The sequence below is a fragment of the Brevundimonas subvibrioides genome (assembly GCF_027271155.1).
In the GTDB taxonomy this organism is placed as follows: domain Bacteria; phylum Pseudomonadota; class Alphaproteobacteria; order Caulobacterales; family Caulobacteraceae; genus Brevundimonas; species Brevundimonas subvibrioides_D.
Map to the genome: position 1 here is coordinate 2,694,586 of NZ_CP114542.1, position 57,671 is coordinate 2,752,256.

Genomic DNA, 57,671 nt, shown 5'->3' on the forward strand with positions numbered 1-57,671 from the left:
CCAGTCGTCGAAACGGATGCCCAGCTTGATCGAGCCCTGGGTGGCTTTCAGAAAGGCGTCCTCGTCCAGACCGAGCAGTTGATTGAACAGGCGAATACCGGGGATCGTCGCCTCGCCCACGCCGACGGTGCCGATCGCCTCGGACTCGATCAGGGTGATTTCGGTCAAGGCACCAAAGACCCGCTTCAAAGCGGCGGCAGCCATCCAGCCCGCTGAGCCGCCACCCAGGATCACCACCCGATTGATAGGCGCTCGTTCCATTCTCTGATCCTAACGACCGGCCTGGGTCGCGGCCAGCAAAAAGCTCCACCGCCCGGGGGCGGCGGAGCTGATCAGTTCGGGGTGGAGAAACTAGAAGCGGTAGTTGACGCCGAACAGGAAGGTCTTGCCGTAGACCTGATAGTCGATGGCCTGACGTTCGATGCCGTTGTTTGTGACGAACGGCTCGTCCGTGAGGTTGTTACCCTGGACCAGGACGGAAAGACCATCCAGTGGACCGGACTGGAACTCGTATCCCAGTTGGGCATCGACCACGCTTTCCTCGCCGACGGCACGGTACGTCAGGCCGTTGCCGAAACCCGCGACTTCGCCGAGGAAGTCCGAGCGGAACCGGTTCGAAACACGGGCCTGGAAACCGTCCTTCTCATAGTAGAGCGTGACGTTGGAGACTCGCTCCGACAGGCCCTCGATCGGACGAGCTGGATTGCCCGGGTCCGGCTGGATTTCGCTGGATGTATCCGAATAGCTGGCGATCAGGCCGAAGCCGTCAAGCGGCTCGAAGAATTCGCCAAACGGGATGGAAGCCGCGATCTCGATTCCCTGGATCGCACCGCCCTCTCCGTTCTGGGGCGAGTTATACAGACCGAGGAACGACGCCGGCTGAGCTCCCGGGACCGGGAAGCCAGTGAAGTCGAACGCGATTTTCTGGTTAAAGACGTAGGAAGTAAGGTCCTTGTAGAAACCCGCGATCGAGATATAGGCACCCGGCCCGAAATAATGTTCGTACGAGATATCATAAACATTGGCTTCCCACGGGCGAAGCTTGGGATTTCCGCCGCTACCGCCGAAATAAGCCGAGTTGATATTCGTCGAATTGATGTTGGTGGGATTGTAGCTGAAGTTCTGGCTTCCGCGCATCTGATCCATTCGTGGCCGAGCCTGAACCTTGGCGGCGGCGAGGCGCAGCACGTCAGAGTCCGTCAGCTGGAAGATCAGGTTCAGACTGGGCAGGAAGTCCGCGTAGTCGTCACCGTCGTTGATCGCAACCAGGGTCGAACTGGCCGAAGATGTTGCAAAGCCTGATCCGGTTTGTTCGACTTTGAGATACTGGAAGCCGATATTGCCGGTCATCAGCACCGGACCCAGGTTCTGTTCGATATTGGCCTGGAAGAACAGGTTGGTGATATCTTCGGTCACTTCCCAATTCTTGGACACGACGTCAAAGTTCGGGTTGCGCTGAGCCACCAGGACACCCGAGTCCAGCACGCACGCGGTGTCATAGCTGATCATCGAGAAACCCAGGAACTCGATAGTCGTGGGCTGCAGCAAACATGCGCTCGGGATGGCGACCGACGTCGCTCCGCCCGCCGGCTGGAGGAAGAATTCGTCGGCTACGAAGGTCTTCTCGCGACTGCTGACATTGACCCCGATCTCGACGGAGCTGATCGCGCCGAAATCGACATCACCCGCCAGATTGACGCGAACAGCATTCAGCTCATCGTCGGTGTTTGGCGAGTTCAGATAACCGGCCTGGACCCGGCTACCGCCCCAGCCACGCGGATCGGTCAAACGGATGACGTTGGGATCCGCATAGTTGACGCCAGTGATGTCGAACTGGGCGACACCGCGTTCGTCAATCGTATAGCGAACGGTCGAGTTCGCTCCGGCCGCGTTGTAGCCGGTGCCGGAGTAAGACTCGATCACCTGGTCGGTACGTTCGACCTTGGAGTGGCTGAGATCAGCCGAGATCGTCCACCGATCGTTCAGCTCCAGGCTGGCGTTCAGGCCCAGCGCAAGAGTCGAGGCGTCACGGGTGTTCAGGTCGTTGCGAATGACGCCGTCGACGTTGTTGAACGTCGCCGAGGTGATCAGCCCGTCTTCGATCGTAGTGACAGGCTGCAAGACCTCCTGGACCCCGTTGCTGGCCCCCCACCACAGTGGCATCTCGATACCGCGCAGGACCTGGGTGTTATTGAATTCGGAATAGAAGGCGTCGCCAACGACCTTCACGCGGTCGTTCGGACGCCACTCCAGGACGCCCATATACCCGTCACGTTCAAGCAGGCCTGACTGCGCGTAGGGCTTGGCGCCGCCCAGAACCAGTTGGCCAATCTCTTCGGAGTAGCCGGGCCGCGGTGCTCGCGGCAACGGGCCGGCACCATCGGGGTCAACGCAGACAACGTCGGACCCGCAATCGATCGTCGGATAACCCCAGGCGTTGTAGCGCTCATTTTGATACGGCGACTCAAGATGCGCATAGCCGAGCGCAACACCCAGGGTGTCGTCGAGAAACTGATCGACGAAGGAAACGCTGTAGCGATTACCGGTATCCTCGGCACCAGCGACCAGCGAGCCCAGGTCATTCCATTCGTAGCGATAGTTAAGCGCCAGGGCTTTGCGGCCATATTCCAGCGGGCGAATGGTCCGCAGATCGACTGTGCCGGCCAGACCCTGGCCAACCAGGGTCGCGTCAGGCGTCTTGTAAACCACGACCGAGGCCAGCAGTTCCGACGGGAACTGGTCGAACTCGACACCACGGTTGTCGCCGGTCGTGACTTGTTCGCGGCCGTTCAACAGGGCTGTGGTGAAGTCGGGACCCAAGCCCCGCACCGAGATCACCTGGGCCCGGCCATCCAGGCGCTGGGCGGCGAGGCCGGGCAGGCGGGCAAGTGATTCGGTGATCGACTGGTCCGGCAGCTTGCCGATGTCTTCGGCTGTGACGACCTCGACAATCGATGTCTCGCGCCGCTTGGCGGCAATCGAGTTGGCGATGGAGGCGCGAATCCCGGTGACGACCACTTCGTCGACCTGGGTCTCGTCGTCCTGCGGTGCCGTCTGAGCCTGGGCAACCGTGCCCATGGCCAGCAGCGCGACCACACCAGCCGCACAGCCCGCCATCAGACGCGAACGCGTGTTCGAACGAATTCTCATTGTCATTCTCCCTGACGGCCATCTCGCGTTTCTGACGAAGCGATCCCGAACCGTTCGCAAAAATATGCAAACTTTTGTCGGGATGGCAAGCCGGTAATTGTCATGGCAGCAATTGGGCACGGCCCCTTGTGCTTATATCAGCCAGAAAAGCGCGATATTGCAGCGCAACATGGATTTTTTGCGCGATGCCAGGGGACCGTATCGCCATTGACAGCGCTTCATGAGGACTGCAAAATCTTGCAAAGAAAGTGCCCGGGCTATGCATCCGGGACACAGTGGGACGAAATTCCATGACCCGAAAAGCGCGTCGTTTATGGGGTCCGGGACCCGTGAGTCTGGCAGCGTTCATGGTGATGCTGGGCGCGCACCCGACTTTCGCCCAGACCACGACCGATTTTCGCGCGCGACTGCCCCAGGACGAGGTCATCTATTTTCTGATGCCGGACCGGTTCGATAACGGCGACGCGACCAATGACACCGGCGCGATTCCCGGCGGGCGACTTGAGCACGGCTTCGACCCGACCGACGAAGGCTTCTACCACGGTGGGGATCTGGCCGGCGTCGAGCGTCGACTCGACTACATCCAGGGACTGGGGGCCACAGCCATCTGGATGGCCCCGATCTTCAAGAACAAGCCTGTGCAGGGCGAGCCGGGTCGGGAGTTCGCCGGAGCCCACGGCTACTGGATCACGGATTTCACCCGCGTCGATCCTCATTTCGGGGACGAAGCGGCCATGCACAGACTGGTCGATGCCGCCCATGCGCGCGGCATGAAGGTCTATATGGACATCGTCGCCAACCATACGGCCGATGTCATCCGCTACCGCGAGTGCCCGGCCAATGACTGTACCTATCGCAGTCGCGCCGATTATCCGTTCACGCGGCGGGGCGGAATCGACGGGGCAGCGATCAACGAAGGGTTCGACGGCAGCCATTTCGACCGGTTGACGCGATCGGACTATGCCTACACGCCCTACGTTCCGGCCGGCGAAGAGACGGTGAAGGTGCCAGCGTGGCTGAACGACCCCGCCTATTACCACAACCGGGGCGACTCGACGTTTCGCGGCGAGAGCTCGACCGACGGCGACTTCTCCGGCCTGGACGATCTGATGACCGAGCATCCCCGCGTAGTGGCGGGCATGATCGAGATCTTCGGCGACTGGATCGATCGTTACGGTATCGACGGCTTCCGGATCGATACGGCCAGACACGTGAACCCGGCGTTCTGGCAGGCGTTCGTCCCGGCCATGCTGGAACGGGCGCGGGCCAGGGGCATCCCAAACTTCCACATCTTCGGCGAGGTCTATGACGTCGATCCGGCTGTGACGGCGCGCTTCACCCGGGTCGACGGCTATCCGGCCGTGCTCGACTTTCCGTTCCAGTACGCGGTGACAGACATCGTGGCGCGCGACGTCCCGCCGGCTGCCCTGGCCAAGGTATTCGACGCCGATGCGCTCTACGAAGGGGGCACCGCCGGTGCCCTGGGGCTGCCGACCTTTCTGGGAAACCACGACATGGGACGGATCGGGGGGTTCATCCTGACCGCGAAGCCCGACATATCCGACGCCGAACTGCTGCAGCGTGAGACGCTGGCCCATGCGCTGATGATGTTCAGCCGGGGCGTTCCCACGCTCTACTACGGCGACGAACAGGGCTTCACGGGCGCGGGCGGCTATGGCGCGGCGCGTCAGGACATGGCCGAAACCCAGGTCGTTTCCTATCGGGATGACCGGATTGTCGGAGGTGCCCAACCGCCTTTCGCGACCGGCGCGCCCCTGTACCAGGCCATCTCCGGGATGGCGCGTCTGCGTCAGGCGGATGTTCGCCTTCGTCGCGGCCTGCAGACGGTGCGTTTCGCCGCAGAAACGCCGGGCATCTTCGCCCTGTCGCGACATATCGACGACCTGCCGGGCGAGACCCTGGTCGTCTACAATACCTCGGCCACTCCGATCACCGCCAACATCGAGGTCGATGCGGCCTCAGCCACCTGGTCGACCGTCCGCGGCGCATGCCCTGCGGCGGCCTCGGCACCCGGCAGCCTGCGCGTCACCGTTCCCGCATTCGATTATCTGATCTGTTCCTCTGAAGGTGTGCGTTGACTGCCGAAGTTCTGACCCACGCCCCTCCGGCCACCCGATTGGCGCCGGCTGCCGACATCCGGGAATGGTGGCGGGGTGCGGTCCTGTATCAGATCTATCCGCGCAGCTTCGCCGACAGCAACGGCGACGGGATCGGCGATCTGCCCGGTATCACCGCCCATCTGGATCACGTGGCATCGCTGGGCGTGGACGGCATCTGGCTGTCGCCCTTCTTCACCTCGCCGATGAAGGACTTCGGCTACGACGTATCCGACTACGTCGGCATCGACCCGATCTTCGGCACGATGGCGGATTTCGACAGGCTGGTCGCCCGGGCCCACGAACTGGGCCTGAAGGTCATCATCGACCAGGTCTATTCCCACACCTCCGACCAGCACGCCTGGTTTCTGGAAAGCCGTCAGGACCAGACCAATCCCAGGGCCGACTGGTATGTCTGGGCCGATGCGAAGCCCGATGGCTCCCCGCCGTCGAACTGGCAGTCGGTGTTCGGCGGCCCGGCCTGGACCTGGGACGCCCGCCGGCACCAGTACTATATGCACAACTTCCTCAAGGAACAGCCGCAGCTGAACGTGAGGAACCCGCAGGTGCAGGAGGCCCTGCTGGCGGTCTCACGGTTCTGGCTGGACAGGGGCGTGGACGGATTCCGCTGCGACGCGCTCAACTTCGCCATGCATGACCCGGCGCTGACCGACAACCCGCCGGTTCTCGCTCCCGGCAAGCGGACGCGCCCCTTCGACTTCCAGCAGCACATCCACAACCAGTCGCACATCGACATCCTGCCGTTCCTGACGCGTCTCAGACGCGTGGCCGACAGCTACGAAGGCGACCGGTTCCTGGTGGCCGAGGTCGGAGGAGAGAGAGCTGACGAGGAAATGAAGCTCTATACCCAGGGCACCGAACGGCTGCAGTCGGCGTACGGTTTCCTCTATCTGTACGCGCCCGGTCTGACACCCGCCCTGGTCGAACAGGGTCCCGCGATGTGGCCGGGGAAGCCGGGCGAGGGCTGGCCATCATGGACGTTTTCCAACCACGACGCGCCGCGTGCCGTGTCGCGCTGGGCCCAGGGTCGCGACCCGAAGGCCTATGCGGAGATGGCCCTGCTGCTGCTGATGTGTCTGCGGGGGAATGTCTTCGTCTATCAGGGTGAGGAGCTGGGCCTGCCGCAGGCGGACGTTCCCTTCGAACGACTCGTTGATCCCGAAGCCATCGCCAACTGGCCCGAGACCCTGGGTCGCGACGGAGCACGCACACCGATGCCATGGAAGACCGATAATGGATTTTCGGGCTTCTCGGACAGCGAGCCGTGGTTGCCTATCGATCCTCGCCACAAGGCATTGACGGTCGAGGCGCAGGAGCGGGACCCGGCATCCACGCTGCATCTGACCCGCCGACTGATCGCCTTGCGCCGGGCACATCCGGCGTTCCGGACGGGCACGATGACGGTGATCGAGGCCACGGAAAGCCTGCTGGTGTTCGAGCGGACCGATGCAGCCGAATCCCTGCTTTGCGTCTTCAACCTGGGTCACGAGGACATCACTTGGACCCAGCCTCGTGGATGGACGACGATCGAGTCGGTAAACGATACCGCGCGCAGCTCCGACCACCTGCCGCCCATGATCGGGCGGATTCTCATCAGGACGGCGGGGTGATGTCAGCCGCCGCAGGTCTCGCGGACGATCAGGTCGGTGGGAATCCGCTCGGATCGGCCGCCGCCCTGGCCGGCGTGGTCCAGCAGCTTGGAGATCATCAGGCGACCGGCCTTCATCGTGTCCTGCGCGATCGTCGACAGGGCCGGTCGGCTGTACCGGCTGAACGGCACATTATCGAAACCGATCACCGAGACGTCTCCGGGCACCGACTTGCCGGCGTGCAACAGGGCGCGCACAGCCCCGAGCGCGATAAGGTCGGACGCAGCGACGATTCCATCGAAATCCAGTCCCCGGCGCAGCATGGAATCGACCGCAGCCTCGGCGCTCTCGACCTCGAAATGAGCCGGAACGATCAGGTCGGGATCGACGCTGAACCCGGCGGTCTCGAGCGCCTCCTGGTAGCCCCGTTGACGCTGCTGCGCCTCGGGCGGATCGAGGTCACCAAGGTAGACGATCCGCTTTCGCCCCAGTCGGGCCAGATGCGACGTCGCCCTGCGTCCGCCGTTGATGTTGTCCGATCCGATCGAACAATAGTTCTGGTCGGGCAGCTCGGCCCCCCAGACAACGAACCGTCCCTCGGTCTCGGCGATCCGGTTGAAGGCGGCGTGCAGCGTCGACTGACCCAGAAAGATGACCCCATCCGCCCGGCTGGTGGTCATGGCGATGCTGAGGTCATGCAGATTGGCGGGCGAGACGTGGCTCATGACCAGGTCGCAGCCGCGTTCGCGCGCCGCCTCTCCCACGCCGGCCAGGAGTTCGAGAAAGAACGGATCGCTGAGGCGGCCTTCGCGGCCCTGCGGCCGCGGCGTCACCAAGGCGATCGTGCCCGACGCGCCGATCGGAGCCGCAGGCATATGGCGTCGGAACGGATAGTCGTGCTCGCGGGCGAGCTTCCAGATTTTCTGCTTTGTGCGCGTATTGACGGCCGGGCTGTCATTCAGGGCACGGGACGCCGTGGCGATGGACACACCGGCCAGAATGGCGATGTCCTCCAGGCGGGTCGATCGTTTCGTCAAGCCGCCCCCGCCGCTTCTGCAAAATTTGCTGCAAACCACGTCATCGCCGCATCTGCACCCTGCAGGCGACGGTTGGCAAGAGCTTCGCTTTAGAAGCCGCACCGGAGTGAAGCCCATGCGTATTCCTTTTGTCGTGCTGGCCATCATGGCCCTGTGCACACCGGCCTTGGCCCAGACGCCGCCGCCCGCGCCGGCCACGGTTTCGTCGCCGGACGGGACCCTGTCGGTCAGCGTCACCACCGACGGGGACGGACGGCCCAGCTATGCGGTCACACGTTCGGGAAAGCCGGTCATCGCGCCGTCACGCCTGGGCTTCATCCTCACCGATGCGCCAAAGCTGGAGCGCAATCTGGTGGTGACGGCCGAGGTCCCCACCGACCATGACGACACCTGGGAACAGCCCTGGGGCGAGCGGCGATTCATCCGGAACCACTACCGCGAACTGCGCGTCCACCTGCGCGAGCGGACGGCCCTGGCGCGCCGCTTCGACGTCGTTTTTCGGGTCTATGACGACGGCCTGGGCTTTCGCTACGAGTTCCCGGAGCAGGCGGCCCTGCCCGTCCTGAACATCGGCTCGGAACTGACCGAGTTCAACATCGCCGAAGACGGCGAAGCCTGGTGGATCCCGTCGCACGAGTGGAATCGCGAGGAGTACCTCTATCACCGCACCTCAATCGAGGAGGCGTCCAGCACCCAGACGCCGCTGACGATGAAGCTGGATTCCGGTCTGCATATCTCGATCCACGAGGCGGCACTGGTGGACTATGCGGGTATGAACCTGCGGCGGGCCGAGGGTCGCCGTTTCGTCGCCGACCTGACGCCGGGCTTCACCAATGCGGCGGTGGAGCGGACGGCCCCCTTCCCGACGCCCTGGCGCACGATCCAGATTTCGGAAACGGCCGGCGGCCTGGTCGAATCCAGCCTGATCCTGAACCTGAACGAGCCCAACGCGATCGGTGACGTCAGCTGGTTCAAGCCGATGAAATACGTCGGCATCTGGTGGGAGATGCACCTGGACAGAGCGACCTGGGCGTCCGGCCCGCGCCACGGCGCGACGACCGAAAACACGCGGCGCTACATCGATTTCGCGGCGGCCAACGGCTTCGGCGGCGTTCTGGTCGAGGGTTGGAACGTCGGTTGGGACGGCGACTGGTTCGGCAATGGATCGGACTATTCCTTCACCCAACCGTATCCCGACTTCGACCTGGAAGGCCTGGCCGCCTATGGTCGCGAACGCGGCGTGCAACTGATCGGCCACCACGAGACCGGCGGCAATGCCTTCCATTACGAGCAGCAGATGGCCGACGCCTTCGCCCTGGATCAGCGCCTTGGCATCACGACGGTCAAGACAGGCTATGTCGCGGATGCCGGTGGGGCGCAGGTTCGGGGACCCGATGGCCGATCGACCTTTGCCTGGAACGAGAGCCAGGCCATGGCTCGCCACCACATCGCCGTGCTGGAAGCCGCCGCCGCCCACCACGTCGCCATCAACTCGCATGAGCCGATCAAGGACACCGGTCTGCGCCGGACCTATCCCAACTGGGTTTCCCGCGAAGGCGCGCGCGGGATGGAGTTCAACGCCTGGGGCCAGCCCGGCAATCCGCCCGAGCATGAAGTGAACCTGGTCTTCACCCGACTTCTGGCCGGGCCGATGGACTTCACCCCCGGCATCTTCGGCATGGTGACCCGCAGCCCCGACGGGGTGGCCACGACCTGGGCCAAGCAACTGGCGCTCTATGTGACGATCTACAGCCCCATCCAGATGGCGGCCGACCTGCCCGGGAACTACGAAGCCAACCCCGGCCCTTTCCAGTTCATCAAGGACGTCGCCGTCGACTGGGACGAAACCCGCGTTCTGAACGGCGAGGTCGGCGACTACGTCACCGTCGTCCGTAAGGGACGCGGCGGCCGCGAGTGGTTCCTGGGCTCCATCACCGACGAGAACCCGCGTGTCCTGAGCGCCGCCCTGACCTTCCTCGAGCCCGGTGTGCGTTATCGCGCCGAAATCTACCGCGACGGTCCACATGCATCCTGGCGCGACGGTGGCGGCATGAGTCGAACCGACATCGTGATCGAGCAGCAGGAGGTGACCGCGGGCGACATCCTGACCCTTCGCCTCGCCCCGGGCGGCGGCCAGGCCATTCGTTTCGTGCCTCTGGGCCGGGGGGCACGCCAATGATCGCCGTTCCAAAGATCCTGACCATCCGGCCGAGGCTGAACGCCCTGGCCATCATGAACATGTGCGTCGGCTTCTTCGGCATACAGATCGGGTTCGGACTTCAGAACGCCAACACCAGCCGCATCTTCCAGACCCTGGGGGCCGAGGTCGACAGCCTCGCCATCCTCTGGATCGCAGCCCCCCTGACCGGCCTGCTGGTTCAGCCGATTATCGGCTATTTCAGCGACAAGACCTGGAGCCCGCTGGGTCGGCGCAGACCCTATTTCCTGGTCGGGGCCGTGCTGACATCCCTGGCCCTGGTGGCCATGCCGAACAGCCCGAGCCTCTGGTTCGCGGCGGCGACGCTGTGGATCATGGATGCATCGATCAACGTCACCATGGAACCGTTTCGCGCCTTCGTCGGCGACCTGCTGCCGGACGAGCAACGCACCGCCGGCTATGCGATGCAGAGCTTCTTCATCGGAGCCGGTGCGGTGCTGGCGTCCTGCCTGCCGTGGATCCTTTCGAACGTGCTGCACCTCAGCGCGACGGCGGCTGACGGCATGGTGCCCGATACGGTGCGCTGGGCCTACTACATCGGAGCAGCCGCCCTGCTGGGTGCGGTGCTGTGGACCGTCATCACCACGCGCGAATACAGCCCCGACCAGATGGCGGCCTTCGAAGCCAACCATGCCTTGCCCGGCAAGCCCGGTATCGACGATCAGGCCCCGGCTCGATCTTCCCGTGCCTATTTCCTGGGCGGACTGATCTGGGCTGCGATCGGCGCGGCCGGGTTCGCCGGGGTCGCCGTGGCAGGCGTGGAAAAGGAGCTCTACGTCCTGTTCGGAGGCATCGCCGCCTTCGGCCTGCTGCAGATCGTCGTCGGGGCCATGCACGCGGGCAGGACGGCGAACGGCGTCACCGAAATCGTCGACGACATCTTCCGCATGCCGCCGACGATGCGCAGCCTGGCGGTGGTCCAGTTCTTCACCTGGTTCGCCCTGTTTGCCATGTGGATCTATACGACGGCGGCCGTGACCACGGTCCACTATGGCACCACCGATACGACCTCGGTGGCCTACAACACCGGCGCGGACTGGGTCGGCGTCCTGTTCGGCGTCTATAACGGAGTGGCGGCGCTGGCGGCCTTCCTGATCCCGGTGCTGGCCCAGAAGACCGGACGCAATGGAGCCCATGCGATCAATCTCGTGCTGGGCGGGCTCGGCCTCATCGGCATCGCCCTGATCCGGGACCCGGCCCTGCTGTGGATCCCGATGATCGGGGTCGGCTTCGCCTGGGCGTCGATCGTGTCCATGCCCTATGCCATCCTGTCGGCCGCCGTGCCGGGGCGGAAAATGGGTGTCTACATGGGCATCTTCAACATATTCATCGTGGTGCCCCAACTGCTGGCGGCGACCATCCTGGGCCTGATCCTGAAGACCTTTTTCGATGGTCAGGCCATCTGGGCGCTGGGGATCGGAGGCGTGTCGTTCTTCATTGCCGCCGCCTGCGCCCTGCTGGTCAAGGAGCCGAAATGAACTTCGACCGCCGCGCCATCCTGACCCTGATCTGCGCTGCCCCGTTCGCGGGTTCGGTCCGCGCGGACGTGCCGACCGCCGGCCGACTGGTCGACTACACCGACATGGCATCGACCCATGCCGCAGCGCGCAATGTCACCGTCTGGTTGCCGCCGGGCTATGACGAAGGGTCTCAGCGCTATCCCGTCCTCTACATGCACGACGGCCAGAACCTGTTCGATGCATCGCGCACTGCCTTCGGCGAATGGGGCGTGGACGAACATCTGGCGCGACTTTCCCAGACCGGTCAGGTCCGATTGCCGATCGTGGTCGGGGTCTGGAACACGCCGCTTCGGCTGCGCGAATACGTCCCCGCCGACCTGATCACTGCCCTGCCCGGGGAGGTCAGGACGAGCCTGCTGGGCATGTATGGCGGCGAGCCCTTGTCGGACGGCTACCTCCAGTTCCTGGTCGAGGATCTGAAGCCCATGATCGATGCGACCTATCGCACCCTGCCCGATCGCGACGACACCCTGATCGCGGGATCCAGCATGGGCGGACTGATCTCGCTCTATGCGATGATGAAACATCCGGAGGTGTTCGGCTCCGCCGGCTGCCTCTCGACCCACTGGCCGCTGAGGCTGGAGCGGCTGGAGGGCGACGCCCTGGAGCGCTGGCGCGAGGCGGTGGTCCTGGCCTGGTCCAGCGTCATCCAGCGCGGCCTGCCCGACCCCGCCACGCACCGGCTTTACATGGATCGGGGGGACGAGACGCTCGACGCCTTCTATCCCTGGTTCCAGTCGCGCATCGACGGCGTGATCCGGGCCGCCGGTTGGGGACCGGACCGGTTCCGCACCCTGGTCTTCCCCGGTGCCGAACATAACGAGAAGAGCTGGAACAGCCGTCTCGATGCCCCCCTGACCTTCCTCCTTTCGCCCGCCTGACCAGAGAGTATGTCCATGCGTAAACTGACCCATGCCCTGCTGCTCGGTGCCGCTGTCCTGCCGTTGATGGCCTGCGCATCGATGCCTCTGTCCACCGGCGCGTCCGCGATTCCGGTGGCCGAGGCAGTGGCGCCCGGTGCGCCGGGGGCCGCCACGACCTGGTCGAGCGCGGCCAAGACCGGCGTCGGGGCCTCATACGAAGCCTATGTCGACGGGCAGTACCGCGACGGCGGTCCGACAGGCCCGGTGTCCAGGGTCTGGTTCTCGCTCGCCGACGGCGTCCTGACCGAGACGATGTACGGTCTGATCCACGAGGCACAGATCAAGGCGCTGCGCTTTGCCGTGGTTTCTGGCGACCGGCTCGGCGTCGAGGGCACCGATACGGTCAGCCGCACGGAGTACCTGCATACGGACGCGCACGGCCGCCCCCTTTCGCCCGCCTATCGCGTGGTGACGGAGAGCGCCGACCATGCGTTCGAGATCGAAAAGCGCGTCTTCACCGATCCCGACAGCAACGCCCTGATCCTGCGCGTCACGATCACGGCAGGCTCCGCCCCCGTCACCCCCTATCTGATCCTCGAGCCGCACATGGCCAACACCGGCGGCGGCGACCGGGCACAGGCGACCGCGACCGGCCTGCACGCGAGCGAGGGGGACGTGCACCTGACGCTGCGCCCCGGCCAGCCGTTCGAGGCGGCCAGCGCCGGCTTCCTCGGTACCTCCGACGGCCTGACGGACCTGCAGGCGAACGGCCGGCTGACCCACGCCTACGCCTCCACCGGCGATACGCCCGGTGCGGTCGTCCTGACGGGATCCCTGCCAACCATCGCGGCAGGACAGAGCCTGACCCGCGACTTCGTCATCGGTTTCGGCCCGACGCAGGCCGCGTCCGAAGCCGCCGCCGACGCCAGCTTCACCACCGGCCTCGACGAAGTTCTCGCCCGCTTCAACGGCGAGGGTGACCGCGTCGGTTGGCAGGACTGGATCGGGTCCCTGACCGAACTGCCCCGCATGGCCGAGGTCGCCACCGACGGCGGCAAGCTGGCCTATGCCTCGGCCCTGATGCTGAAGGTGCAGGAGGACCGGACCTATGCGGGTGCGCTGATCGCGTCGCTGTCCAATCCCTGGGGCGACACGGTCGACGCGACACAGGCCTCGACCGGCTACAAGGCCGTCTGGCCACGCGACTTCTATCAGGTGGCGATGGCCCTGATGGCGCTGGGCGACAGGCAGACGCCGCTCGCCGCCTTCCGTTACCTGCCCCAGGTCCAGGTCGACGCCGAAACGCCCGGCAATACCGGCGCGACCGGCTGGTTCCTTCAGAAGACCCATGTGGACGGGCAGATCGAATGGGTCGGGGTCCAGCTGGATCAGACCGCCATGCCGATCATGCTGGGCTGGCGCCTGTGGAAGGCGGGCGAGGTCTCCGACGCGGAAATGGCCAGGATGTACGCCGCCATGATCAAACCCGCCGCCGATTTCCTGGTGGATGGCGGCAAGATCGGTCTGGGCTGGAACGACCGGACCATCAGGCCCCCCTGGTCACAGCAGGAGCGGTGGGAAGAGCAGGAAGGGTACTCGCCCTCGACCACCGCCGCCGTCATCACGGGCCTGACGGTCGCATCAGAGATCGCGCGGGCGGCCGGGGACGCCTCGTCCGCCGACCGCTACCAGGCCGCCGCCGATGACTATGCCGGCAAGGTCGAGGCCCGGATGTTCACGACCGCGGGGTCGCTCGGCGACGGCGACTATTTCTTGCGGCTGACCCGCAACGAGGACCCCAACGATCGCGCCCCCCTCGGCGAGAACAATGGTCAACCGGCATTGCCCGAGGACCGCATCGTGGACGGCGGGTTTCTGGAACTGGTCCGCTATGGCGTGCGGGCCGCAAACGCGCCCTCGATCGTCGGCACCTTGCCCGAATACGACGATCAGACGCGCGAGGATCGTCTTCGCGTGCGCTATGATCTCAACGGATCCCCGGGCTGGCGGCGCTATGGCAACGACGGCTATGGCGAGAACACCGATACGGCCGGAAACTACGGCCTGGGCGGCATGACGCCCGGTCAGCGCGGCCGGGTCTGGCCGATCTTCACCGGCGAGCGCGGCACCTATGAACTGGCCCGCCTTCTGCAAGACGGTACGGCCGACACGGCCGCGATCGATCGCATCCGCCAGACCTATGTGCGCGCCATGGAAAGCTTCGCCAACGACGGCCTGCTGCTTCCCGAACAGGTCTGGGACGGCGTGGGACGGACGCCGCCCGGCTATGCGATCGGGGAAGGCACGGACTCCGCCACCCCGCTCGCCTGGACCCATGCGGAGTATCTGAAACTGCTCCGGTCCCTCGCCGACCGCGCCGTCTGGGATCGCTATGGTCCGGTGGCCGAGAGATACGCCCGCTAGGGTATGATCGGCCCTCGTCGTAATCGCGGTTCTTGCTGATACCCCTGCATTGGCCTAGAGCGAGGTTGCGACAGGTTCCCCAGAAATGGGGATTAATAGGGAACTCGGGTGTGAACCCCGGGCTGCCCACGCAACTGTAAGCGGCGAGCCCGCGCACCATGGGCCACTGGATCTCGAAGGCGAAAGCCGGAGGATCTGGGAAGGCGGCGCGCACCGGCATTGACCCGCAAGCCAGGAGACCTGCCTGTCGTGGTCGTCCTTCGCGCGGACGTGGTGTGCCGGGCGGAACGGGATCAGACCCGAATGACGACGTCTGTTGGGCCGCGCGTGCGCGTGGTCGCGACCGGGCGTGTCTCCTCGCCTGAACGCGGCCGTTCGCAAGGCGGCTCGTCGTCAAACGAGGGATTGGACCCATGAGGAACGAACTGACCATCAGCGCCGTCACCGGTGCGCTCCTGCTTGCGACCAGCGCCGCGAGCGCACAAACCGCGACGTCCGCCATGGATTCGAGCCTGCTCGACGACGTGGTGGTCACAGCCAACCGCTCTGCACAGTCGGCCGAGCGCGTCGGCCAGTCGGTCACCGTGCTGACGGCGGCGGACATCACGACGAGCCAGACCGTCGGTGTCGCAGACCTTCTGCTGCGCACGCCGGGGGTGAGCCTGTCGCGCAACGGCGGGATCGGCGCGGCGACCGCCCTTCGCATCCGCGGTGCCGAGACGGACCAGACGGTCGCGGTGATCGACGGCGTCAAGCTGAACGATCCGTCGGGCACAGGCGGCGGGTACAATTTCGGCAACCTGCTGGTCGGCGACATCGCGCGGATCGAGGTGCTGCGCGGTGCCCAATCGACCCTGTGGGGCTCCCAGGCCATCGGCGGCGTGGTCAACATCGTCACCGCCGAACCGACCCGGCCCTTCCAGGCCGGTCTCGACGCAGAGGCCGGGTCGCGGGGCACGACCTATCTGCGCGGAAACATCGGCGGGATGACCGACCGCGTGACGTGGAGGCTCGCCGGCTCGCATTATCAGAGCGACGGCTTCTCGGCCTTCGCGCGCGGTACCGAGAAGGACGGATACGAGAACTTCGGGCTCAGCGGTCGAGCCCGCATTCGCGTCACGGACGGAGTGTCCATCGACCTGCGCGCCGTCTATTCGGACGGAACGGCCGGGGCGGACGGATTTCCCGCACCGGCGTTCGCCTTCGGAGACACGCGCGAAACCGCCAGCACGCGGGAACTCGTCACCTATACGGGGTTGAACGTCGACCTGCTCGACGGCCGGCTCAGCAACCGGCTCGCCTACGCCTATACGCGGACCGACCGGGAGAGCCGGAACCCGGACCAGGCCGTCACTGCCGTGACCTTCGAGGCCGAGGGCCTGAACAGGCGGTTCGAGTACCAGGGCGTGTTCGACGTCCAGAAAGGCTGGACCGCCACCTTCGGGGCCGAGCATGAGGATTCGGCGTTCAGTTCGGCCTCGCCATCATCCTTCAGGCCGAACCCCCCGCGGGCGAATGCCAACGTCGGGATCTATGGCTTCTATGCCCAGCTGCAGGCCGAGGTCATCGACGGCCTGACCTTGACGGGTGGCGTGCGTCGCGACGAGCACGACACCTTCGGCGGCAAGACCCTGGGACAGGCCGCGGCCGCGTGGTCGCTGAACGCGGGCTCGACGGTGCTGCGCGCCAGCTTCGGCCAGGGCTTCAAGGCCCCGAGCCTGTACCAGCTGTACAGCGACTTCGGGAACACGACCTTGCAGCCCGAGGCGGCCGACGGCTGGGACGCGGGTGTCGAACAGCAGCTGCTGGACGGCGGCCTGACCCTTGCCGCGACCTATTTCTCGCGTGAGACGACCAACCAGATCGACTTCATATCCTGCGCCTCGACGGTGACGCCGGCGTCGGCCCCTCTGTGCTTCCTCAACGGCGTGCGGCGTTTCGGCTACTACAGCAACATCGCCCTGACAGCGGCAGACGGCGTCGAACTGGCGGCGGACTACGAGATCGGGTCGTTGACGATCACCGCCAACTACACCCGGACCCACACCGAGAACCGCACACCGCGTGCCAACCTGGGTCGCGAGCTGGCGCGCCGCCCGAAGGACGCAGCCAATCTGACCGTTGGCTATGTCTGGCCGTTCGGTCTGTCGACCGCGATAGCCTTGCAGCACGCGGGCGACAGCTTCGACAATGCGTCGAACACCACCCGGCTGGAGGGCTACACCCTGGTCGATCTGCGCGCATCCTATCCGCTCGACGAGACGCTCGAGCTCTATGGCCGGATCGAGAACGTCGGCGACAAGGTCTACGAGACGACCGGCAACTATGGCGCAGCGGGTCGTGGGTTCTTCCTCGGCCTGCGTGCGCGCTTCTAGGCTGGCGATGAACGCACCCATCCCTCACCACGGAAGACTGGACGGGGCGCATACGGACGACCCGTCCGCGCGCCCGCGGTCCGGGATCGATTTCTGATGCGTCCGGACCGGAGAGCTCTGGTGGCGGGCGGCCTGGCCCTGGCCGGATGTGGCAGCGCGCCCCCTCCGCGTCCGGCTGCGGCCGTCGGTCGTCCGCAGCGCATCATCTCGATGAACCCGTGCCTGGACGTCATCCTTGTCCGGGTCGCGGACCGGTCACAGATCGCGGCCCTGAGCCACTGGGCGCGCGACCCCCATGGATCGACGATCGCCGACATCGCGACAACCCTGCCCCATACCTACGGGACCGCCGAAGAAGTCATCGCGCTCCGGCCCGATCTGGTGATGACCAGCAAATATTCGTCGCTGGCGACGCGAAATGCCCTCGGGCGTCTGGGGATTTCCACCCACCTGTTCGGCGTGCCCGAGACAGTCGCCGAGAGCCTGGAGCAGGTCCGTACGGTGGCTGCCCTGACCGGGCATGCAGATCGCGGCGAGGCCCTGGTCAGACAGATCGAGGCCGCCATCGACGCCGCCGCTCCGGTGCCCGGATCGACGCCCCCCTCTGCCCTGGTCTTCATGCCGGGCGGGTTTGCTTCGGGGCCAGGCACGCTGATGGACGAGATGATGCGGCGCGCGGGCTTGCAAAATGCCGTCACGCGCTATGGCCTTACGCGAACCGGCAATGTGCCGCTGGAAAGACTGATCGCCGATCCGCCCGAGGTCCTGCTGTCGGGCGAATCCTGGCCGGGAGCCCCGAGCCGGGCCGAACGGATCATGGAGCATCCTGCGCTCGGGCGCGTCGCCGGCGATATGCGCCGGGCGGTTTTTCCTGAACGGTTGCTGTTCTGCGGCGGGCCTGTCCTGATCCAGACCGCGGCCGCGCTGAAGCGCGCCCGCGAGGTCGCAACGGCGAGGCTGGCATGAGGCCCGTGAACCGATCCCGCCTGTACGCGGCGCTGATCGCCCTGCTGCTGATCCTGTCGGGGATCAGTCTGATGGCGGGCCGCGTATGGGTGCCCTTCGAGGCCTGGCTGCAGCCCGATGTCGATCCGCGCTGGGCCATCGTGTTCGAGTTGCGGCTGCCGCGCACGCTGCTGGGAATTTTCGTGGGCGCGGCCCTCGGGCTGTCGGGGGCGGTGCTGCAGGGCTATACGCGCAACCCCCTGGCCGATCCGGGCGTGCTGGGCGTGTCCTCGATGGCGGCGCTGGGAGCCGTTCTGACCCTCTATTACGGCGTGACGGCGGTCGCGCCCTGGGCCCTGCCGGTCGCGGCCATCAGCGGGGCGATGATCGGGGTCGGCGCGCTGATGCTGCTGTCGGGCTCGGCGTCCAGTCTGGTGACCTTCATCCTGGCGGGCGCGATCCTGAACATCCTGTCCAGCGCTGGCGTGTCGCTGGCCCTGTCACTGGCTCCCAACCCCTGGGCGTTGAACGAGATCGTCGACTGGCTGATGGGATCGCTGGCGGACTGCAGCTTCGAGGACGTGTGGACGGCGGCACCGCTGATCGGGCTCGGCTGTGCCCTGCTGCTGACCCTCGGGCGAGGGCTGGATGCCCTGACCCTGGGCGACGTCGGGGCGCGGTCCCTGGGCATTTCGATGAAGCGGATGCGCTGGATGCTGGCCCTGGGCGTCGGTCTGGCAGCGGGCGCGAGCGTGGCGGTGACGGGGGTGATCGGCTTCGTCGGCCTGGTGACGCCGCACCTGCTGCGGCCCCTCGTCGGGGCGAGGCCCGGCGCACTGCTGGTACCAAGCCTGCTCGGAGGCGCAGTGATCGTGTTGGCGGGCGACATCCTGGTGCGCATCACCCCGTCGGCGGGCGAGGTGAAGCTGGGCGTCGCCATGGCGGCCCTCGGCGCGCCCTTCTTCCTGGTCCTGCTGCTGCGCCTGAGGCGCAAGATCGCATGAGCGTCCTGTCCTGCACTGCACTGGGCGTCGAGATCGGGCACAGGTCGATCCTGTCGGACATCAGCCTTTCGATCGCGGCGGGCAAGGTTACGGCTGTCGTGGGGCCGAATGGAGCCGGCAAGTCCACCCTGCTCGCCTGTCTGGCGGGTTTGCGCCCGCCGACCTCCGGCCTCATCCGGCTGGACGAGGCCCCGCTGACCGGGCTGAAGGCGCGCGAGCGCGCGAGGCGACTGGCCTTTCTTCCCCAGACGCCAGAGATTGCCTGGCCTGTCGAGGCGCGGACACTGGTGGCGCTCGGCCGGACGCCCTTCATCGGGGCCCGGGGTCCGGCCCGGGAGGACAATGCGGCGGTCGACCAGGCCCTGATCGCCGCCAATGTCACGGCGTTCGGGCACCGGATCGTCGACACCCTGTCGGGCGGAGAACGGGCGCGGGTTCTGATCGCGCGGGCTCTGGCCGGAGAGCCCGAGTGGCTACTGGCCGACGAGCCACTGACCGGCCTCGACCCGGCGCACCAGCTGGATGTGGCGGCCCTGTTTCGTCGGCTGGCTGACGAGGGAGTCGGCGTCGTCGTGACGCTGCACGACCTGTCGATGGCGCTGAGACTGTCGGATCGCATACTCGTCCTGGCCGACGGACATGTGCTGGCCGACGACCCGCCCGCCACCGCCCTGTCGCCCGAGGTGCTGAAGCGCGCCTATGGTGTGGAAGCCAGCCTGACCCGGGGGCCGGGCGGCCCCCTGATCGATGTGATCCGGCGGGCATAGCCAGCTGCGACGGCACTGACCGTGCTCGCGAGGGGAGTGCGGGATCGCCACCCTGGTCGCCGGAGGTTTGATCGGTGGGTGGGTGAGGAGGATTGGCCGGCCAGGCCCGTGCTTCTGGCGGTCCGGATCACATGAGACCAGAAAGTCGCACCACATCCGGGCTCAGGCCGAAGCCCCTTGCCAACAAACATTCGTCATACTATTCGATCCAGCAGGCACGGCGGTCGTTATTTCAAAATGACACCGGTATCATTGACTGCGTGATTTGGCCGAAGGGCCGGGTTCAGGCTCCATAGAGGGCCGAACGGGGGAGGTTTGAGGACTATGAGAACAGCACATCTGCGTCATCTGCGGACCGCGGCTTCTGCCGGCGTTCTGATGTTCACGCTCGCGGCCGCCAGCGGAGCCTGGGCTCAAACCGCCCCGACACCCGCATCGCAGGACGAGGCGGCCCAGGTCGACGAAGTGGTCGTCACCGGCATCCGTGGTGCGCTGCGAAGCGCCCTTGCGACCAAGCGCAACGCCAATGTCATGGTCGATGCGATCAATGCCGAGGACATTGCCGACTTTCCCGACGCCAACCTGGCCGAGTCGCTTCAGCGCCTGCCGGGCGTGTCCATCGACCGCGACAACGGCGAAGGCCGCACCATCACCGTCCGCGGCCTGGGCAGCGACTTCACCCGCGTCCGTCTGAACGGCGTCGAGGCGCTGTCGACGGCCGGTGCCTCCATCGCCGGCGATAGCCCGAACCGCAGCCGCGGCTTCGACTTCAACACCTTCGCCTCAGAGCTGTTCAACTCGCTGAAGGTCCAGAAGACCGCTTCGGCCGAAACGGAAGAAGGCTCGCTCGGGGCCACGGTCGATCTCCAGACCGGCCGGCCGCTTGACTATTCCGACCGCCGCTTCGCGTTCTCGGCCCAGGACGCCTATTACGAGAATGGCGAGACCAACAACCCGCGCTTCGCCGGGCTGGTTTCGGACCGCTGGCATTTCGACGGCATTGGCGAGGTCGGTATCCTGGCCTCGGCGGCCTTCAACCGGCGCGACCAGACGATCGACAGCTATCAGCGCCAGGCCGGTCAGTCCGACTACACGTATCGCGGCGCGACCTTCGCCGGCACACCCAATATCGCGGCCGGCACCCAGATCCTGACCCGCCAGGGCTTCGCCGCCCCGACCGGTACGCCCTGCAACAACGGCGTCATTCCCGGCGTCAACATCACCAACCTCTCGTACTGCGACGCGCTGCGCGGCTCGAACCCGACGGCCTATGCGCTGATCAACAGCCCGATCGGCTCGACCCTGCGCAACAACAATGCGACGGGAACCGCTGCGGGAACTACGATCGCGGCCGGGTCGCTGGTCCGTATTCCGGCCCTGCCGACGCTGAACCAGCAGGACCTGCATCAGGAACGCACGGGCCTGACCTTCTCGGCGCAGTGGCGGCCCACCGATCGCACGACCATCAGCTTCGACGGCGTGTATTCGCAACTGGACCAGATCTCGACCAACTACCAGATCGTGCCCGTCGGCCTGAACCGCAACAACACCCAGGGCAATGCCAACGCGGCGACCTATCAGCTGGCCAATGCGACGGCGGCCGGCACGGCCGCCCAGAGGCGCGCGCTGTATGCGACCTGCAACGCTCGCGCCGAGACGGCGATCCTGGCCGGTATCGATTGCGGTCAACAGATCTATGGCACGACCCCGGTCGCTGGAACGCTTTCGGGCTTCAGCTTCAACCCGAACAACCTGGAACCCTTCGACTATTACAACAGCCCCTCGTCGCGCGGTTACGTTGCCGATCCGCTAGGGTTGGGAATGCGCAATGCGCTGATCGGCCGGCCGGGCATCCGGCTGATCGATGCGGCGCTGAGCCCGACGGGTGCCAATGCCGACTATCTGGTGCTGAGCAACGTCGACATGCGGTCCGCCGCCGACGAGGCGCGCTACACGACCTTCTTCCAGCAAGGCACGGTGAATCTGCAGCACGAGTTCAGCGACACGCTCCGGATGCAGGCGATCTATGGCGAGAGCCGCTCGGTCAACAAGACGAAAGGCTCGCTGGTCGAATTCACCCGCCTGAACTCCGGATCGGGCGCGGCCGGCGACGGCTATTTCGTCTATGACGCGCGCGGCGGCGGCGACATGCCGTCGCTCGACTTCGGCTTCGACGTGGCCAATCCGGCCAACTGGGACGTGGTCAAGGGCTTCTCAGCGATCCGCTACTTCGAGCGGACGGTCGACAACCACTACGAAGGCGGCAACATCGACTTCGCCTGGGACGCCAATCCGTATCTGACCCTCAAGACCGGGATCCAGCGCAAGCGCTACACCTTCTACACGACCGCCCTGCAGCGTGAATCGGCACGCGAGACGCTGAATCCCAGCCTCATCGAGGCCGGGGCCACCATCGGTCAGGTCGGCGCAGTGCACACCTTCGGCCAGGGCCTCGACCTGCCGTCCGGGACGCCCACCAGCTTCTATGCCCCGGACCTGGATGCCTTCCGCAACCTGTTCGACTTCGAATGCAACTGCGTCAACAAGTGGAACGACTGGCGCATCTCGACGAAGTTCAACTTCGCCCAGACCTTCGAGATCAAGGAAACGGACCTGAGCTATTTCATCCAGGCCGACTTCAACGTGCCTGTCTTCGGTCGCGACCTGCGCGGCAACGTCGGTCTGCGCCGCGCCCAGACGGGCGTCGATTCCAACGGCTTCACCAACCGGGGCCGGGCGATCAGCGCAGACAACGACTACAACAACACCCTGCCGTCGCTGAACCTCGCCTATGAGGTCGCCGACGACATGATCATCCGGCTGGGTGTAGCCAAGGTCATGTCCCGCCCGCTGCTGGGCAACCTGGCCCCCAGCGTCACGGCCTTCACCGTGCCGAATGGCCTCGGTGCCACAAGCGGCGGCGCCATCACGATCGGCAACCCGAAGCTGGCTCCGTTCACGGCCACCAACTACGACCTCAGCTTCGAATGGTATTTCGAGCAAGACGCGCTGTTCTCGGTCGCCATCTTCGACAAGGAAGTGGAATCCTTCCCGCAGACCCTGGTCGGTGACGGGACCCTGTCCTCGATCCTGGACGCGGCCGCCATCGCCGAACTGCGGGCCGAGTTCGAAGTCCTCGCCGCCGACACCACCCAGTCAGCCGCTGCGCGTCAGCAGGCCCAGAACCAGGTCGACTACATCAACGCGGATCGCCCGTTCGGCATCCGTCAGTTCCGCGATGCTCCGGGTGGCTACATCCGCGGCGTGGAGGTCAACTATCAGCAGAACCTGACCTTCCTGCCCTGGTATTTCGAGAACCTGGGCGTCCAGGCCAACTACACCCACCTGGAATCGGAACTGAACTACATCCTGACGCCGGCGCCGCTGGTCACGGGCGTGGGACCGTTCACGGGTGCCTCGCCCGACGCGTTCAACTTCACGATCTTCTACGAAGTGCCCCGGTTCTCGGCGCGCGTCTCGACCGCCTACCGCGCGGACTATGTGACCCAGTATCCGATCGCCTCGGGCACCACCGATCCGGGCTTCTCGGACTCGCCGCTGGTCAACGACTTCCTGGGCAGCGAGAAGACGCTGAACGTGGATGCCTCGGTCACCTACAAGCTCAGCGATGTCGTCACCCTGACGGCCGAAGCCCTGAACCTGACCAACCAGACGACCAACCGCTGGGGCTACGCCGACGACCGCGTGACCACCAACTACGGGTCGACCGGCCGTCAGTTCTTCATCGGCGCCCGCGCCGTCTTCTAGAACCTTCCTCAACCAGGCCGATCATGGGAGCGCCGGTTTCGACCGGCGCTCCTTTTTCGTTTGGCGACACATACAGTTGGGGCGGACCCGTCGCGCGGACCCGCCCTTTTCGTCAAGCCACTCAATAACGGCCTATAGCGCGCGGTATCTGAAGTTCCTGAAGCGGGCCTCGCCCTGCCCTGCCGCATAGATGGCGGGCCGCAGCATCATGAAGCCGCCCCGGACGTTCTGATTATAGCCGGACACCTCCATGCCCCGATCGAACCGCCTCCAGGTCACGCCGTCGGCAGATGTGTCGAAATAGACATTCTGAAAGGCATTGGTCAGGCGGATATGCATCCGGGAGCCATAGCCATGCCCGGGCCGACCCCGCTCGATGCCGTACTGATGGGTGACGAACCTGGTCGGGTCGAAGCCCAGCCCGGCATAGAGCTGGCGGTCATAGAACAGGATCAGACCGGCGACCGTGGACGGGTCGATCTCGATCTCGCATTCCAGCACATAGCCCTGATCCCCCTGCACGAAGGTCAGGGGCGAACAGTCGCTGGGGGCCGTGCCCTTGGCCCGCATGTGCAGGACCCCGTCGGCCCGGGTCAGGCGGGATTTCTCGTCCGCCTGCGGATCGTAGAAACTCCACTGGATGCCGAACTTGTCGGTCGAGAAGTCGTCCGACAGCGCCATGCCGTGAGGTCCGGCCTGGCCCCCCGCCGGAATCGGCAGGGGCGTCGCCAGATCGCCGCCCCTGGCGCGAAACCAGCCATCCTCGGTCCATTCCACCGGATCCAGCAACGTCTGGCGCCCCAGGCTCCAGTAGGCGTTCTCGTAGCCGTGGTAGACCATGTACCAGTCGCCGGCCGGTCCCTCGACCAGGGTCGCATGACCTCGCGACCACCATTTCTCGGCCCCCGATACGGTGCGCACGATCGGATTGTGCGGGCAGTTCTCCCATGGGCCGTGGATCGACCGCGACCGGGCGGCGATCACCATATGGCCGGTCGGCGGACCCGCGGTACCGCCCACGGCCGTGATCATGTAGAAATACTCGCCCCGCTTCATCAGCTTGGGCCCCTCGGGCGCAAACCCCTCGACGATCCAGTCGTCGGGATAGCGCCAGGGGTCGTAGACGTGCTCCAGCTCTCCGTCCGTCGCCAGGCCGTCGTCGGTCAGCCTCACCCGGTCGCCCCCGCTCAGGAACAGGTAGCGCTTGCCGTCCTCGCCGACGATATGGCCCGGATCGATCCAGTTGGGCAGTTTCAGGTCGATCGGTTCGGACCAGGGTCCCTCGATCGCATCCGCCCAGATGACATAGCTGGACCGGTATTCGGGATAACGCGCCGGAATATAGACGTAGTAGCGGCCCCCGTGCTTGCACAGCTCCGGAGCCCAGACCGAGCCGATATTGGTCGTCAGGGCCGCCACGACGGGCTGCCAGTTCACCAGATCGCGCGAATGCCAGATGTGGATGCCCGGCACGGATTCGAACGACGAAAAGGTCATATAGTAGTCGTCGCCGTCTTTCAGGATCGACGGATCGGGGTGATCGCCCGACATGATCGGGTTCAGATAGGTGCCGTCGCCCAGGTCGGCCTTTCTCTGGTTCTCGATGCCCCTTGCCCAGCGCATGTGCGCCCATTCACGGCCCAGCGGCGCGGCGTCTTCGTTGCTCTGGGCCAGAACCGAACGGCCCGGGAATGCGGTCAGGGCAACGCCGCCCAGAAGGCTCGACAGCGCCGCTCGGCGGTGGATGGATGGCATGGCGAACCTCGGTTGAGACAACAGATCAGCGGACGAAGAGCGCCAGAGCCCGGATCGTGCCGTCCGGGGTGTGGACCGGATCGACGACCCTGGCGCTTCCGGGCGCTTTCCGGTCGGATGGTTGCGTGTGTGATGGAAAAGCCGATGCGGGCAGGGTCGGCGCGTCGTTCGGCGAAGCGGCTTCGATCCGAGGCAAGGCGATCGCCGCGCAGCGCACCCCGAGGCTATGCGTGCGCCCCGACCTGAACGGCCTCATGCGGCGTCCGTCTCGCGCAGATATCCGATCAAGCGGCTCATGTTGTTGATGTACAGGCCCGTGGAAATGCCTGTCGGACCCGTCGGCTCGGTAAAGGGTGAAGTGTCCCAGTCATCGCCGACCTGGCCGCGATCGACGAAGCCGGGCGGCGGCTCAGCGGGACCGTCACCCCGGTAGGGATGGCTGGTCGTGCGAAGTTCCTGTGGCCAGTAACCCTCGTCGTTCAGCCTGGCGATCAGATCGGCGACAGCCTCGGCCCGCGCAGCGGCAGCCGTGACGTTCAGGTCCGAACCGCCCACCGCCTCGGTGATGACATAGGGGGGCATCAGGGACTCCCCTCGCCCGAGCAAGACCGAGCTTCGCGTCGCCTGTTCGGGCGTCAGGCCTTGCACCCGTTGATAGCGGGCGCGCAGTCGGGCGACGTCGATGTGCTTCTCCGGCCGAATGCCTGCGGTGTCGAAATCGGTCCAGTATTCCCCGTTCTGCGCGTTGGAGCCGCGCCGGTGGGTGGCGATCAGCCGACCCGTGCCCGGCTCGTAGTTGCGATAAAAATTGCGGCCGTCGGCGGTCCATTGATCGCGCGGAAGTTCGAGGCCGGCGATCCAGTCGATCGCCTCGCCGACCCGCGCCAGATATTTCGGCTCGCCGGTCAGTTCGTAATAGTCGAGCAGCTGATTGACCGCCGCCGCCGTGCCGTGAGGCGTGATCGAGGCGGGCTCATAGGTCCGGGCCGGCGCCGGCTTCAGATCCGGCGTGTACTGCATCGCCCAACCGGGGGTCGGTTGCGGCTGCTGCAAGGCGATCATCAGCTCCATCGCGCGCATCAGCGGCTCGCGAACGCGCTCCTGGCCCAGTTGCTGAAGCACCAGCAGCAGGAAGTCGATGTTCTCCTGGGCGACCTCGTCGTTCAGGGTGATGTGTCCGGTATAGTCGGGGCGTCCGTGATTGCTGAACTCGCCCGCCTTCGGGAAACGCTGTGGCCAGCCGCCGACCGGATACTGGCTGTCCAGAACAAAGCCGATGACCTTGTCGACGGCGGCCCGGAAACGAGGTTCCCCCTTCTCCAGATGCAGCCGGAGCAGGAATCGCCCGCACTCCACCGTCGCATGGTCGTCGAAGGTCGCGTTGCCGTAGTAGTGCTGGAATTCCTCCAGCCGCCAGCCATTGCGGCCGATGGTTTCGTACCAGCGACGCAGCGACGCCTCGCCGTCGAAATCGATGATGTAGTTCCAGCCCCCGCTCGGATGCTGGCCTGCGATCAGGGCGTCGCCGGCGCGCACGGCCGCCTCGTAGTAAAGCGTCTCGCCCGTCGCGTGGTAGGCGTCGAGAAAGATCTGCCCCATCTCCGGCGTGCCCGGGGCCTGGGTCCAGATCATGCCGGGCCAGGCCTCCATCTCGCCCCAGCGACGAGAGAAGTCCGCCAGATACGACCAGACGTAACCGCCACGGGTCGACACACGCTCGGTCATGAAGGTCGTGGCGCGGCGCATGGTGTCCATGACGGCCTCCCGCTCTGCGCGCGGCGACACCCACGCACCCACCGCGCCCGCAAGCGGTGCAACGGAAGCGCCGACAAGCCAGGTCCGTCGCGTCAACATTCGACAAGTTCTCCGACTACAGGGAAGTCCGATCGTCGTCGGCGCTTCCGCATGGCTCATCGTTCACTGATGATATAATAATATTTTTGAATGGAATGCTAGGGAGACCGGCATGACAGTCTGGACCAGAACCATCCATGTTATCGCTACCACATCGGTAGGATGTGGACGGAGACGCGCGTGAAGCTGATTGACGACATGCCGGCAGACTGGCGTGAGGGGACCTTCCTCGGCCGCCTGCTGCTGGCCGAAGGTCCAACGCCCGTCCTGCTGCGCGGGGGCGCGGTGTTCGACATCTCGGCGACTGCACCGACCACGGCACAGGCGATCGCCCGGGGTGAGCCCGCATCGTTGACCGGCACGACTCTTGGGTCCCTCGACGCCCTTGCCCTCCACGACGATTCCGCGCTGCCCCGCCTGCTGTCGCCGCTGGATCTGCAATGCGTGAAGGCCTCGGGCGTGACCTTCGCCGTCTCGGCGGTCGAGCGGGTGATCGAGGAACGCGCACGCGGGAACCCTGGCGCGGCCCTGACGATCCGCGCCGCTCTTGCCGAACGCGTCGGCTCCGATCTGTCGGCGGTCAAGCCGGGCTCGTCCGAGGCCGAGGCCCTGAAGGCCGTCCTGATCGAGGAAGGGCTCTGGTCACAGTATCTCGAAGTCGCGATCGGCAAGGACGCGGAAATCTTCACCAAGGCCCCGGTGCTGGCCACCGTGGGCTGGGGCGACCGGGTCGGGGTTCGCTCCGACAGCGCCTGGAACAATCCGGAGCCGGAAATCGTGCTGGTCTGCGATCCGACCGGCACGGTGATCGGCGCGACGTTGGGCAATGATGTGAACCTGCGCGACATTGAGGGCCGGTCGGCCCTGCTGCTCGGCAAGGCCAAGGACAACAACGCCTCGGCGGCCGTCGGTCCCTTCATCCGGCTGTTCGACGAGACCTACGGAATCGAGGACGTGCGCAATGCCATCGTATCCCTGACGGTTACGGGCAAGGACGGGTTTGTCATGACGGGTCAATCGTCGATGCGCCTGATCAGCCGCGATCCGCTCGATCTGGCGGCCCAGACCTGTTCGTCATCGCACCAGTATCCGGACGGCTTTGCCCTCTATCTCGGCACCATGTTCGCGCCGATCGACGATCGCGACGCGCCGGGTCAGGGCTTCACCCACAAGACCGGCGACGAGGTCTGCGTGTCGTCGCCTGGGCTGGGCGTACTGCGAAATCGGGTCGCAGCGTGTGAGGATGCGCCACCGTGGACGTTCGGCATCTCTGCCCTGATGGCCAATCTCGCCGGGCGGGGCCTGCTGTGAGCGGAGCCCTCTATCCGTCGCTGAAAGGCCGCCTCGTGGTCGTAACCGGCGGCGGCAGCGGCATCGGGGCGGCGTTGACGGAAGGGTTCGCGCGGCAGGGCGCGCGGGTGGTGTTTCTCGACGTCGCCGAGGACGAGTCCCGGGCCCTCGCCGTCGCCCTGGCGGACTGCAGTCCTCCGCCACTGTTCCGGGTCTGCAATCTGCAGGAGCTGACGGTCCTCCAGACCACCCTCGCCGGGATCATCGCCGAACACGGCCCCATCGATGTGCTGGTCAACAACGCCGCCAACGACGACCGGCACACCCTGACGGAGGTCACCCCTGCCTATTGGGATGACCGCATCGGGGTGAACCTGCGCCACCTGTATTTCGCCGCCCAGGCCGTCGCGCCGGGCATGCGCGAACGGGGTCGGGGCGTCATTCTGAACCTGGGGTCGATCAGCTGGCATCTGGGTTTGCCCGACCTGTCCATCTACGAGACCGCCAAGGCCGGAATCGAGGGCATGACACGAGCCCTCGCGCGCGAACTTGGCGTCGATGGCGTGCGGGTCGCCTGCATCGTCCCCGGCAATGTGAAAACACCCCGCCAGATGAAATGGTACACACCCGAGGGCGAGGCCGAAATCGTCGCCGCACAATGCCTGAAGGGCCGGATCGAACCTTCGGACGTCGCGGCGCTCGCGATGTTCCTGGCCTCGGACGACGCCCGTTTCATCACGGGACATGAGTATTTTGTCGACGCCGGCTGGCGCTGAACGAACAATCGGGCCGACAGAGCCCTGGAACGGAGGAAACGAGAATGGCAGGACCGACAGGCGGATCAGGACCCGATATCGCGGGGGCCGATCAGGTCAATATGGCGTTCATCGCCCTGATCGTCGCGGTGGCGACCATCGGCGGCTTCATGTTCGGCTACGATTCCGGCGTGATCAACGGCACCCAGGACGGGCTGGAGAGCGCCTTCAACCTGTCGGCGCTGGGGACCGGCTTCAACGTCGGGGCCATCCTGCTGGGCTGCGCGTTCGGGGCCTTCGCGGCGGGGCGTCTGGCCGATCTGATCGGGCGCAAGACGGTCATGCTGATCGCCGCAGGCCTGTTCATCGTCAGCGCCTTCTGGGCCGGTGCCGCCGACAGTTCCGCCCACTTCATCATCGCCCGCTTCATCGGCGGTCTGGGCGTCGGGGCGGCCAGCGTCCTGACCCCGGCCTATATTTCCGAAGTCACGCCGGCCTCGATGCGAGGCCGACTGTCCAGCGTGCAGCAGATCATGATCATCACAGGCCTGACGGGTGCCTTCGTCGCCAACTACGCCCTGGCCGCTACCGCGGGAGGCTCGACAGCGGAGTTCTGGCTGGGCTTCCCCGCCTGGCGCTGGATGTTCTGGCTGCAGGTCGTGCCTGCTGCCGTCTATCTGGCCGCCCTGCTTCTGATCCCCGAGAGCCCGCGTTTCCTTGTGGTCAAAAATCGCGACGCCCAGGCCGAGGCGGTCCTGTCCAAACTGTTCGGCCCGACCGCAGGAGCCCGCAAGGTCGCCGAGATCCGCGCCTCGCTGGCCACCGATCACAAGCCCAGCTTCCGCGACCTGCTGGACCCCGCCACCCGCAAGGTCCGCCCCATCGTCTGGGCCGGGCTGATCCTGGCGGTGTTCCAGCAACTGGTCGGCATCAACATCGTCTTCTACTACGGGGCGACCCTGTGGCAGTCGGTGGGCTTTTCGGAGAACGATGCCCTGCTGATCAACATCGGCTCGGGCACCCTGTCGATCCTGGCCTGTCTGGCGGCCGTCGCCGTCATCGACAGGATCGGCCGAAAGCCCCTGCTGCTGATCGGGTCGGCCGGGATGTTCGTGACTCTGGCCATCGTCGCATGGTGCTTCTCGCAGGCACAGACGATCGACGGCGCGGTGCATCTGCCGGGCCAGGTCGGGCTGATCGCCCTGATCGCGGCCAATGCCTATGTCGTCTTCTTCAACCTGAGCTGGGGCCCGGTGATGTGGGTCATGCTGGGCGAGATGTTCCCCAACCAGATGCGCGGTTCGGCGCTGGCGGTGGCCGGGTTCGCCCAGTGGATCGCCAACTTCGCCATTTCGGTCAGCTTCCCGGCGATGGCGGCAGGACTGGGCCTGCCCGCGACCTACGGCTTCTATGCCGCCAGCGCCCTGGTGTCCTACTTCCTCGTCCAGGTCTGGGTTAAGGAGACCCGGGGTCGCGAGCTGGAAGACATGACCGGCTGATCGAGCGACCCCCTCCCCGGCGACGCTCCCCCGTCGCCGGTCCCTTCTCCAAAGGATACGCCATGACCGAGACCCTGAACCTCTGCCACCTGATCGACGGCGAGCGTGCGGAGGTGGCCCGGCCGGGCGAGAGCCACAATCCATCGAACACAAACGAGATCGTCGCCCGCACCCCCGATGGCGGTCAGGCCGAGGTCGACGCCGCCGTGGCCGCCGCCAGGGCTGCCTTCCCGGCCTGGTCGGAGGCCTCGCCCGAAGTCCGCTCCGATGTGCTGGACCGTGCGGGGGCCCTTGTCATGGAGCGACGCGAGCAGCTGGGGCGCCTGCTGTCTCGCGAGGAAGGCAAGACCCTGGCCGAAGGCATCGGCGAGACCGTCCGCGCCGGGCGCATCCTGAAGTATTTCGCCGGCGAGGCCCTGCGTCGTCACGGCCAGAACCTGGACAGCGTCCGCCCGGGGGTCGAGATCCAGACCTATCGTCAGGCGGTCGGCGTCTATGGCCTGATCACGCCCTGGAACTTTCCCATCGCCATCCCGGCCTGGAAGGCGGCACCCGCCCTGGCGTTCGGCAATACGGTGGTGATGAAACCGGCGGGACCGACGCCGGCGACGGCCTCGGCGCTCGCCGATATCCTCGTCGAGGCTGGCGTCCCGGCGGGCGTGTTCAACCTCGTGATCGGTCGCGGCGGCGTCGGCCAGGCCATCGTCGATCATCCCGACGTCGACGGCCTGTCTTTCACGGGGTCGCAGAGCGTGGGCGCGGGCGTGGCGCTCGGGGCCATCAAGCGTCAGGCACGGGTGCAGCTGGAGATGGGCGGCAAGAATCCGCTGATCGTGCTGGACGATGCCGATCTGGAACGCGCGGTCGCCATCGCGCTGGACGGATCGTTCTTCGCCACGGGTCAGCGCTGCACGGCCTCCAGCCGCCTGATCGTCACCGATGCCATCCACGACCGGTTCGTGGCTCTGCTGGCCGAGAGGGTCGCGGCCCTGCGGGTCGGCGACGCGCTGGACCCGGACACCCAGATGGGTCCGGCGGTGTCGGAGGCGCAGATGGAGACCAGCTACCGATACATCGACATTGCCCGCGCGGCGGGCGGCCGCATCGTCACCGGCGGCGAGCGGCTGAGCCTCCCCACCCCCGGCTGGTACGTCCAGCCGACCCTGATCGCCGACACCGATCCCACCATGCGGATCAACACCGAAGAGGTCTTCGGCCCCGTCGCCTCGACGATCCGGGTCAGGGACTACGAAGAGGCCCTCGCCGTCGCCAACGGCACCGAATTCGGCCTCTCGGCCGGCATCGTCACCACCAGCCTGAAGCACGCCCGCGACTTCCAGCGCCGTGCCCGCGCCGGCATGACCATGGTCAATCTCGCCACCGCCGGGGTCGACTATCACGTGCCGTTCGGGGGCTCGAAAGCCTCCAGCTACGGCTCACGTGAACAGGGCTTCGCCGCCGTCGAGTTCTACACCCAGACCAAGACCAGCTACTCCTGGAGCTGAGACATGTCGGAGCCGGAACTGGTCTGGAACGTGGAGGCCGAGCTGGGCGAAGGCCCGGTCTGGGATGCTCCGCGCCGCGCCGTCTGGTTCGTCGACATCAAGGGTCGGAAACTTCATCGTTACAGCGTCGATGACGATGCAAAAGCATCCTGGGACACGCCCGAGCAGACGGGTTTCGCCCTGCCTGCCAAGGACGGCTCGCTGGTCTGTGGCGTGCGGGGCGGCCTGCACCGGTTCGATCCGGAGAGCGGTCAGTTCGATCTCATTGTCCGGGTCGAGGAGGATCGTCCCCAAAACCGTCTGAACGACGGCTTCGTCGCCCCGGACGGATCGCTGTGGTTCGGGTCGATGGACGACACCGAGGCGACGGTCTCGGGCGCCCTCTATCGCTTTCACGACGGCAAGGTCGAGCGCCACGACGACGGGTATCGCGTCACCAACGGTCCGGCGATGAGCCCCGACGGGCGCACCCTCTATCACCACGACACGACGACACGACGCATCTTCGCCTTCGACCATGTGGACGGCGTGCTGACCAACAAGCGGCTGTTCGCCGAGACCACGGACGGGTTCGCGGACGGGCCCAGCGTCGATGCCGAGGGCGTGCTGCACGTCGGCCTGTTCAACGGCTGGGGCGTCGCGCGTTTTTCGCCGAGCGGCGAGCGAATCGGGACGATCCGGTTTCCGGTCCAGACGGTGACCAAGGCCGCCTTCGGGGGTGACGACCTGCGCGACCTGTATTGCACCACCGCCTGGCTGAACAACGTCGACAAGCGAACAGAGCAACCGGGTCTGGGTGGTCTGTTCCGCGTCCGGGTCGATACGCCGGGCCTGCCCCAGCATCGGGTGCGGCTGTGATCACGCTGGAGCGGGGCGACTGGGCGCTGTCGGTCCGGCCCGAGATCGGGGCTGCGATCACGCGACTGACCTGGCGCGGCCAGGACATCCTTCGGCCCGCGCCGGAGGGTGCAGCAGGGCCGCTGGAGACGGGAAGCTTTCCCTTGGTTCCCTATGCCAACCGGATCGATCGCGGCGCGTTCGTCTTCGAGCGTCGCGACGTCACCCTGCCCCCAACGCCCGGTTTCAAGCCCCATGCCCTGCACGGTGTCGGCTGGCTGAAGCCGTGGAGCGTGCAGGGAAGCGGCACCGATTTCGTCGACCTGGCCCTGTCGGCAGGGGCGAGCCCCGACTGGCCCTGGGCCTGGACCGCCTCCCACAGCTTTCGCCTCGATGCGGACGGACTGGAGATGAGCCTTGCGATCACCAACGCGGATCGGGACCCGATGCCTGCGGGTCTGGGCCTGCATCCCTATTTCGTCGTGGGACCCGGAACCGTGCTGACCGCACCCGCCGCACGCGTCTGGGCGAACGGCACCGACGGGATTCCCGAAGCGCTGATCCCGGCCGCCAGGGTCATGGACTGGTCCGGGGGCGCGACCGTGACCGTGGCTCCCTTCGTGGACAACGCCTATGCCGACTGGAGCGGGCAAGCCCGGCTGGTTCACCGCGATCACCAGGTGCGCGTGACCGCCTCCGTCAATGCCCACTGGCTGCAGATCTATGCGCCGAATGACTCCGGCTTCGTCTGCATCGAGCCGGTCACCCATCGCCCGAACGCCCACAACGCCCCCGCCGATGAGGACACCGGCCTCAAGGTCCTGACGTCGGGCCAGACCCTGTCCATGTCGATGCGGATCGACGCCGCCCCAATCGGAGACCGCTCATGATCGCCCGCTGCTGGATGCTGGTCGTGATCGCCCTGACCGCCGCCCTGGCCTCGCCCGTCCTGGCCCAGACGGCCGTGTGGAACGGCGAGATCGTGGAACGGGACCCCGCCTGGTATGCAACGGCCGAGGCGCGGGCCATCGCCGACAGCGTCGTCGCCCACCAGTCGCCGGAAGGCGGCTGGCCCAAGAACACCTCGCTGGCCGTGCCGCCCGACGTCGTGCCCGTGGACGAGCGTTCGAAGAACACATTCGACAACGACGGCACCACCCTGCCGATGGCCTTCCTGGCACGGGTGATCGCGGCCGGACAGCGCCCGGCCGATCGCGCGGCATTCGACCGGGGTCTGGATTACACCCTGGCGGCCCAGTCTCCGAGCGGCGGCTGGCCCCAGTTCTATCCGCTGCGGCCGGGCTACTACACGCACATCACCTACAATGACGACGCCATGGTGAGGATCATGGTCCTGCTGGATGAGATCGCGGACGGATCCGGTCCCTATGGGTTCGTCGATGCCGACCGTCGCGCGCGGGCGGGCGCAGCCGTGGCCAGGGGCGTCCAGACGATCCTGGCCACCCAGGTCCGCCAGAACGGCGTCCTGACCGTCTGGTGCGCACAGCATGACGAAAACACGCTCGAACCCGCCTGGGCCCGCGCGTTTGAACCGCCGTCCCTGTCGGGCAGCGAGAGCGTCGGCATCACGCGCTTCCTGATGTCGATCCCGGACCCCTCGCCCGCCGTCATCGCCGCGGTGGAGGGGGCCATCGGCTGGTTCAGGGCCAGCGCCATCCACGGTATACGCCTGCAACCCGTCACCGCCCCCGACGGTGAACCGGACCTGCAAGTGGTCGCAGATCCGCAGGCTCCGCCGCTCTGGGCGCGGTTCTACGACCTTGAGACGAACCGTCCGATCTTCCTCGGCCGCGACAGCGTGGTGCATTACGAACTCTCGCAGATCGAACGCGAGCGCCGCATGGGCTACCGCTACTACGGCGACCGGCCGGCCGCCCTGCTGCGCGACGACTATCCAGCGTGGCGACGCCGCATCGGCCTGTCCTGATCCTGCTCGACCCGCAACAGGCCGCTCGCGGACGGTTGCCCCGGTATGCCTTCAGCCGGCGTCCTTCTCCGCCTCGACGCGCCTGTAGCCTGCGTCGATGACGGCGAGCATGGCGGTGGCGGCGGCCGACGCGTCCCCGGACTCGATATGGTCCACGATCCGTTCGTGCAGATCGACGGTCTCGCGATGCAGGACGGAGCTTCTGGTCGGCGGGCTGAGGGTGAAGGCCTCGAGCAGGGCTGTCTCGATGACGCTGGCCAGGGACCGCATCAGCGGATTGCCGGACGCCGCAGCGATCCGCAGATGCAGGTTCAGATCCGCCTGGGCGAACCCGTGTTCCGACTGCTGCTCGCGTCGCATGGCCTCCACAGCCGCCCGCATTCCGGCCAGGTCGTCCACGCCGCGATGCCGGGCCGCCAGAGCCGCCGCGGCCGGTTCCAGCGCGCGCCGGACCTCCGCCAGATGTCGACGGAACCGGGCGTCCATGCCGTTCGCCACCTGCCAGGCCAGAACTTCGCTGTCGAACAGGTTCCACCGCAGGGGATCGGTGACCTTGGTCCCGACCCGGGTCTTCACGACCAGAAACCCTTTGGCCGAAAGCGTCTTGAGCGCTTCCCGCAGGGCGGTTCTCGACACCCCGAAACGGTTCAACAGATCGGCTTCGCCGGGCAACTTGTCTCCCGGCGCGATGCGGCCGGCCAGGATATCCTGGCCCAGCGAGCGAACGATCTGATCGTGGCTCGATACCGTCTTGCCCGGACCGCGCGCGCTGGCCGACTGGCTGGTGAGAGGAAGGGCGGCCGTCATGGATTCCGCTTTATACGGTCCCCCCGCGTCCGCAAAGCGGACCGCGCCGGGTGACCCCGGCCCAAAAAGTCTGGCGACCGGTCAAGATCATTTATATGATGATATTATTTGCGGGCCCACCGTTCGATATCGAAAGCGGGGATGCTCCGGCGGATGCGCACGATGATCTCTCCACCCCGACGACCGCTTCGCTCCCGCGCCTGGTTCGACAATCCCGACAACCCCGACATGACGGCGCTCTATCTCGAGCGCTATCTGAACTACGGCCTGACGCTGGACGAACTGCGCTCGGGCAAGCCGATCATCGGCATCGCCCAGACGGGGTCGGACCTCGCGCCCTGCAACCGCCATCACATCGAACTGGCCAGGCGGGTTCGCGAAGGCATCCGCGAGGCGGGCGGTATCGCCATGGAGTTTCCGGTCCACCCGATCCAGGAAACCGGCAAGCGGCCGACGGCAGGCCTCGACCGCAACCTCGCCTACATGGGTCTGGTCGAGTTGCTGTACGGCTATCCGCTGGATGGCGTGGTCCTGACCATCGGCTGCGACAAGACCACGCCCGCCTGCCTGATGGCCGCGGCGACCGTCGACATTCCCGCCATCGCCCTGTCGGTCGGACCTATGCTGAACGGCTGGCTGAAAGGCGAGCGGATCGGTTCGGGCACCATCATCTGGAAGGCTCGCGAGATGATGGCGGCCGGAGAGCTGGACTATGAAGGCTTCATCGACCTGGTCGCCACCTCGGCCCCCTCGGTCGGTTACTGCAACACCATGGGCACGGCCTCGACCATGAACAGCCTGGCCGAAGCCCTGGGCATGTCCCTGCCCGGCTCGGCCGCCATCCCGGCCCCCTACCGCGAGCGGCCCCAGGTCGCCTATCTGACCGGCAAGCGCATCGTCGAGATGGTGCACGAGGACCTGAAGCCCTCCGACATCCTGACCGCCGACGCCTTCCACAACGCCATCGTGGTCAACTCGGCCATCGGCGGATCGACCAATGCGCCGGTCCATATCACCGCCCTGGCCAGGCATTCCGGCGTCGACCTGCCGATCGGGGACTGGCAGACCCACGGCCACGCGGTGCCTCTTCTGGTCAACCTCCAGCCCGCCGGCAAATACCTGGGTGAGGACTTCCATCAGGCCGGGGGCGTGCCCGCCGTCATCGCCCAGCTGATGAGCCAAGGCCTGATCCGCGAGGAGGCCATGACGGTCAACGGCCGGACGATCGGCGACAACTGCAGGGGTGCCGATATCCTGCTGCCCGACGTCATCCGCACGATGGACGATCCGCTGGTCGAGGACGCCGGCTTCCTGGTCCTGACCGGCAACCTGTTCGACAGCGCCATCATGAAGACCAGCGTCATCGCCGCCGAGTTCCGCGAGCGCTACCTGTCCAACCCCGCTGACCCGAACGCCTTTGAAGGCCCCGCCGTCGTCTTCGACGGACCCGAGGATTACCACCACCGCATCGACGATCCGGCGACCGGCATCTCAGAGCGCAGCATCCTGTTCATGCGCGGGGCCGGGCCGATCGGCTATCCGGGGGCGGCCGAGGTGGTGAACATGCGCCCGCCCGCGCACCTGATCCGGGAAGGCGTCCACGCCCTGGCCTGTATCGGCGACGGACGGCAGTCCGGGACGTCAGGCTCGCCGTCGATCCTCAATGCGTCTCCCGAGGCGGCGGCGGGTGGAAATCTGGCGCTCCTGCGGACCGGCGATCCCGTTCGGGTCGATCTGAACACCTGCCGTGTCGATGTCCTGATCCCTGACGCAGAACTGGCGGAACGACGCATGGCGCTCGAAGCGGAGGGTGGCTTCCAGGTGCCCCCCTCCCAGACCCCCTGGCAGGAGATGCAGCGCGCCACAGTCGGACAGTTGAGCACCGGAGCCGTGCTGGAGCCCGCACTCAAATACCACCGCATCATCGACCGCTTCGGCAATCCCCGCGACAACCACTGATCGACCGTTCGCGAACCGTCCACGAAGACGCGATCGCCCGTTCCATATGCCGCTTGACTCTCCCGGCCCGTCGGGTGGCATATAGAACAAATGAAGAACATTGAGGACAAGGAGCGACGACTGGTCGCCCTGAGAGCGGGGCTGGCCAGGCTGGACCGGTCGCGGCCCGGCCGTGCCCGCGCGGGGCTTTCATCGGGCGATCAGGGCCTGCTGGACAGGCTGGACCCCCGCGCCGTTCACGACCTTTATGCCGGTACACCCGCCGATGCCGTGGCGCTGAACGCCTTCGGGCTGGGGCTGGCCGTCAGGGCGGCGGGCGGGCGACCGATCGTCTGGGCCATCCACCGCCTGGTGGAGACCGAGACCGGCACACCGCATGGACCGGGCCTGCATGAAATGGGGGTTCGGCCAAAGGATGTGCTTCTGGTCCGCGCCAGTGACATCCAGACCCTGCTGGCCGTGGGCGAGGAGGCCTTGCGCAGCCCGGCGGTCGGGGCGGTGCTTCTGAGCGCCTGGGGCGAGGCCAGGGCCATGACCCTGACCGCCAGCCGGCGTCTGTCACTGGCCGCGCAGGCGGGAACCGCGACCCTGTTCCTGGCGCGGGCCGGCGCGGTCCCGGCCCCCAGCGCGGCCCTGACACGGTGGTCCGTGGGCGCGGCCCCCTCCACTCCCCTCGAAGCCGGAGCGCCGGGCCGACCGTCTTTTTCCGCGACCCTGCTGCGTCACCGCGGTGGGGTCGAACCCCGCACGTGGATCATGGAGTGGGACCGTGAACGCCGGGCCTTCCTCGAACGGTCGCCGGTATCTGGCACTGTGGTTCCCCTGGCTGCCGAGCGAACGCCTGCAACGTGGAGAACAGGCGAAAGCCGCGTCGCCTGACGCCGCCGATCTCCGACCGGTCGTCATGGTCGAGAAGGTCAAGGGCGCGCTGCGGCTGACGGCGATCGATCCGGCCGCGTCCCGGCTGGGCCTGTCCCCCGGCATGACCCTGGCCGATGCGCGGGCACGGACACCCGAGCTGCGTACCGTCGCCGACGACCCGGATGCCGATGCCACCCTGTTGCGGCGGGTGCTGAAGGACTTCGGGCGGTTCACCCCCCTGATCGCCCTGGACCCGCCCCACGGCCTGATGCTGGACGTAACCGGCTGCGCCCATCTGTTCGGCGATGAGGCCGGATTGATCCGCTCGGTCCGGCGACGCACCACAGGGGTCGGACTGAGCCTTCGCTGGGCCATGGCCGACACGCCCCAGTCGGCCCGGGCCCTGGCGCGGTTCGGCCACGGCGGCCTGTTCGCCGGACAGGAGGCCCGCGCCGCCGTCCGTCGCCTGTCGGTCGCCGCGCTGGAACTGGGCGGGTCCGACGAACGCGCCCTGCGCCGCGCGGGACTGAAACGTCTGTCCGATCTGGACGACCGCCCCCGCGCGCCGATGGCCGCCCGGTTCGGGACCGACTTTCCCGCCCGTCTGGCGAGGGTGCTGGGCGACGAGGATGTGCGCATAACACCGCATCGCCCGGTCCCCGCCTGCGTCGTCGATCGCATCCTGGTCGAGCCCATCGTGACCCAGGACGATGTGGAGCGGGTGTTCCAGGACCTGGTGGCCGACGCCGTCGACCAGCTGGACCAGAGGGGCCATGGCGGTCGCGCCTTCGAGGTCTTCTTCTACCGCCTGGATGGCCATGTCCGCCGCGTCTCGATCCGCACCGGCCAGCCGAGCCGCGATCCCGCAGCCCTGCAGCGCCTGTTCAGGGAACGTCTGGGGGCGCTGGCCCATCCGCTGGATCCGGGTTTCGGCTTCGACCAGATTCGTCTGGCGGTGCCCTGGACCGAACCCGTCGCCCCGACACAGGACAGCATGGAGGGCGAGCGGCCCGGCACCGAACAGGTCGGACACCTGATCGACCGGCTGGCGGCGCGGCTGGGCCCCGGGTCCGTGCTGTGCTTCCAGCCCTTCGGCTCGCACATGCCCGAACGGGCGTCGCGCCTGCTCCCCTCCGGGATGGCCGGACCCGAAGCCGAATGGCCAGAGCCCGACCCCGACGATCCGCCGTTGCGCCCCTTGCAGATGTTCGACCCGCCCCAGCCGGTCGAGACCCTGGCCGAGGTGCCCGACGGCTCGCCCCTGCGCTTTCGCTGGCGGCGGGTGCTGCACCAGGTCGTCCGGTCAGAGGGCCCCGAGCGCATCGCCGGCGAATGGTGGCGCGCCCCCGACCAGCGCACCCGCGACTACTACCGGGTCGAGGACAGCGAGGGCCGTCGCTTCTGGCTGTTCCGCCAGGGTCTGTACGGCCAGACGCCGGAACCCCGCTGGTTCATCCACGGCCTGTTCGCGTGAGCAGTCCCGATCCCCCCGGCGACTATGCCGAACTGGCGACGGCCAGCAATTTCTCGTTCCTGAGGGGAGCGTCGCATCCCAAGGAGCTGGTGGCGACGGCGATCCTGCGCGGCCATTCCGGCCTGGGCCTGGCGGATCGCAACACCGTGGCCGGGGTCGTCCGGGCCTGGAGCGCCCTGAAGGCCCTGCGCGAGGACGGACTGTCGCCACCCGACGTGATGCGCGACGGATCGGGCCCCGGCGAGGTCACCTATGTCGAGGACCCTGCCAACGACCCGGCCCTGTCGGAAGAGGTCCGGCGACGCGCCGCCCGCTTCAGGCTGGCGACCGGTGCGCGCCTGGTCTTCAACGACGGGACGCCCGACATCGTCGCCTATCCCGGGTCCCGCGCCGGATGGGGACGGCTGACCCGCCTGCTGACCCTGGGCAATCGTCGGGCCATCAAGGGGCAGTGCGAGATTGGCCTGCGGGACCTGCTGGCCGCCCCGGAAGACCTGCTGCTGATCGTCATGCCGGACCGGCGGCTGGATCGGCTGGCGTCCGTTCTGGATCAGGTCGGGGCGGCAGCCCCCGGATCGACCTGGCTGGGAGCCGTCATGGGGCGGGGCGGCGACGACCGCCGTCGTCTGGCTCGCCTGAAGGCCCTGGCCGAAAGGGCCAGCCTTCCCCTGCTGGCCGTCAACGACGTGCTGTATCACGACGCGGAACAGCGCGACCTGCAGGACGTCGTCACCTGCATCCGCGAAGGCATGACCATCGAGACGGCCGGGCGTCTGCTGAACGCCAATGCCGAGCGGCACCTGAAATCACCGACGGAGATGACGCGTCTGTTTCGTGATGCGCCCGAGGCCGTGGCCCAGACCCAGGCGTTTCTGGCGCGCGTCGGGTTCGACCTGGAACAGCTGCGCTATCAATACCCCGAGGAACCCATCCCTCCCGGCTGGGAGGCCCAGGCCTGGCTGGAGGACCTGACCTGGAAACATGCGGACCGTCGCTATCCCGACGGTGTGCCCGGGAAGGTCCGCGATCTGCTGGTCAAGGAACTGGTCTTCATCAGGAAGGCCGCCTTCGCTCCCTATTTTTTGACCATCTACGACATCGTACGGGTGGCACGGGACAAGGGCATCCTGTGCCAGGGCCGTGGTTCGGCGGCCAACTCGGCGGTCTGTTACGTGCTGGGCATCACCTCTGTGAACCCGATGGAATCCGACCTTCTGTTCGAGCGCTTTCTGTCAGAGGACCGGGGCGAGCCGCCCGACATCGATGTGGATTTCGAGCACGAGCGGCGCGAGGAGATCATTCAGCACATCTACGACCGCTATGGCCGTCACCGCGCGGGGATCGCCGCCACCGTCATCCGCTATCGACCCAAGAGCGCCATCCGCGAGGTCGGAAAGGTCCTGGGCCTGACCGAGGACGTGACCGCCCGCCTGGCCGGCAGCCAGTGGGGCAGCTGGGGCTCGGAGATGAGCGAACGCCACGTCGAACAGGCGGGGCTGGACGCCGCCAACCCCATGATCCGGCGCGCGGTCGCCATGGCCATGCGGCTGCTGAACCACCCGCGCCACCTGTCCCAGCACGTCGGCGGCTTCATCCTGACCCAGGACCGGCTGGACGAGATGGTGCCGATCGGCAACGCGGCCATGCCCGACCGCACCTTCATCGAATGGGACAAGGACGACATCGACGAGCTTCGCCTGATGAAGGTCGATGTGCTGGCGTTGGGCATGCTGACCTGCATCCGGAAGGCCTTCGACCTGATGCGCGAACACAGCGGGGTGGATCACGACCTGGCGTCGGTCCCGCAGGACGATCCGGCGGTCTACGACATGCTCTGCCGGGGCGATTCCATCGGTGTTTTTCAGGTGGAGAGCCGGGCCCAGATCAACATGCTGCCCCGCCTGAAGCCGCGCAGGCTCTATGATCTGGTCATCCAGGTCGCCATCGTCCGGCCCGGCCCGATCCAGGGCGACATGGTCCACCCCTATCTGCGGCGTCGCAACGGGCTGGAGGAGCCGGACTATTCCCGGCCGGGGCCGGACTATCCTGCGGACGAGCTGAAGGTCGTGCTGCAAAAGACCCTGGGTGTGCCGCTGTTCCAGGAACAGGCCATGAAGGTCGCCATGGTCGCGGCCGAGTTCACCGACAAGGAGGCCAACGGCCTGCGCAAGGCCATGGGCACCTTCCGGGGCGACGGCACCCTGCACACCTATGAGCACCGGATGGTCGGCCGCATGATCGAACGGGGCTACGACCCCGCCTTCGCCCGGCGCTGCTTCGATCAGATCAAGGGGTTCGGATCCTATGGATTTCCCGAAAGCCACGCCGCGTCCTTCGCCCTGCTGGTCTACATCTCGTCCTGGATCAAGCACCACCACCCGGCTGCCTTCGCCTGCGCCCTGCTGAACAGCCAGCCGATGGGCTTCTACGCCCCCGCCCAGATCGTGCGTGACGCGCAGGAGCACGGCGTCGAGACGCGGCCGATCGACGTCTCGTACAGCCTTTGGGACAACAGCCTGGAAGGACCGGCCGGTCGTCCGGCCCTGCGGCTGGGATTTCGCCAGATCGACGGCTTTCGAGAGGACTGGGCGACGGCCCTGGTCGCGGCGCGCGATCCGGCCATCACCGATCTGGAGACCCTGGCGCGGCGCGGGGGCCTGCCGGGTGCCGCGATCCGCAAGCTGGCCGACGCCGACGCCTTCCGGTCCATGGGCCTGGACCGGCGCGAGGCGCTGTGGGCGGCGCGGCGACTGCCCGACGACGACGCCCTGCCCCTGTTCGCAGCGGCCGAGGCGCGCGAGCGCGGGGCCCGCGAGCTGGGGGTCGAGCCTGACGCGCAGCTGCCGTCGATGCGACTGGGCGAGCATGTCGCGGCCGACTACCAGACCTTCCGCCTGTCGCTGAAGGCCCACCCCATGGCCATCCTGCGTCCCGTCTTCGCGGCCGGGCGGGTGGTGACCTGTGCCGACACCCTGGCCCGGCGCGGCGGATCGACGGTGCGGGTCGCGGGCGTCGTTCTGGTGCGCCAGCGCCCCGGCAAGGGCAACGCCATCTTCGTCACCCTGGAGGACGAGACCGGCATCGCCAACGTCGTCCTGTGGGCCCGGATGTTCGAACAGTTCCGCCGCGAGGTCATGGGGGCCCGCCTGATGGAGGTCGAGGGTGTGCTGGAGAAAAGCCCGGAGGGCGTGGTCCACGTCGTGGCGCGGCGTGTCATCGACCGGTCCGCCGAACTGGCCCGCCTGTCCGAGGATCACGAGGTGGACATCCAGCTGTCGCGCGCCGACGAGATCGTCCGCCCCCAGCCCCAGCGCCACCCGACCGGCCGTCACCCGCGCGATGTCCGCGTCCTGCCCAACTCCAGGGACTTTTACTGAGCAGTCGCCCTCAAGCGCGCGAATCGATATCGTGAAGCATGATCTTGCCTGAGCTCACGCCCCTCGCCGCCCTTCGCCTGAACCAGGACGACGACGTCGCCGTCTGCGTCCGCGCGCTGGAGGCCGGCGAGACCGTACTGGACAGCATCGTCGCCAACGAGACGATCCCGGCCGGACACAAGGTAGCCCTGCGCGACATGGCCCCCGGAACACCGGTCCGGAAATATGGTCAGGTCATCGGCGCGACGACGGCGGCCGTGCGGACCGGCGACTGGGTCCACGTCCACAATCTCGGCATGGGCGAGGTCACGATGCGCGTCGGGGCCCATGACGCGAATCCCGCGACTGTCACGGCCCCGGTGAATCGCACCTTCGAGGGATATCTCCGCGCGGACGGCCGGATCGGCACCCGCAACTATCTGGCCGTCGTCACCTCGGTGAACTGTTCGGCCATGGTGGCCCGCAGGATCGCGCGCGAGGTCGAGTCGCGGCTGGGCGACGGCTTTCCCAACATCGACGGCGTCGTGGCCGTGACCCATGGCTCGGGCTGCGCAATGGAGTCCTCCGGAGAGGCGATGGACGTCCTGCGCCGCACCCTGGCAGGCTATGCGCAACACCCCAATGTCGCGGGCGTGCTGATGCTGGGTCTGGGGTGCGAGACCAACCAGCTGTCCGGCCTGACCGAGGCGGAAGGCCTGGCATCCGGCGACACCCTGTCGGCGATGACCATCCAGGGCGAGGGCGGGACATCCGCTACCATCGCGGCCGGTATCGAGCGCCTGATGGCGATGGCGGAGGCGGCCAATAGCCTGACCCGAACGCCTCAACCGCTGTCCGGTCTGGTCGTCGGCCTGCAGTGCGGAGGCTCGGACGGCTATTCCGGCGTGACGGCCAATCCGGCCCTGGGTCACGCCGTCGACCTGCTGGTCGCACAGGGCGGCACCGCGATCCTGAGCGAGACGCCCGAAATCTATGGCGCGGAACATCTGCTGACGCGCCGCGCGGCGGATGCCTCCGTGACCGAGCGGCTGATGGGGCGCATCGGCTGGTGGGAACGCCACGTCGCTGCGACCGGCGGGTCGATGGACAACAACCCCTCGGCCGGGAACAAGGCCGGCGGGCTGACGACCATTCTGGAGAAATCTCTGGGAGCCGTAGCCAAGGCGGGGTCGTCGCCGTTGAACGCCGTCTACGGCTATGCCGAGCCGGTGACCGCGCCCGGCCTCGTCTTCATGGACACCCCCGGATACGACCCCGTCTCGGCCACGGGCCAGATCGCGGGCGGGGCCAATCTGATCTGTTTCACGACGGGGCGAGGGTCGGTGTTCGGCGCCAAGCCCGCACCCAGCCTGAAGCTGGCGACCAATACGGCCATGTACCGGCGGATGGCCGACGACATGGATCTGGACTGCGGAGAGATCCTGTCGGCGGGGGTTTCGATTCCCGAGATGGGCGAGCGCATCCTGGACTTGATGATCCGCACGGCCTCGGGCGCGCCGTCCCGGAGCGAGGCCCTGGGCTTCGGCGAGGACGAGATTCAGCCGTGGCGGATCGGCGCGATCATGTGATGGCGAGAATGCGGCTTGCCCCGTCCCGCTCCCTGCTCCTAGTCTGGGATCGATCCGGGTCGCGCGGATGACGGGAGTGGCATGATCTTGAACCCGCTTTTCGCGCTCGTACTGGCGGGTTTCCTCAACGTCCCCCAGGCCGCGCAGACGCCGCCGATCTTCCATCCCGGCGCGCCGGGCGCGGCGTCACGGACGATCACGGCGGCGCAGGCGGTGGAACTCAGCCGGACCAGCTTCACCACAGGCGACGTCCAGTTCCTGCAGCATATGCTGGTCCACCACGCCCAGGCGGTGGAGATGGTAGAGCTGCTGCAGGCACAGGGGTCCAGCCTGCAGATCAAGCGGCTGGGCCAGCGCATCGCCCTGAGCCAGCAGGCCGAGATGGAGCTGATGCGCAACTGGCTGACCGATCGCGGGCAGCCGCTGGCCATGGCCGACATGCATGCCGGACATATGGCAGGCATGAACCACGCCATGCCGATGACGGCCGCGGGCGATACTGCGCTAATGCCCGGCATGCTGACGCCCAATCAGATGCAGGCGCTGGCCGCCGCCCGGGGCCAGGCTTTCGACCGCCTGTTCCTGCAAGGGATGATCCAGCACCACCAGGGCGCGCTCGACATGGTCGACAGCCTGATGGCCCAGCCGGATGCGGCCCAGGATCCCATGCTGTCCGACTTCACCAACTCGGTCGTCGCGGATCAGTCTGCCGAAATCCTGCGCATGCAGTCCATTCTGTCTGAACTCTGAACCCCGATACTCGAAGGAAACGGCCATGACCCTGCGTAGACCCCTGCTTTCCTCCGCCGCCGCCCTGGCCCTGTTCGTGAGCGCGGCACCGGCCCTGGCCCAGATCCAGACCCTGGTGCCCGATGCCCGCACGACCCTGTCGCCAGGTCTGCGCGACGCCGGTGAAGCGGCCTCGGGCCTCGAGCTGGAACACGCCGTCGCCCCGCCGCCGGGCTTCTTCGATCCCGAGGCTCTGTTCGCCCCGAGCCCGCGTCCGGCAGCCGGAACGACGCCCGCCCCGGCCGGCGACGGCCCGCCCGCCCGGCCGCGCTTCAGCCCGCTGGCCCTGTCAAACAGCGACATGGCGATGTCGAACGGTCGTCTATTTGTCGGCAACTTCAACGGCTTCAACGCCTATGACGTAACCGGCGAAGGCGAGCCCAAACTGATCCTGTCGGTCGTCTGCCCCGGCGGTCAGGGCGACCTGTCGATCCACGGCAATCTGCTGTTCATGTCGGTCGAACAGAACCGCGCCCGTCTGGACTGCGGCACCTCGGATGCCGTGGGCGAGGTCAACGCCGAGCGCTTCCGCGGCATCCGCATCTTCGACATCAGCGACATCTCCAACCCGCGCCAGATCGCGGCGGTCCAGACGTGCCGGGGTTCGCACACCCACACCCTGGTGCCGGATCCCCGCGACCGGAACGTGCTCTATATCTACAACTCGGGTACCGCAGACGTGCGACCGACCGCAGAACTGTCGTCCTGCAGCGGCGGCGCACCAAGCACCAATGCTGACACGGCCCTGTTTTCCATCGACGTCATCAAGGTGCCGCTGGATCATCCGGAAGACGCCACGATCGTGAACCGGCCCCGCATCTTCGCCGACCGCACCACCGGGGCGATCGCCGGCCTGTGGGGTGGCGGCGCGTCGGGCGTCGCCAGCCAGCGCACTGCCCAGACCGACCAGTGCCACGACATCACCGTCTATCCGGCCATCAACCGCGCGGCCGGGGCCTGCAGCGGCAACGGTCTCCTGCTGGACATTTCCGATCCCGAGAACCCGACGCGGATCTCCGAGATGTTCGATCCGGACATGGCCTACTGGCACTCGGCGACCTTCAGCAACGCCGGCGACAAGGTCGTCTTCACAGACGAATGGGGCGGTGGCATCGGCGCGCGCTGCACGGCGGACTCGCCCGCCAACTGGGGTGCTGACCTGGTCGCGACTATTGAGGACGACAAACTGAAGGGCCAGACCTTCCACAAGCTCCCTGCACCGCAGGGTGCGACCGAGAATTGCGTCGCCCATAACGGCTCCCTGATTCCGGTGCCCGGTCGCGACCTGATGGTCCAGGCCTGGTACCAAGGGGGCATCTCCATCATGGACTTCACCGACCCGATGAAGCCCATCGAGATCGCCTTTTTCGACCGGGGTCCGATCGAGGCGGAGCGGCTGGTGGTCGGCGGTGACTGGTCGGCCTACTGGATGAACGGCCGCATCTACGCCAGCGAGATCGCGCGCGGTCTGGACGTGCTGAAACTTGTGCCCGGCGAGTATCTGTCGGCGGCCGAGATCGCTGCGGCCGAGGCCGTCAGCGACGACGTCATCAACCCGCAGACCCAGGAAAAGGTCGCGTGGGCCGACAGTCCCGACGTCGCCACCGCCTACCTCGACCAGCTCGCGCGCGTTCCGGCCGCAGCGCCCGTGACCATCGACAGTTCGATCAAGGACCTGCTGGCCAACCCGCAGGGACGGGCCATCCTGGACAAACACATTCCTCCCCTGTCTTCGGCTCCGTTCCTGCCACAGATCGAGGCGATGACACTGGCCCAGATCGCACCGCTTTCCGACGGCCGCATCACACCCGAGATCATGGCATCGATCGAGGCCGACCTGAGCGCCGCATCGGCAAACGACACAGCGGCCCTCCTCGTCCAGGCCAGAGCGGCCGTGGATCAGTGGCGCGCTGGTGCGCGGGCGAACCGCCAGGCCGCCACGGCCCTGGCCACGAGGCTTACGGCGGCGGCAGAAACGGAAGCAGGTGCCAGCAAGGCGCGGCTGCTGGCGCTGGCCGGCATCTTCCAGCGGCGCGCGGGTTGAGCCGACCCGTCCCGCGACCGGCATCGGTCGCGGGACGGGGTCAGTCGCGGATCAGGTGCGGAACGAAGCGCGAGCGGTTGCTGGTGATCCGGCCCGCATCTTCGCGCAGACCGATACCGGCCGGTTGATGACCCACGACCCAGCTGCCGACAATGACATGACGGCCATCGAATACAGGCGCTTCATGCACGGCCTGCAGGATCGCCCGGCCGCTATAGCCGCCGTCCAGACCACTCTCGGTGCGGCCCGCCTCGACGATGTCGATGTTGGCCCCCTCGCGGGAGAACAGCGGCTTTCGGACATGCGCCGCTGACAGGGCCGATGCCTTCGCATCGTCCTCGAAATACGACTCCAGCAGGTTGGGATGGCCGCCATGCCGCTCCCACAGCAGGGGCAGGATGCCCTTGTTGGAGAGGATCGATTTCCAGGCGGGTTCCAGCACGGTGACCTCCGCCGTCGGCAGGGGCTCGGCATAGTCGTCGCGCAGCATCTGTTCCCAGGGATAGAGCTTGAACATCGCCTGGATCAGCCAGTTCTGCTCGTCCACGAACCGACCGTCGGCATTCAGCCCGATGTCGCCGATGGCCACGAACTTCGGGTCCAGCCCGGCCTGTCTGGCCAGGTCCTCGAGGAAGCGTACGGTCTGGCGATCCTCCACGAAGTCCGGGTCGGATGCGAAATGCACGAATCCGCCCATCGGGAAGATGGCCCGGAACCGGGCGATCAACGCCTCGTGCAGGCTGTTGAACTGATCCGAGGCAGCCGGGATCGAGCCGTCCGCGATCCGCTCCTCCAGCCACAGCCACTGGAACACCGCGCTCTCATAGACCGAGGTCGGCGTGTCGGCGTTGTACTCGTACAGCCTGGCTGGTCCGCGTCCGTCGTAGGCGAAGTCAAACCGGCCATAGAGCGACGGGTCGCCCCGCTTCCAGCTGTCGGCGACGTAATCGCGTAGCTTTTCCGGAATCTCCAGCAGCTCCATCAGCCGCTCGGACTTCACCGTCTCGTCGACGAGATCCAGGCACATCTGATGCAGTTCGGCGGTCGGAGCCTCCAGCCCGTCCTCGATCTCGACCAGCGAGAATTCATACGCTGTCGCGTCGTCCCAGTAGGGCTCGCCCGAGTCGTGGTGCCAGGTGAACCCCAGCCCTTCGGCCCGGGTCTGCCAGTCGGGACGTTCGGGAAGCGTGATGCGTTTCATGGTGTCGGGCGGTCAGCCCGGCTCCTTCTCGCCCGGCGTCGACTGCCCGATGCGCGGCGTGACGACCGTCACCTCGGCCTGGGTCAGACGGGCCAGCACGTCATCCGCCGACGAATGGCCCGGCAGGATTCCCGCCTCCTTCAGCTTGGCGTCGAGGTCGGCACCCGTGCGCTTGTCCTCGAACTCCTGACCGACGCGAAGGCGTTCTTCCTGCACCGCCTGGCGCTGCTTGATGCGCTGGAGGCTGTCGGCGGCCGAACCGATGCGGGACTGGGCACCGGCAGATTGCAGCGCGACGGAGGTCTGGGCCCGCTGGACGCTCTCGTTGACCTTCACGATGTCGATCTCGCGACGCAGGGTCTCGATCTTCTGGTCGGTCGAGGCGATGGCAGTGCGCAGGCGCGCCTCGGCCTGTTTCATGTTCTCGATCACCGGCTCGCGCGTGGCGATCTCCGATTCCAGCTCGGCGATACGTCCGGCGACTTCGCGGGCCAGATCGGTCTTGCCCTGGCCCAGGGCGGCGCGGGTCGAGCTTTCGTATTTGACGATCTGGTCGCGGAACGAGGCCATTTCGCTTTCCGCCATGCGGCGGCGCGCGACCAGACCGGCGAGGTCATCGCGGGCCTTGCCCTGGGAGGTATCGGCGTCGCGGATCTCCTGGTCGAGGATCTTCAGGGCGTTCTGGTCGACGACGGACTGGGCCGCATCATGGGCGGTGCCGCGGAACAGGGCGGAGAGTTTGGTGAGCATGGACATGTCGGTGTTTCCGGTTCAGGCGGCTTGGCCAAAGGTTTCGCGCAGGGCCGTCGCGTCGATGGCGTTCTCGGCCAAGGTGCGCAGCTCGATCAGGATCGTCTGCAGCGTGGTCTTTGAGGCCAGCTCGCCCATCAGCTCATAGACGTCCTGATCGCCAACCGTGGTGATGGCGAAGTTGGACAGGGGCACGACGCGCTGGGCCTTCAGCAGGAATTCGTTGAAGCGGGCGGTGTCCGACTGTTCCGAGACCGGCCACAGCAGGACCGAGACCACGATCTGCGAGCCCCCGACGCTGAGATAGATCGGCAAATCCCCGTATTCGTGCATGGTGACCAGCAGGACGGGATCAGCCCCCTCCAGCACCCGGGCGGTCAGCTCGCCCTCGCGCACCAGGGCTGAGTCTTCCAGCGCCGCCTTGATGGTCGGCACGGTCCAGGCGGTTTCGATGACGGCGTCCATATGAGGCTCGGCTCCGGTTGTTGGTCTTGAGGTGGGGCGTTGGCGGCGCGGTGCAAGCGCAGGTCCGCGTGTGGAATCTGTAATGATGGCGTGCACTGCGGCGCGGACATCGTCGCGGCACCCTTGGGGAACCCAGAACTCCAGCTTCACCATGCCCGCGTCGCGCCGCGCCTGTCGCCAGGCGCGAATGCGGTCGGTGCCCGGACTGGCAGAAATGGTCTCAGGAGTCGCCATGTTTCATGTAACGCGTAACATGAACGCTTGACGTTCTGCAAGCGAGGTGCGAATTCCGGTTATGGCCCCAGCCTTCCTGACCGATGGGATCTCGCGTAAAGACACGCCCATGTTCAAGCGTCTCTTCGGCGGACAGCCTGCTGCGGAACCCGCCAATCGATTGGCGGTCGTTCGCAACATGACCGTGGGACGGACCGTGTCGCTGGATCCGCTGGCCTGGCGTCGGCTGCAGCCCGAGACGGTCTTCAACCTGGACACCGACGCGCTGGAGATCACTGCCCAGGGCACGATCGCCCTGGATAGCGGCCAGCATGTCCACCGCTTCTACACCGACGACCACGTCATGCTTCAGGCCATGAGCGACGACGCCACGGGGGCCGAGGCCTATGATTTCAGCCTGTTCATTCCCTGGACCAGCGCCTATCCCCCCGGTCCGCGCGAGCGCCGGAAATGGACCGACCGGCTGAGCGAGCCCGTGTTCGACGGCACAGCCGAGGACCTTCCCTCCTACCCCCGCTTCTGGTTCTCCGAGAGCGACGCCCGCCAGCCGCCCGTGACCCTGTGGGAGACGATCTGGGACAGCCGCACGGCGACCGTCCCCTATGCCCGCATCTTCCAGACCTGCATGCTGTATGCGCGGGACCTGGCTGGCGGGCGCGAGTTGATGCTGGCGCTGGAGATGGAACCGGAAAAGGCTCCCGGAAAATCCGCGGACATCAGCCACGAGATCATGATCGGCATCCCCCTCGAGATGGCCGAATTCACCGCCTAGGAAACCCATACAATGTTCGACTGGTTCGCCTTCCAGACCGGGGCCACGGCCTTCATCATCGCTTTCGTGGCGGCGATCGCCTTCTTCTCGGCCTTCAAATTCATCTACCAGATCGTCACGCCCTATCATGAGCGCGACCTGATCCGGCAGGGCAATACGGCGGCCGCCGTCGGCCTGGGTGGTGCCCTGGTCGGCTATGTCCTGCCCCTGGCCTCGGCCCTGTCGCACACGGTCAGCCTGCCGGAGTTCGCGGCCTGGGCCCTGCTGGCCGGCGTGATCCAGATCCTTTCCTTCCTGGTGGTCAGCCGCGTGCTCTACAAGGCCCTGGCCAGCCGGATCGAGGCCGGAGAAATGGCCGCGGGTGTCTATCTGGCCTCTATTTCCATCTGCGTCGGCTTGCTGAACGCCGCCTGCATGACGACCTGAGTGCGACCATGACCGACGCCCGAACCCCCGCCGAGACCACCACCATGCGCCGACTGAAGCGGTCGCGCACCCTGCAGGTCACCAGCCTGATGGCCACAGCCAGCTTCTCGCTCGCCGCCTGTGGCGCACCCCAGGTCGCCGCCCCGCCGCCCGAACCGACCCTGGCCTATACCTCGCTGGACGAGTGCAAGGCCGCCAACGACATCTCAGATACCGAATGCGACGCGGGATATGCCAATGCCGCCAAACAGGCCGAGCAGACCGCGCCCCGTTATGCCACCCGCGAGGAGTGCGAAGGTCAGTGGGGCCCGGAACAGTGCCGCCAGAACGGCTCGGGCGGATCGTTCTTCACGCCCCTGCTGACCGGCTTCGTCATCGGCCAGATGCTGAACGGCGGTGGTTATCGCGGTGGCGGAGCGCTGTATCGCGACCGCGAGGGCAATTATCAGAACGGCTATGGCGGCGGCTATCTCGGCCGCGACTACCGCACCGGCCGCCAGATCGCCAATGGCCGCGACTATGGCACCGACGTGGCCCGCCAGGCCCCGACACGCGTCCAGAGCCGCACGACGGTCGTCTCGCGCGGCGGCTTCGGCGGAGGCGGGCGCGGCTTCGGGGGCTGACCCCGGAGGAAGCGCTCGCCCGCATTGACACAATGCGCGGCCCTGCAGCATGACGAAGCGCTCCTCGCCGGGCGGAACGGGACGAATCGACAATGCGCGTGACCATGATCGGCACCGGCTATGTGGGCCTGGTGTCGGGAGCCTGCTTCGCCGACTTCGGCCATACGGTCGTCTGCGTCGACAAGGATCCATCCAAGATCGAGCGGCTGAACGCCGGCGAGATTCCGATCTTCGAGCCCGGCCTGGACCAGCTGGTCGCCGACAACGTCAAGGCCGGGCGGCTGTCGTTCACCGTCGACGGGTCCGAGGCCATCCGTGATGCCGAGATCGTCTTCATCGCCGTGGGCACCCCCACCCGGCGCGGCGACGGCCATGCCGACCTGTCCTATGTCTATGCGGCCGCCGAGGAGATCGCGGGGCTGGTCCAGGACTTCACCGTCGTGGTGACCAAATCCACTGTCCCCGTCGGCACCGGCGACGAGGTCGAGGCCATCATGCGCCGCGCCAATCCGGCCGCCCAATTCGCCGTCGTCTCCAACCCCGAGTTCCTGCGCGAGGGCGCCGCGATCGAGGATTTCAAACGCCCGGACCGCGTCGTCATCGGGGTCGAGGACGAACGCGCCCGCGCCTTCATGGCCGAGCTGTATCGCCCGCTCAGCCTGAACGAATTCCCGGTCGTCTACACCTCGCGCCGGACGTCCGAACTGATCAAATATGCCGGCAACGGCTTTCTGGCGATGAAGATCACCTTCATCAACGAGATCGCCGACCTGTGCGAAAAGGTCGGCGCCGACGTCCAGCAGGTCGCCAAAGGGATCGGGCTGGACGGCCGGATCGGCTCCAAATTCCTGAACCCCGGCCCAGGCTACGGCGGGTCGTGCTTTCCCAAGGACACCATCGCCCTGGTCCGCACGGCCCAGCAGTACGGCGCGCCGATCCGCCTGATCGAGACCACGGTGGAGGTCAACGATGCGAGGAAGCTCGCCATGGCCGAAAAGATCCGCACCGCCATGGCCGGTCCCGGCGGCGACATCGCGGGCAAGACCGTCGGGGTGCTCGGCCTGACGTTCAAGCCGAACACCGACGACATGCGCGACAGCCCCAGCCTGGCCATCATCCCCGCGCTGCAGGCCATGGGTGCCACGGTCAGGGCCTTCGACCCCGAGGGCATGAAGGAGGCCCGCCACCTGCTGGCCGGCACCACCTTCGTCAACGGCGCCTATGAGGCCGCCGACGGGGCCGACGCCCTGGTCATCCTGACCGAATGGGACCAGTTCCGCGCCCTCGACCTCAGCCGCATCGCCGGAACGATGACGAGGCCCCTGCTGATCGACCTGCGCAACGTCTACCGCGCGCACGAGGTGACGGCCGACGGCATGGAATATGTGGGGATCGGCAAGCCGTAGGCCTTTCGGCCCTGCCGGCATGGGCCCGGGACCCTAGCGGTCGATCACGACCACATCGGCCTTGTGATCCGGCGCGGCAGTGTCGGCCGCTGGCAGATCGAGAAAGCGCCAGACGTGGTCATACAGGCCGTCGCGGGTCAGTGTGCTGTGGTTCGAACCGACCATCCGCACCATCCGCTTGGGCGATCGTGCAAGATCGAACAGTGTCTGTCCCTGGGCGAATGGAATGACGGAGTCGTGGTCTCCGTGAACGATGAGGACGGGCATTCCGACCTGATCGATGATGTCTCGTGAGCGATACTGGTCCAGCATCAGCCATCGCACCGGAAGCCACGGCCACGCCTTGGCGGCGATGTCGGCCGTCGAGGTGTAGGGGGCCTCGAGAATGAGCGCCCTGGCCGGACGCTCGATCGCGAGCCGGGTTGCGACCCCCGTGCCAAGCGAGAAGCCGTGGATGATGATGTGATCAGCCGGCGTGCGTCGAACCAGCCAGTCATAGGCGGCTCTGGCGTCGGTATGCAGGCCTGCCTCGCTGGGCCTGCCAGTCGACCCGTCATGGCCGCGATAGCCGATGGCGAGAAAGCCCACCCCCTCCTCAGCGATCCGACTGGAACGACAGCCCACCGCCCTGACCGCCGAAGAACAGAAGTGTCGGACGGCCCGGCTGGGGCGGCAGATACCATGCGACCAGCGTCTCCTGATCCGGAGTGTTGATCTGCACGACCTCGATCGGCGGCCCGTTTGCGTCTGGCGTCCGATTCCCGTGGACGATGGGATAAAGCATCTCCCTCTGGGTGAAGAAGACGACGCCGAGGACGAGGACATAGGCGACCAACACCACGCCGAGCAGGATTCCCCCGGCGCGCAGCCACCACGCGAGGATCGTCGGACGTTTGCGCCTCACAGCGCCTTCACGATCCCCTCGACCATCTTCTTGGCGTCGGCGAAAAGCATCATGGTGTTGTCGCGGAAGAACAGCTCGTTCTCGACCCCGGCATAGCCCGCCGCCATGCCGCGCTTGATGAACAGGACGGTGCCGGCCTTCTCCACGTCCAGGATCGGCATGCCGTAGATGGCGCTGGTCGGGTCGGTCTTGGCGGCCGGGTTGGTCACGTCATTGGCCCCGATGACGAAGGCGACGTCGGCGGTGGCGAACTCGGCGTTGATATCTTCCAGCTCGAACACCTCGTCATAGGGCACATTGGCCTCGGCCAGCAGGACGTTCATGTGGCCGGGCATGCGACCGGCGACGGGGTGGATGGCGTATTTCACCTCGACCCCCTCTTCCTTCAGCTTGTCGGCCATCTCCCGCAGGGCATGCTGCGCCTGGGCGACCGCCATGCCGTAGCCGGGGACGATGATGACCTTCGACGCGTTCTTCATGATGAAGGCGGCGTCGTCGGCCGAGCCCTGCTTGACCGGACGGGTCTCGACACGGGCCTCTCCCGCCGGACCGGAGTCGCCGCCGAAGCCGCCCAGAATGACGCTGATGAAGCTGCGGTTCATCGCCTTGCACATGATGTAGCTGAGGATCGCGCCCGACGACCCGACCAGGGCCCCGGTGATGATCAGGGCGATGTTCTCCAGCGTGAAGCCCAGCGCCGCGGCCGCCCAGCCGGAGTAGGAGTTCAGCATCGACACCACCACCGGCATGTCGGCCCCGCCGATGGGGATGATCAGGGTCGCGCCCAGGACCAGCGACAGGGCGAAGATGCCCCAGAAGGCCCAGACCGCCGTGCCGCCCGATCCGATCAGCAGGCCGATCAGCAGCACCAGCGCCAGGGCCAGGCCGATGTTGATCAGGTGCCGCGCCGGCAGGATGATCGGTGCGCCGCTCATGTTTCCGTTCAGCTTGGCGAAGGCGATGACCGAGCCGGTGAAGGTGATGGCCCCGATGGCGACGCCCAGCGCCAGTTCGACGATCGACTGCACCTTGATGCCGCCCATGCCATCCGAAATCCCGAAGGCCTCCGGCGCATAGACCGCCCCGACCGCGACCAGACAGGCCGACATCCCGACCAGCGAGTGGAAGGCCGCGACCAGCTGGGGCATGTCGGTCATCTTGACCTTCGAGGCGATGAAGGCCCCGCCCCCGCCGCCGACGATCACACCGGCCGCCAGCAGAGCCAGGGTCACCGGATCCAGCGCGCCCGTCGTGCCCAGCGTCAGCAGCGTCACGCCCACGGCGATGGCCATGCCGATCATGCCGAAGGTATTGCCCTGACGGCTCGTCTCCGGGCTCGACAGCCCTCGCAGGGACAGGATGAACAGGACGCCCGCCGCCAGATAGGCCAGGGCCGCGATCGATGCGTTCATTCCATTCCCCTCAAATTCTTTCCGTCACGCCCTGCGCCGTCCGCGCCAGCCGCCACAGGGCGGCGGCGATGAACAACGGGCCCAGAAGCACCATCGCCCAGTCCCACGACATCATCGGCCGGTCCTGCACCACGATCCGGGTCAGGATGCCCGAGAACAGCATGACCACGCCGCAGTCGCGCCAACGCAGCTTCTGGATCGCATTCTTCTCGCCCAGCCAACTCCACAGCCACATGGCCAGCCCGACGCCCGTGGCGATCCACGACGCCGTCCAGGCGATGGAGCCGGGGGACAGGTTGAACGCGTCGTGGATCACTGCGCGGCCTTGGACTCGACCTTGGCCGGCCGTTCCTTCTTCTTGTACATGGCCAGCATCCGCCGCGTGACCATGAAGCCGCCGAAGATGTTGACGCTGGCCAGGGTCACGGCCACGACGCCCGCCCCCTTGGCGATCCAGGCGTTCGGCCCGGCGACATTGCCCGACACGGCCGCCGCAGCGATCAGGCCACCGACGATGATGACGCTGGAAATCGCATTGGTCACGGCCATCAGCGGCGTGTGCAGCGCCGGCGTCACCGACCAGACGACATAGTAGCCGACGAAGATCGCCAGCACGAAGATGGCCAGGCGAAAGACGGTGGGATCGACGTGTTCCATCAAGCAGCTCCTCGTTCCGGTCTAGCGAAGCGTCGATCAAGGGATGCGAGCATCAGCAAGGCAGCACCGAAGCCGATGCCAATGATGAGCCCCGGCAGCGCCCCCAACGAGGTGCTCCAGAGCATTGGCCCGGAGACCGTCTCACCGGACAGCTTCGCGAATTCGAAGGTCTGGACGTAACCTGAGATCGCAAAGAAAGGCCCTGCCGCAATCGAGCACCAGCCGATGACTGTTAGGGTCCAGCGAAGGATCATCCCCGCACCCCTTCGTGCACCACCGCCCCGCCGTGCGTGACCACCGACGCCTTGAGGATCTCATCCTCCAGATCGAGCGTCAGCGCGCCGTCCCTGATCAGCAGACCCGTGAACGCCACCAGGTTCTTGGCATAGAGCGCCGAGGCGTCCGACGGGATGCGTCCCGGCAGGTTGGTGTAGCCGACGATCGAGACCCCGTTCGCGGTCGTCACGACCTCGCCGGGCTTCGATCCCGCGACATTGCCGCCCGCCTCGACCGCCAGGTCGATCAGCACGCTGCCCAGCTTCATCGAGGCCACCTGTTCCGCACTCACCAGCACCGGCGCGGCGCGGCCGGGGATCAGGGCCGTGGTGATGACGATGTCCTGCTTCTTGATGTGTTCGCCGGTCAGGGCCGCCTGTTTGGCCTGGTATTCAGGCGACATCGGCTTGGCATAGCCGCCGGCG

45 protein-coding genes and 1 riboswitch (2 of these 46 only partly in view) are annotated in these 57,671 nt (G+C 66.6%); of the genes, 29 read left to right on the plus strand and 16 right to left on the minus strand.

All coding sequences use genetic code 11. From position 1 onward, the window contains the following. Together O3139_RS13425 and O3139_RS13430 are read right to left on the minus strand one after the other, a co-directional pair. On the minus strand, positions 1 to 261 hold the 5' end (the start) of the coding sequence (locus tag O3139_RS13425) for a tryptophan halogenase family protein (protein WP_269514576.1). It extends 1,278 nt beyond the left edge of the window; 261 of the gene's 1,539 nt are visible here — the first part of the coding sequence; it begins with the start codon at positions 259 to 261; the stop codon falls past the left edge of the window. Positions 262 to 351: 90 nt separating this feature from the next. Further along, entirely contained in the window at positions 352 to 3,150 is a 2,799-nt protein-coding gene (locus O3139_RS13430) for a TonB-dependent receptor (protein WP_269514578.1), read from the minus strand. A 347-nt stretch (positions 3,151 to 3,497) separates the two neighbouring features. Here O3139_RS13430 and O3139_RS13435 point away from each other — a divergent pair, with 347 nt between their 5' ends. After that, positions 3,498 to 5,249, plus strand: a complete 1,752-nt coding sequence (locus tag O3139_RS13435) for an alpha-amylase family glycosyl hydrolase (protein WP_269516493.1) — start codon at positions 3,498 to 3,500, stop codon at positions 5,247 to 5,249. 38 nt (positions 5,250 to 5,287) lie between these two features. After that, positions 5,288 to 6,898, plus strand: a complete 1,611-nt coding sequence (locus O3139_RS13440; protein ID WP_269516494.1) for an alpha-amylase family glycosyl hydrolase — start codon at positions 5,288 to 5,290, stop codon at positions 6,896 to 6,898. Positions 6,899 to 6,900: 2 nt separating this feature from the next. Here the strand turns inward: O3139_RS13440 and O3139_RS13445 are convergent, their stop codons facing one another. Next, a complete protein-coding gene (locus O3139_RS13445; RefSeq protein WP_269514579.1) occupies positions 6,901 to 7,953 on the minus strand; it encodes a LacI family DNA-binding transcriptional regulator in 1,053 nt (350 codons plus the stop codon). Positions 7,954 to 8,029: 76 nt separating this feature from the next. Here O3139_RS13445 and O3139_RS13450 point away from each other — a divergent pair, with 76 nt between their 5' ends. The 9 genes from O3139_RS13450 (at position 8,030) to O3139_RS13490 (ending at position 23,798) form a co-directional block, all read left to right on the plus strand. After that, positions 8,030 to 10,093, plus strand: coding sequence for a glycoside hydrolase family 97 protein (locus O3139_RS13450; protein ID WP_269514580.1), 2,064 nt, complete (start codon positions 8,030 to 8,032; stop codon positions 10,091 to 10,093). Further along, positions 10,090 to 11,610 carry an MFS transporter gene (locus O3139_RS13455; RefSeq protein WP_269514582.1) on the plus strand — a complete coding sequence of 507 codons (1,521 nt, stop codon included), beginning with the start codon at positions 10,090 to 10,092 and terminating at the stop codon, positions 11,608 to 11,610. Before O3139_RS13450 ends, O3139_RS13455 begins: the two co-directional genes overlap by 4 nt. Continuing rightward, positions 11,607 to 12,533, plus strand: a complete 927-nt coding sequence (locus tag O3139_RS13460; protein ID WP_269514584.1) for an alpha/beta hydrolase — start codon at positions 11,607 to 11,609, stop codon at positions 12,531 to 12,533. Before O3139_RS13455 ends, O3139_RS13460 begins: the two co-directional genes overlap by 4 nt. Positions 12,534 to 12,548: 15 nt before the next feature. Continuing rightward, positions 12,549 to 14,939, plus strand: a complete 2,391-nt coding sequence (locus tag O3139_RS13465; protein ID WP_269514585.1) for a glucan 1,4-alpha-glucosidase — start codon at positions 12,549 to 12,551, stop codon at positions 14,937 to 14,939. A gap of 55 nt (positions 14,940 to 14,994) precedes the next feature. Next, positions 14,995 to 15,202: riboswitch (cobalamin riboswitch) on the plus strand. A gap of 150 nt (positions 15,203 to 15,352) precedes the next feature. Further along, positions 15,353 to 17,314, plus strand: a complete 1,962-nt coding sequence (locus tag O3139_RS13470) for a TonB-dependent receptor plug domain-containing protein (protein WP_269514587.1) — start codon at positions 15,353 to 15,355, stop codon at positions 17,312 to 17,314. A gap of 96 nt (positions 17,315 to 17,410) precedes the next feature. Beyond that, on the plus strand, positions 17,411 to 18,280 hold the full coding sequence (locus O3139_RS13475) for an ABC transporter substrate-binding protein (RefSeq protein WP_269514589.1): 870 nt from the start codon (positions 17,411 to 17,413) through the stop codon (positions 18,278 to 18,280). A 5-nt stretch (positions 18,281 to 18,285) separates the two neighbouring features. Then, positions 18,286 to 19,263: a FecCD family ABC transporter permease gene (locus tag O3139_RS13480; RefSeq protein ID WP_420022322.1), complete on the plus strand. Its 978-nt coding sequence runs from the start codon at positions 18,286 to 18,288 to the stop codon at positions 19,261 to 19,263. Next, positions 19,260 to 20,030 carry an ABC transporter ATP-binding protein gene (locus tag O3139_RS13485; RefSeq protein WP_269514592.1) on the plus strand — a complete coding sequence of 257 codons (771 nt, stop codon included), beginning with the start codon at positions 19,260 to 19,262 and terminating at the stop codon, positions 20,028 to 20,030. Before O3139_RS13480 ends, O3139_RS13485 begins: the two co-directional genes overlap by 4 nt. A 378-nt stretch (positions 20,031 to 20,408) precedes the next feature. Continuing rightward, a complete protein-coding gene (locus O3139_RS13490) occupies positions 20,409 to 23,798 on the plus strand; it encodes a TonB-dependent receptor domain-containing protein (RefSeq protein ID WP_269514593.1) in 3,390 nt (1,129 codons plus the stop codon). Between the two features lie 132 nt (positions 23,799 to 23,930). On the opposite strand, the gene O3139_RS13495 is transcribed toward O3139_RS13490, so the two are convergent. Together O3139_RS13495 and O3139_RS13500 are read right to left on the minus strand one after the other, a co-directional pair. Continuing rightward, complete coding sequence (locus O3139_RS13495) at positions 23,931 to 25,553, minus strand: family 43 glycosylhydrolase (RefSeq protein ID WP_269514595.1); 1,623 nt, start codon at positions 25,551 to 25,553, stop codon at positions 23,931 to 23,933. A 252-nt stretch (positions 25,554 to 25,805) separates the two neighbouring features. Continuing rightward, the gene (locus tag O3139_RS13500; RefSeq protein ID WP_269514596.1) at positions 25,806 to 27,308 is read right to left on the minus strand and encodes a pectate lyase; all 1,503 of its coding nucleotides are present in this window, start codon (positions 27,306 to 27,308) and stop codon (positions 25,806 to 25,808) included. A 261-nt stretch (positions 27,309 to 27,569) separates the two neighbouring features. Between O3139_RS13500 and O3139_RS13505 the strand changes: the two genes are divergently transcribed. The 7 genes from O3139_RS13505 to pelA all read left to right on the plus strand — a co-directional run bounded on the left by O3139_RS13505 (position 27,570) and on the right by pelA (position 35,241). Beyond that, the gene (locus O3139_RS13505) at positions 27,570 to 28,718 is read left to right on the plus strand and encodes a fumarylacetoacetate hydrolase family protein (protein WP_420022323.1); all 1,149 of its coding nucleotides are present in this window, start codon (positions 27,570 to 27,572) and stop codon (positions 28,716 to 28,718) included. Continuing rightward, a complete protein-coding gene (locus tag O3139_RS13510; protein ID WP_269514598.1) occupies positions 28,715 to 29,473 on the plus strand; it encodes an SDR family NAD(P)-dependent oxidoreductase in 759 nt (252 codons plus the stop codon). Before O3139_RS13505 ends, O3139_RS13510 begins: the two co-directional genes overlap by 4 nt. Positions 29,474 to 29,517: 44 nt before the next feature. Next, positions 29,518 to 30,951 (plus strand): sugar porter family MFS transporter, encoded by a 1,434-nt coding sequence (locus tag O3139_RS13515; RefSeq protein WP_269514600.1) that lies wholly within the window; start codon positions 29,518 to 29,520, stop codon positions 30,949 to 30,951. Between the two features lie 62 nt (positions 30,952 to 31,013). After that, on the plus strand, positions 31,014 to 32,456 hold the full coding sequence (locus O3139_RS13520) for an aldehyde dehydrogenase family protein (protein ID WP_269514520.1): 1,443 nt from the start codon (positions 31,014 to 31,016) through the stop codon (positions 32,454 to 32,456). A gap of 3 nt (positions 32,457 to 32,459) precedes the next feature. Continuing rightward, entirely contained in the window at positions 32,460 to 33,314 is an 855-nt protein-coding gene (locus O3139_RS13525; RefSeq protein WP_269514601.1) for an SMP-30/gluconolactonase/LRE family protein, read from the plus strand. After that, on the plus strand, positions 33,311 to 34,183 hold the full coding sequence (locus tag O3139_RS13530; protein WP_269514603.1) for an aldose 1-epimerase: 873 nt from the start codon (positions 33,311 to 33,313) through the stop codon (positions 34,181 to 34,183). Before O3139_RS13525 ends, O3139_RS13530 begins: the two co-directional genes overlap by 4 nt. Continuing rightward, positions 34,180 to 35,241: a pectate lyase gene (pelA, locus tag O3139_RS13535; RefSeq protein WP_269514605.1), complete on the plus strand. Its 1,062-nt coding sequence runs from the start codon at positions 34,180 to 34,182 to the stop codon at positions 35,239 to 35,241. The genes O3139_RS13530 and pelA overlap by 4 nt, the downstream gene beginning before the upstream one ends. Before the next feature lie 51 nt (positions 35,242 to 35,292). Here pelA and O3139_RS13540 read toward each other — a convergent pair whose 3' ends face one another. After that, positions 35,293 to 36,048, minus strand: coding sequence for a FadR/GntR family transcriptional regulator (locus O3139_RS13540; protein ID WP_269514607.1), 756 nt, complete (start codon positions 36,046 to 36,048; stop codon positions 35,293 to 35,295). 162 nt (positions 36,049 to 36,210) lie between these two features. Between O3139_RS13540 and O3139_RS13545 the strand changes: the two genes are divergently transcribed. The 7 genes from O3139_RS13545 (at position 36,211) to O3139_RS13575 (ending at position 48,120) form a co-directional block, all read left to right on the plus strand. After that, entirely contained in the window at positions 36,211 to 38,007 is a 1,797-nt protein-coding gene (locus O3139_RS13545) for an IlvD/Edd family dehydratase (RefSeq protein WP_420022324.1), read from the plus strand. Positions 38,008 to 38,097: 90 nt separating this feature from the next. Continuing rightward, positions 38,098 to 38,886: an ImuA family protein gene (locus O3139_RS13550; protein ID WP_269514610.1), complete on the plus strand. Its 789-nt coding sequence runs from the start codon at positions 38,098 to 38,100 to the stop codon at positions 38,884 to 38,886. 25 nt (positions 38,887 to 38,911) lie between these two features. Then, on the plus strand, positions 38,912 to 40,342 hold the full coding sequence (locus O3139_RS13555) for a Y-family DNA polymerase (RefSeq protein ID WP_269514612.1): 1,431 nt from the start codon (positions 38,912 to 38,914) through the stop codon (positions 40,340 to 40,342). Continuing rightward, entirely contained in the window at positions 40,339 to 43,719 is a 3,381-nt protein-coding gene (locus O3139_RS13560; protein ID WP_269514614.1) for an error-prone DNA polymerase, read from the plus strand. Before O3139_RS13555 ends, O3139_RS13560 begins: the two co-directional genes overlap by 4 nt. A gap of 38 nt (positions 43,720 to 43,757) precedes the next feature. After that, positions 43,758 to 45,287, plus strand: a complete 1,530-nt coding sequence (locus O3139_RS13565; protein ID WP_269514615.1) for a UxaA family hydrolase — start codon at positions 43,758 to 43,760, stop codon at positions 45,285 to 45,287. A gap of 87 nt (positions 45,288 to 45,374) precedes the next feature. Further along, complete coding sequence (locus O3139_RS13570; protein ID WP_269514617.1) at positions 45,375 to 46,037, plus strand: DUF305 domain-containing protein; 663 nt, start codon at positions 45,375 to 45,377, stop codon at positions 46,035 to 46,037. 25 nt (positions 46,038 to 46,062) lie between these two features. Next, positions 46,063 to 48,120 carry an LVIVD repeat-containing protein gene (locus O3139_RS13575; protein ID WP_269514619.1) on the plus strand — a complete coding sequence of 686 codons (2,058 nt, stop codon included), beginning with the start codon at positions 46,063 to 46,065 and terminating at the stop codon, positions 48,118 to 48,120. Positions 48,121 to 48,160: 40 nt separating this feature from the next. Here O3139_RS13575 and O3139_RS13580 read toward each other — a convergent pair whose 3' ends face one another. From O3139_RS13580 to O3139_RS13590, 3 genes are read right to left on the minus strand one after another with little or no spacing between them, the layout of a single operon-like run. Continuing rightward, positions 48,161 to 49,321, minus strand: coding sequence for a glutathionylspermidine synthase family protein (locus O3139_RS13580; RefSeq protein WP_269514620.1), 1,161 nt, complete (start codon positions 49,319 to 49,321; stop codon positions 48,161 to 48,163). A gap of 12 nt (positions 49,322 to 49,333) precedes the next feature. Beyond that, entirely contained in the window at positions 49,334 to 50,077 is a 744-nt protein-coding gene (locus O3139_RS13585) for a PspA/IM30 family protein (protein WP_209322550.1), read from the minus strand. Between the two features lie 15 nt (positions 50,078 to 50,092). Continuing rightward, positions 50,093 to 50,536 (minus strand): YjfI family protein, encoded by a 444-nt coding sequence (locus O3139_RS13590; RefSeq protein WP_269514621.1) that lies wholly within the window; start codon positions 50,534 to 50,536, stop codon positions 50,093 to 50,095. Between the two features lie 343 nt (positions 50,537 to 50,879). On the opposite strand from O3139_RS13590, the gene O3139_RS13595 reads away from it, so the two are divergent. The 4 genes from O3139_RS13595 (at position 50,880) to O3139_RS13610 (ending at position 53,997) form a co-directional block, all read left to right on the plus strand. After that, positions 50,880 to 51,542 (plus strand): YjfK family protein, encoded by a 663-nt coding sequence (locus tag O3139_RS13595; RefSeq protein WP_269514622.1) that lies wholly within the window; start codon positions 50,880 to 50,882, stop codon positions 51,540 to 51,542. A 12-nt stretch (positions 51,543 to 51,554) separates the two neighbouring features. Beyond that, positions 51,555 to 51,968 (plus strand): DUF350 domain-containing protein, encoded by a 414-nt coding sequence (locus O3139_RS13600; RefSeq protein WP_269514623.1) that lies wholly within the window; start codon positions 51,555 to 51,557, stop codon positions 51,966 to 51,968. 8 nt (positions 51,969 to 51,976) lie between these two features. Continuing rightward, the gene (locus O3139_RS13605; RefSeq protein WP_269514624.1) at positions 51,977 to 52,591 is read left to right on the plus strand and encodes a DUF1190 domain-containing protein; all 615 of its coding nucleotides are present in this window, start codon (positions 51,977 to 51,979) and stop codon (positions 52,589 to 52,591) included. A gap of 92 nt (positions 52,592 to 52,683) precedes the next feature. Then, positions 52,684 to 53,997, plus strand: coding sequence for a UDP-glucose dehydrogenase family protein (locus O3139_RS13610; RefSeq protein WP_269514625.1), 1,314 nt, complete (start codon positions 52,684 to 52,686; stop codon positions 53,995 to 53,997). Positions 53,998 to 54,030: 33 nt separating this feature from the next. Here O3139_RS13610 and O3139_RS13615 read toward each other — a convergent pair whose 3' ends face one another. The 7 genes in view from O3139_RS13615 to O3139_RS13645 are tightly spaced (at most 10 nt apart) and all read right to left on the minus strand, a layout consistent with a single transcriptional unit that may run on beyond the window. Continuing rightward, positions 54,031 to 54,585 carry an alpha/beta hydrolase gene (locus O3139_RS13615; protein WP_269514627.1) on the minus strand — a complete coding sequence of 185 codons (555 nt, stop codon included), beginning with the start codon at positions 54,583 to 54,585 and terminating at the stop codon, positions 54,031 to 54,033. 7 nt (positions 54,586 to 54,592) lie between these two features. After that, positions 54,593 to 54,901: a hypothetical protein gene (locus tag O3139_RS13620; protein ID WP_269514629.1), complete on the minus strand. Its 309-nt coding sequence runs from the start codon at positions 54,899 to 54,901 to the stop codon at positions 54,593 to 54,595. Next, positions 54,898 to 56,313 carry an NAD(P)(+) transhydrogenase (Re/Si-specific) subunit beta gene (locus O3139_RS13625; protein ID WP_269514630.1) on the minus strand — a complete coding sequence of 472 codons (1,416 nt, stop codon included), beginning with the start codon at positions 56,311 to 56,313 and terminating at the stop codon, positions 54,898 to 54,900. The genes O3139_RS13620 and O3139_RS13625 overlap by 4 nt, the downstream gene beginning before the upstream one ends. A gap of 10 nt (positions 56,314 to 56,323) precedes the next feature. Further along, the gene (locus tag O3139_RS13630) at positions 56,324 to 56,629 is read right to left on the minus strand and encodes a hypothetical protein (protein ID WP_269514632.1); all 306 of its coding nucleotides are present in this window, start codon (positions 56,627 to 56,629) and stop codon (positions 56,324 to 56,326) included. Then, positions 56,626 to 56,970 carry an NAD(P) transhydrogenase subunit alpha gene (locus tag O3139_RS13635; protein ID WP_269514634.1) on the minus strand — a complete coding sequence of 115 codons (345 nt, stop codon included), beginning with the start codon at positions 56,968 to 56,970 and terminating at the stop codon, positions 56,626 to 56,628. Before O3139_RS13635 ends, O3139_RS13630 begins: the two co-directional genes overlap by 4 nt. Continuing rightward, positions 56,970 to 57,224 carry a hypothetical protein gene (locus O3139_RS13640; protein ID WP_269514636.1) on the minus strand — a complete coding sequence of 85 codons (255 nt, stop codon included), beginning with the start codon at positions 57,222 to 57,224 and terminating at the stop codon, positions 56,970 to 56,972. Before O3139_RS13640 ends, O3139_RS13635 begins: the two co-directional genes overlap by 1 nt. After that, a protein-coding gene (locus O3139_RS13645; RefSeq protein WP_269514638.1) for a Re/Si-specific NAD(P)(+) transhydrogenase subunit alpha crosses the window boundary here: on the minus strand, positions 57,221 to 57,671 show its final stretch. It continues 683 nt past the right edge of the window; 451 of the gene's 1,134 nt are visible here — the last part of the coding sequence; its start codon lies off the right edge, out of view — the gene reads right to left on this strand; its stop codon occupies positions 57,221 to 57,223. The genes O3139_RS13640 and O3139_RS13645 overlap by 4 nt, the downstream gene beginning before the upstream one ends.

Coding starts and splice junctions, on each gene's coding strand:
- O3139_RS13430 (WP_269514578.1), bottom strand. CDS start 3,150: ATGAGAATTCGTTCGAACACGCGTTCGCGTCTGATGGCGGGCTGTGCG.
- O3139_RS13435 (WP_269516493.1), top strand. CDS start 3,498: ATGGTGATGCTGGGCGCGCACCCGACTTTCGCCCAGACCACGACCGAT.
- O3139_RS13450 (WP_269514580.1), top strand. CDS start 8,030: ATGCGTATTCCTTTTGTCGTGCTGGCCATCATGGCCCTGTGCACACCG.
- O3139_RS13455 (WP_269514582.1), top strand. CDS start 10,090: ATGATCGCCGTTCCAAAGATCCTGACCATCCGGCCGAGGCTGAACGCC.
- O3139_RS13460 (WP_269514584.1), top strand. CDS start 11,607: ATGAACTTCGACCGCCGCGCCATCCTGACCCTGATCTGCGCTGCCCCG.
- O3139_RS13465 (WP_269514585.1), top strand. CDS start 12,549: ATGCGTAAACTGACCCATGCCCTGCTGCTCGGTGCCGCTGTCCTGCCG.
- O3139_RS13470 (WP_269514587.1), top strand. CDS start 15,353: ATGAGGAACGAACTGACCATCAGCGCCGTCACCGGTGCGCTCCTGCTT.
- O3139_RS13475 (WP_269514589.1), top strand. CDS start 17,411: ATGCGTCCGGACCGGAGAGCTCTGGTGGCGGGCGGCCTGGCCCTGGCC.
- O3139_RS13485 (WP_269514592.1), top strand. CDS start 19,260: ATGAGCGTCCTGTCCTGCACTGCACTGGGCGTCGAGATCGGGCACAGG.
- O3139_RS13490 (WP_269514593.1), top strand. CDS start 20,409: ATGTTCACGCTCGCGGCCGCCAGCGGAGCCTGGGCTCAAACCGCCCCG.
- O3139_RS13495 (WP_269514595.1), bottom strand. CDS start 25,553: ATGCCATCCATCCACCGCCGAGCGGCGCTGTCGAGCCTTCTGGGCGGC.
- O3139_RS13500 (WP_269514596.1), bottom strand. CDS start 27,308: ATGGACACCATGCGCCGCGCCACGACCTTCATGACCGAGCGTGTGTCG.
- O3139_RS13505 (WP_420022323.1), top strand. CDS start 27,570: ATGTGGACGGAGACGCGCGTGAAGCTGATTGACGACATGCCGGCAGAC.
- O3139_RS13515 (WP_269514600.1), top strand. CDS start 29,518: ATGGCAGGACCGACAGGCGGATCAGGACCCGATATCGCGGGGGCCGAT.
- O3139_RS13520 (WP_269514520.1), top strand. CDS start 31,014: ATGACCGAGACCCTGAACCTCTGCCACCTGATCGACGGCGAGCGTGCG.
- O3139_RS13525 (WP_269514601.1), top strand. CDS start 32,460: ATGTCGGAGCCGGAACTGGTCTGGAACGTGGAGGCCGAGCTGGGCGAA.
- pelA (WP_269514605.1), top strand. CDS start 34,180: ATGATCGCCCGCTGCTGGATGCTGGTCGTGATCGCCCTGACCGCCGCC.
- O3139_RS13540 (WP_269514607.1), bottom strand. CDS start 36,048: ATGACGGCCGCCCTTCCTCTCACCAGCCAGTCGGCCAGCGCGCGCGGT.
- O3139_RS13545 (WP_420022324.1), top strand. CDS start 36,211: ATGATCTCTCCACCCCGACGACCGCTTCGCTCCCGCGCCTGGTTCGAC.
- O3139_RS13550 (WP_269514610.1), top strand. CDS start 38,098: ATGAAGAACATTGAGGACAAGGAGCGACGACTGGTCGCCCTGAGAGCG.
- O3139_RS13555 (WP_269514612.1), top strand. CDS start 38,912: ATGGTCGAGAAGGTCAAGGGCGCGCTGCGGCTGACGGCGATCGATCCG.
- O3139_RS13565 (WP_269514615.1), top strand. CDS start 43,758: ATGATCTTGCCTGAGCTCACGCCCCTCGCCGCCCTTCGCCTGAACCAG.
- O3139_RS13575 (WP_269514619.1), top strand. CDS start 46,063: ATGACCCTGCGTAGACCCCTGCTTTCCTCCGCCGCCGCCCTGGCCCTG.
- O3139_RS13580 (WP_269514620.1), bottom strand. CDS start 49,321: ATGAAACGCATCACGCTTCCCGAACGTCCCGACTGGCAGACCCGGGCC.
- O3139_RS13585 (WP_209322550.1), bottom strand. CDS start 50,077: ATGTCCATGCTCACCAAACTCTCCGCCCTGTTCCGCGGCACCGCCCAT.
- O3139_RS13590 (WP_269514621.1), bottom strand. CDS start 50,536: ATGGACGCCGTCATCGAAACCGCCTGGACCGTGCCGACCATCAAGGCG.
- O3139_RS13595 (WP_269514622.1), top strand. CDS start 50,880: ATGTTCAAGCGTCTCTTCGGCGGACAGCCTGCTGCGGAACCCGCCAAT.
- O3139_RS13600 (WP_269514623.1), top strand. CDS start 51,555: ATGTTCGACTGGTTCGCCTTCCAGACCGGGGCCACGGCCTTCATCATC.
- O3139_RS13605 (WP_269514624.1), top strand. CDS start 51,977: ATGACCGACGCCCGAACCCCCGCCGAGACCACCACCATGCGCCGACTG.
- O3139_RS13610 (WP_269514625.1), top strand. CDS start 52,684: ATGCGCGTGACCATGATCGGCACCGGCTATGTGGGCCTGGTGTCGGGA.
- O3139_RS13625 (WP_269514630.1), bottom strand. CDS start 56,313: ATGAACGCATCGATCGCGGCCCTGGCCTATCTGGCGGCGGGCGTCCTG.
- O3139_RS13635 (WP_269514634.1), bottom strand. CDS start 56,970: ATGGAACACGTCGATCCCACCGTCTTTCGCCTGGCCATCTTCGTGCTG.
- O3139_RS13640 (WP_269514636.1), bottom strand. CDS start 57,224: ATGATCCTTCGCTGGACCCTAACAGTCATCGGCTGGTGCTCGATTGCG.